The sequence below is a fragment of the Xanthobacter sp. DMC12 genome, from assembly GCF_056314105.1.
Map to the genome: position 1 here is coordinate 1,189,454 of NZ_JBQUYZ010000001.1, position 54,965 is coordinate 1,244,418.

General features: G+C 69.0%; 56 protein-coding genes and 1 tRNA gene (2 of these 57 running past the window's edge). 27 read left to right on the forward strand and 30 right to left on the reverse strand.

What is annotated here, in order from left to right; genetic code table 11:
* The 3 genes from ACT535_RS05505 to ACT535_RS05515 form a co-directional block, all read left to right on the forward strand.
* On the forward strand, positions 1-99 hold the 3' end of the coding sequence (locus tag ACT535_RS05505; protein ID WP_476363602.1) for a tetratricopeptide repeat protein. 462 nt of this gene lie to the left of the window's left edge; only the last 99 of its 561 coding nucleotides appear in the window; its start codon lies off the left edge, out of view; it ends in the stop codon at positions 97-99.
* A gap of 49 nt (positions 100-148) precedes the next feature.
* Positions 149-577, forward strand: a complete 429-nt coding sequence (locus ACT535_RS05510) for a YidB family protein (protein WP_168460521.1) — start codon at positions 149-151, stop codon at positions 575-577.
* A gap of 181 nt (positions 578-758) precedes the next feature.
* Positions 759-2,939, forward strand: coding sequence for a transglycosylase domain-containing protein (locus tag ACT535_RS05515; RefSeq protein ID WP_476363997.1), 2,181 nt, complete (start codon positions 759-761; stop codon positions 2,937-2,939).
* 16 nt (positions 2,940-2,955) lie between these two features.
* Here the strand turns inward: ACT535_RS05515 and yidD are convergent, their stop codons facing one another.
* Entirely contained in the window at positions 2,956-3,324 is a 369-nt protein-coding gene (gene yidD / locus ACT535_RS05520; RefSeq protein WP_476363603.1) for a membrane protein insertion efficiency factor YidD, read from the reverse strand.
* 154 nt (positions 3,325-3,478) lie between these two features.
* On the opposite strand from yidD, the gene ACT535_RS05525 reads away from it, so the two are divergent.
* Positions 3,479-4,078, forward strand: coding sequence for an HD domain-containing protein (locus tag ACT535_RS05525; RefSeq protein WP_476363604.1), 600 nt, complete (start codon positions 3,479-3,481; stop codon positions 4,076-4,078).
* 10 nt (positions 4,079-4,088) lie between these two features.
* Here the strand turns inward: ACT535_RS05525 and ACT535_RS05530 are convergent, their stop codons facing one another.
* Complete coding sequence (locus ACT535_RS05530) at positions 4,089-4,532, reverse strand: iron-sulfur cluster assembly scaffold protein (RefSeq protein WP_476363605.1); 444 nt, start codon at positions 4,530-4,532, stop codon at positions 4,089-4,091.
* Between the two features lie 355 nt (positions 4,533-4,887).
* On the opposite strand from ACT535_RS05530, the gene folE reads away from it, so the two are divergent.
* The 6 genes from folE to ACT535_RS05560 all read left to right on the forward strand — a co-directional run bounded on the left by folE (position 4,888) and on the right by ACT535_RS05560 (position 10,217).
* Positions 4,888-5,613 carry a GTP cyclohydrolase I FolE gene (gene folE / locus ACT535_RS05535; protein ID WP_476363606.1) on the forward strand — a complete coding sequence of 242 codons (726 nt, stop codon included), beginning with the start codon at positions 4,888-4,890 and terminating at the stop codon, positions 5,611-5,613.
* Between the two features lie 72 nt (positions 5,614-5,685).
* Positions 5,686-6,177, forward strand: coding sequence for a phosphoribosyl-AMP cyclohydrolase (hisI, locus tag ACT535_RS05540; protein ID WP_476363607.1), 492 nt, complete (start codon positions 5,686-5,688; stop codon positions 6,175-6,177).
* Between the two features lie 450 nt (positions 6,178-6,627).
* Positions 6,628-7,623, forward strand: a complete 996-nt coding sequence (locus ACT535_RS05545; protein ID WP_476363608.1) for a helix-turn-helix transcriptional regulator — start codon at positions 6,628-6,630, stop codon at positions 7,621-7,623.
* Positions 7,624-7,775: 152 nt separating this feature from the next.
* The gene (locus ACT535_RS05550; RefSeq protein WP_476363609.1) at positions 7,776-8,858 is read left to right on the forward strand and encodes a patatin-like phospholipase family protein; all 1,083 of its coding nucleotides are present in this window, start codon (positions 7,776-7,778) and stop codon (positions 8,856-8,858) included.
* A 124-nt stretch (positions 8,859-8,982) separates the two neighbouring features.
* A complete protein-coding gene (locus ACT535_RS05555; protein WP_476363610.1) occupies positions 8,983-9,621 on the forward strand; it encodes a flavin reductase family protein in 639 nt (212 codons plus the stop codon).
* 134 nt (positions 9,622-9,755) lie between these two features.
* Complete coding sequence (locus ACT535_RS05560) at positions 9,756-10,217, forward strand: cupin domain-containing protein (RefSeq protein ID WP_476363611.1); 462 nt, start codon at positions 9,756-9,758, stop codon at positions 10,215-10,217.
* A 21-nt stretch (positions 10,218-10,238) separates the two neighbouring features.
* Here ACT535_RS05560 and ACT535_RS05565 read toward each other — a convergent pair whose 3' ends face one another.
* From ACT535_RS05565 to ACT535_RS05575, 3 genes are read right to left on the reverse strand one after another with little or no spacing between them, the layout of a single operon-like run.
* Positions 10,239-11,336 carry an alginate O-acetyltransferase AlgX-related protein gene (locus tag ACT535_RS05565; RefSeq protein ID WP_476363612.1) on the reverse strand — a complete coding sequence of 366 codons (1,098 nt, stop codon included), beginning with the start codon at positions 11,334-11,336 and terminating at the stop codon, positions 10,239-10,241.
* Between the two features lie 15 nt (positions 11,337-11,351).
* Positions 11,352-12,770 (reverse strand): MBOAT family O-acyltransferase, encoded by a 1,419-nt coding sequence (locus tag ACT535_RS05570; protein WP_476363613.1) that lies wholly within the window; start codon positions 12,768-12,770, stop codon positions 11,352-11,354.
* 21 nt (positions 12,771-12,791) lie between these two features.
* The gene (locus tag ACT535_RS05575; protein WP_168460566.1) at positions 12,792-13,568 is read right to left on the reverse strand and encodes an NAD kinase; all 777 of its coding nucleotides are present in this window, start codon (positions 13,566-13,568) and stop codon (positions 12,792-12,794) included.
* A 165-nt stretch (positions 13,569-13,733) separates the two neighbouring features.
* Here ACT535_RS05575 and cutA point away from each other — a divergent pair, with 165 nt between their 5' ends.
* Entirely contained in the window at positions 13,734-14,057 is a 324-nt protein-coding gene (cutA, locus tag ACT535_RS05580; protein WP_476363614.1) for a divalent-cation tolerance protein CutA, read from the forward strand.
* 19 nt (positions 14,058-14,076) lie between these two features.
* On the opposite strand, the gene ACT535_RS05585 is transcribed toward cutA, so the two are convergent.
* The 3 genes from ACT535_RS05585 to ACT535_RS05595 form a co-directional block, all read right to left on the reverse strand.
* Positions 14,077-15,108 (reverse strand): MBL fold metallo-hydrolase, encoded by a 1,032-nt coding sequence (locus ACT535_RS05585; protein ID WP_476363615.1) that lies wholly within the window; start codon positions 15,106-15,108, stop codon positions 14,077-14,079.
* Between the two features lie 172 nt (positions 15,109-15,280).
* Positions 15,281-16,294, reverse strand: a complete 1,014-nt coding sequence (locus ACT535_RS05590; RefSeq protein WP_168460576.1) for an amino acid ABC transporter substrate-binding protein — start codon at positions 16,292-16,294, stop codon at positions 15,281-15,283.
* A gap of 40 nt (positions 16,295-16,334) precedes the next feature.
* A complete protein-coding gene (locus ACT535_RS05595) occupies positions 16,335-16,967 on the reverse strand; it encodes a L,D-transpeptidase (protein WP_168460578.1) in 633 nt (210 codons plus the stop codon).
* A 457-nt stretch (positions 16,968-17,424) separates the two neighbouring features.
* Between ACT535_RS05595 and thrS the strand changes: the two genes are divergently transcribed.
* Positions 17,425-19,401, forward strand: a complete 1,977-nt coding sequence (gene thrS, locus ACT535_RS05600; RefSeq protein ID WP_476363616.1) for a threonine--tRNA ligase — start codon at positions 17,425-17,427, stop codon at positions 19,399-19,401.
* 135 nt (positions 19,402-19,536) lie between these two features.
* Here thrS and ACT535_RS05605 read toward each other — a convergent pair whose 3' ends face one another.
* The 3 genes from ACT535_RS05605 to ACT535_RS05615 form a co-directional block, all read right to left on the reverse strand.
* Positions 19,537-20,154, reverse strand: coding sequence for an outer membrane protein (locus tag ACT535_RS05605; protein WP_476363617.1), 618 nt, complete (start codon positions 20,152-20,154; stop codon positions 19,537-19,539).
* A 169-nt stretch (positions 20,155-20,323) separates the two neighbouring features.
* On the reverse strand, positions 20,324-20,662 hold the full coding sequence (locus ACT535_RS05610) for a c-type cytochrome (RefSeq protein ID WP_476363618.1): 339 nt from the start codon (positions 20,660-20,662) through the stop codon (positions 20,324-20,326).
* Positions 20,663-20,694: 32 nt separating this feature from the next.
* The gene (locus ACT535_RS05615; RefSeq protein WP_476363998.1) at positions 20,695-21,723 is read right to left on the reverse strand and encodes a hypothetical protein; all 1,029 of its coding nucleotides are present in this window, start codon (positions 21,721-21,723) and stop codon (positions 20,695-20,697) included.
* A gap of 244 nt (positions 21,724-21,967) precedes the next feature.
* On the opposite strand from ACT535_RS05615, the gene ACT535_RS05620 reads away from it, so the two are divergent.
* Positions 21,968-22,543 carry a nitroreductase family protein gene (locus tag ACT535_RS05620; RefSeq protein ID WP_168460599.1) on the forward strand — a complete coding sequence of 192 codons (576 nt, stop codon included), beginning with the start codon at positions 21,968-21,970 and terminating at the stop codon, positions 22,541-22,543.
* Positions 22,544-22,699: 156 nt separating this feature from the next.
* On the opposite strand, the gene ACT535_RS05625 is transcribed toward ACT535_RS05620, so the two are convergent.
* Positions 22,700-23,659, reverse strand: a complete 960-nt coding sequence (locus ACT535_RS05625) for a site-specific tyrosine recombinase XerD (protein WP_476363619.1) — start codon at positions 23,657-23,659, stop codon at positions 22,700-22,702.
* A complete protein-coding gene (locus ACT535_RS05630) occupies positions 23,656-23,799 on the reverse strand; it encodes a hypothetical protein (protein ID WP_024278335.1) in 144 nt (47 codons plus the stop codon). Before ACT535_RS05630 ends, ACT535_RS05625 begins: the two co-directional genes overlap by 4 nt.
* 186 nt (positions 23,800-23,985) lie before the next feature.
* On the opposite strand from ACT535_RS05630, the gene fae reads away from it, so the two are divergent.
* The 3 genes from fae (at position 23,986) to ACT535_RS05645 (ending at position 26,036) form a co-directional block, all read left to right on the forward strand.
* Entirely contained in the window at positions 23,986-24,525 is a 540-nt protein-coding gene (gene fae / locus ACT535_RS05635) for a formaldehyde-activating enzyme (protein ID WP_168460607.1), read from the forward strand.
* Between the two features lie 243 nt (positions 24,526-24,768).
* A complete protein-coding gene (locus ACT535_RS05640; RefSeq protein ID WP_168460610.1) occupies positions 24,769-25,350 on the forward strand; it encodes a sigma-70 family RNA polymerase sigma factor in 582 nt (193 codons plus the stop codon).
* Positions 25,347-26,036, forward strand: coding sequence for a ChrR family anti-sigma-E factor (locus tag ACT535_RS05645; RefSeq protein ID WP_476363620.1), 690 nt, complete (start codon positions 25,347-25,349; stop codon positions 26,034-26,036). The genes ACT535_RS05640 and ACT535_RS05645 overlap by 4 nt, the downstream gene beginning before the upstream one ends.
* Before the next feature lie 125 nt (positions 26,037-26,161).
* Here the strand turns inward: ACT535_RS05645 and ACT535_RS05650 are convergent, their stop codons facing one another.
* On the reverse strand, positions 26,162-26,638 hold the full coding sequence (locus tag ACT535_RS05650; protein ID WP_476363621.1) for a DUF2244 domain-containing protein: 477 nt from the start codon (positions 26,636-26,638) through the stop codon (positions 26,162-26,164).
* 379 nt (positions 26,639-27,017) lie between these two features.
* Here ACT535_RS05650 and nth point away from each other — a divergent pair, with 379 nt between their 5' ends.
* A complete protein-coding gene (gene nth, locus ACT535_RS05655) occupies positions 27,018-27,755 on the forward strand; it encodes an endonuclease III (RefSeq protein ID WP_476363999.1) in 738 nt (245 codons plus the stop codon).
* A 41-nt stretch (positions 27,756-27,796) separates the two neighbouring features.
* Here nth and ACT535_RS05660 read toward each other — a convergent pair whose 3' ends face one another.
* Both ACT535_RS05660 and ACT535_RS05665 read right to left on the reverse strand, forming a co-directional pair.
* The gene (locus tag ACT535_RS05660) at positions 27,797-28,681 is read right to left on the reverse strand and encodes an SHOCT domain-containing protein (RefSeq protein WP_476363622.1); all 885 of its coding nucleotides are present in this window, start codon (positions 28,679-28,681) and stop codon (positions 27,797-27,799) included.
* A gap of 157 nt (positions 28,682-28,838) precedes the next feature.
* On the reverse strand, positions 28,839-30,140 hold the full coding sequence (locus ACT535_RS05665; protein ID WP_476363623.1) for a multidrug effflux MFS transporter: 1,302 nt from the start codon (positions 30,138-30,140) through the stop codon (positions 28,839-28,841).
* Between the two features lie 324 nt (positions 30,141-30,464).
* Between ACT535_RS05665 and ACT535_RS05670 the strand changes: the two genes are divergently transcribed.
* The gene (locus ACT535_RS05670; protein WP_168460633.1) at positions 30,465-31,901 is read left to right on the forward strand and encodes a class II 3-deoxy-7-phosphoheptulonate synthase; all 1,437 of its coding nucleotides are present in this window, start codon (positions 30,465-30,467) and stop codon (positions 31,899-31,901) included.
* A 150-nt stretch (positions 31,902-32,051) separates the two neighbouring features.
* Here the strand turns inward: ACT535_RS05670 and ACT535_RS05675 are convergent, their stop codons facing one another.
* Positions 32,052-33,851, reverse strand: a complete 1,800-nt coding sequence (locus ACT535_RS05675; protein WP_476363624.1) for an ABC transporter ATP-binding protein — start codon at positions 33,849-33,851, stop codon at positions 32,052-32,054.
* 427 nt (positions 33,852-34,278) lie between these two features.
* Here ACT535_RS05675 and ACT535_RS05680 point away from each other — a divergent pair, with 427 nt between their 5' ends.
* From ACT535_RS05680 to ACT535_RS05695, 4 genes are all read left to right on the forward strand, one after another.
* Positions 34,279-34,539: a zinc-finger domain-containing protein gene (locus tag ACT535_RS05680; RefSeq protein ID WP_476364000.1), complete on the forward strand. Its 261-nt coding sequence runs from the start codon at positions 34,279-34,281 to the stop codon at positions 34,537-34,539.
* Between the two features lie 126 nt (positions 34,540-34,665).
* Complete coding sequence (locus ACT535_RS05685) at positions 34,666-35,853, forward strand: FAD-dependent monooxygenase (RefSeq protein ID WP_476363625.1); 1,188 nt, start codon at positions 34,666-34,668, stop codon at positions 35,851-35,853.
* A 467-nt stretch (positions 35,854-36,320) separates the two neighbouring features.
* Positions 36,321-36,821 carry a GNAT family N-acetyltransferase gene (locus ACT535_RS05690; protein ID WP_476363626.1) on the forward strand — a complete coding sequence of 167 codons (501 nt, stop codon included), beginning with the start codon at positions 36,321-36,323 and terminating at the stop codon, positions 36,819-36,821.
* A gap of 180 nt (positions 36,822-37,001) precedes the next feature.
* Positions 37,002-38,225 carry an ABC transporter substrate-binding protein gene (locus ACT535_RS05695; protein WP_476363627.1) on the forward strand — a complete coding sequence of 408 codons (1,224 nt, stop codon included), beginning with the start codon at positions 37,002-37,004 and terminating at the stop codon, positions 38,223-38,225.
* A 122-nt stretch (positions 38,226-38,347) separates the two neighbouring features.
* On the opposite strand, the gene ACT535_RS05700 is transcribed toward ACT535_RS05695, so the two are convergent.
* Together ACT535_RS05700 and gor are read right to left on the reverse strand one after the other, a co-directional pair.
* Positions 38,348-38,800, reverse strand: a complete 453-nt coding sequence (locus ACT535_RS05700; protein ID WP_476363628.1) for a DUF6790 family protein — start codon at positions 38,798-38,800, stop codon at positions 38,348-38,350.
* A 173-nt stretch (positions 38,801-38,973) separates the two neighbouring features.
* Complete coding sequence (gene gor, locus ACT535_RS05705) at positions 38,974-40,335, reverse strand: glutathione-disulfide reductase (protein ID WP_476363629.1); 1,362 nt, start codon at positions 40,333-40,335, stop codon at positions 38,974-38,976.
* Between the two features lie 138 nt (positions 40,336-40,473).
* On the opposite strand from gor, the gene ACT535_RS05710 reads away from it, so the two are divergent.
* Positions 40,474-42,576 (forward strand): glycosyltransferase family 2 protein, encoded by a 2,103-nt coding sequence (locus ACT535_RS05710; RefSeq protein ID WP_476363630.1) that lies wholly within the window; start codon positions 40,474-40,476, stop codon positions 42,574-42,576.
* A gap of 241 nt (positions 42,577-42,817) precedes the next feature.
* On the opposite strand, the gene ACT535_RS05715 is transcribed toward ACT535_RS05710, so the two are convergent.
* The 3 genes from ACT535_RS05715 to ACT535_RS05725 form a co-directional block, all read right to left on the reverse strand.
* Entirely contained in the window at positions 42,818-43,378 is a 561-nt protein-coding gene (locus ACT535_RS05715; RefSeq protein ID WP_168460669.1) for a DUF2059 domain-containing protein, read from the reverse strand.
* A 24-nt stretch (positions 43,379-43,402) separates the two neighbouring features.
* On the reverse strand, positions 43,403-44,110 hold the full coding sequence (gene rpiA / locus ACT535_RS05720) for a ribose-5-phosphate isomerase RpiA (RefSeq protein WP_168460678.1): 708 nt from the start codon (positions 44,108-44,110) through the stop codon (positions 43,403-43,405).
* A gap of 316 nt (positions 44,111-44,426) precedes the next feature.
* Complete coding sequence (locus tag ACT535_RS05725; RefSeq protein ID WP_168460682.1) at positions 44,427-44,894, reverse strand: hypothetical protein; 468 nt, start codon at positions 44,892-44,894, stop codon at positions 44,427-44,429.
* A 262-nt stretch (positions 44,895-45,156) separates the two neighbouring features.
* Between ACT535_RS05725 and gph the strand changes: the two genes are divergently transcribed.
* Both gph and ACT535_RS05735 read left to right on the forward strand, forming a co-directional pair.
* Entirely contained in the window at positions 45,157-45,873 is a 717-nt protein-coding gene (gene gph / locus ACT535_RS05730) for a phosphoglycolate phosphatase (protein ID WP_476363631.1), read from the forward strand.
* A 123-nt stretch (positions 45,874-45,996) separates the two neighbouring features.
* Positions 45,997-46,071 (forward strand) — tRNA-Val (locus ACT535_RS05735).
* A 242-nt stretch (positions 46,072-46,313) separates the two neighbouring features.
* Here ACT535_RS05735 and ACT535_RS05740 read toward each other — a convergent pair.
* The 3 genes from ACT535_RS05740 to ACT535_RS05750 form a co-directional block, all read right to left on the reverse strand.
* Positions 46,314-46,820: a ferritin-like domain-containing protein gene (locus ACT535_RS05740; RefSeq protein ID WP_168460697.1), complete on the reverse strand. Its 507-nt coding sequence runs from the start codon at positions 46,818-46,820 to the stop codon at positions 46,314-46,316.
* 66 nt (positions 46,821-46,886) lie between these two features.
* Entirely contained in the window at positions 46,887-47,198 is a 312-nt protein-coding gene (locus tag ACT535_RS05745; RefSeq protein WP_476363632.1) for a con-10 family general stress protein, read from the reverse strand.
* 340 nt (positions 47,199-47,538) lie between these two features.
* Positions 47,539-48,852: a hypothetical protein gene (locus ACT535_RS05750; protein WP_168460701.1), complete on the reverse strand. Its 1,314-nt coding sequence runs from the start codon at positions 48,850-48,852 to the stop codon at positions 47,539-47,541.
* A gap of 370 nt (positions 48,853-49,222) precedes the next feature.
* Here ACT535_RS05750 and ACT535_RS05755 point away from each other — a divergent pair, with 370 nt between their 5' ends.
* Both ACT535_RS05755 and ACT535_RS05760 read left to right on the forward strand, forming a co-directional pair.
* Complete coding sequence (locus ACT535_RS05755; protein WP_476363633.1) at positions 49,223-50,071, forward strand: alpha/beta fold hydrolase; 849 nt, start codon at positions 49,223-49,225, stop codon at positions 50,069-50,071.
* A gap of 172 nt (positions 50,072-50,243) precedes the next feature.
* Positions 50,244-50,828, forward strand: a complete 585-nt coding sequence (locus ACT535_RS05760; protein WP_168460705.1) for a L,D-transpeptidase — start codon at positions 50,244-50,246, stop codon at positions 50,826-50,828.
* Between the two features lie 75 nt (positions 50,829-50,903).
* Here ACT535_RS05760 and ACT535_RS05765 read toward each other — a convergent pair whose 3' ends face one another.
* From ACT535_RS05765 to ACT535_RS05785, 5 genes are all read right to left on the reverse strand, one after another.
* Entirely contained in the window at positions 50,904-51,110 is a 207-nt protein-coding gene (locus tag ACT535_RS05765; RefSeq protein ID WP_168460707.1) for a cold-shock protein, read from the reverse strand.
* 541 nt (positions 51,111-51,651) lie between these two features.
* On the reverse strand, positions 51,652-52,668 hold the full coding sequence (locus ACT535_RS05770; protein WP_476363634.1) for an ABC transporter substrate-binding protein: 1,017 nt from the start codon (positions 52,666-52,668) through the stop codon (positions 51,652-51,654).
* Positions 52,669-52,688: 20 nt separating this feature from the next.
* Positions 52,689-53,498 (reverse strand): ABC transporter permease, encoded by an 810-nt coding sequence (locus ACT535_RS05775; RefSeq protein WP_476363635.1) that lies wholly within the window; start codon positions 53,496-53,498, stop codon positions 52,689-52,691.
* Between the two features lie 3 nt (positions 53,499-53,501).
* A complete protein-coding gene (locus tag ACT535_RS05780; protein ID WP_476363636.1) occupies positions 53,502-54,314 on the reverse strand; it encodes an ABC transporter ATP-binding protein in 813 nt (270 codons plus the stop codon).
* 138 nt (positions 54,315-54,452) lie between these two features.
* Positions 54,453-54,965, reverse strand: partial view of a DNA translocase FtsK gene (locus ACT535_RS05785; RefSeq protein WP_476363637.1) — the end only. Its footprint extends 2,508 nt past the window's final position; 513 of the gene's 3,021 nt are visible here — the last part of the coding sequence; its start codon lies off the right edge, out of view; its stop codon occupies positions 54,453-54,455.

Here is a 54,965-nt window from a genome sequence, read left to right on the forward strand (position 1 = left end):
GCCGTCGCGCAGGAGCAGGCCATCCTGTGGATGCCGGCCCCGCCCTTCGTGCCCGATCCCCTGTGGCTGAACCGTCCGCGCTCGTTCACGCCCTTCTAACCGGCGCGGGTGTTTGATGCCTCCCGTGATCCCAGATTGCGGAGGCGTCATGGCCCTGTTCGACCAGATGATCGGCGGTCTCGTTTCGAGCGTCGTCGGCCAGATCCGGAAAAGCGGCACGGTGGGCGGCCTGCTGGACGGCCTCCTGAACAGCCCGGCCGTCACCGCCCTCCCCGGCTGGATCGACCGGACCATGGCTGGCACCAGCTTCGGCGGTCTGGAGGGATTCGCCGACGCGCTGCGCGCCGGCGGCCTTTCGGATGCGCTGGACAGCTGGATCGCTGACGGCCCGAACACGCCGGTGGACGCGGGCGCCATCGTCGCGGCGCTCGGCCAGGAGCGCATCGCTGAGCTGGCCGCGGCCTTCAACCTGCCGGCCGCGCCCTTGCCCGGACTGATGGCGCGCTTCCTGCCGGTGATCGTGGATCGCCTGAGCCCGGACGGGACGTTCGAGCTGCCGGAGCGCTCGGCGGCCTGACGCAGGGGAGCGCCCCGGAGAAGGCCGCGGGAGGCTCGCGCCCGCAGCCGGGGAACGCTATATAGGGCTTAAGGTCCGGTCGCGGCGCGGGGGCGCCATCGGGCCATCGTTCAGAAAGACCAGAGCCCGCACCGTGACCGAGCGCAAGCGTCCTTCCCTCCTCGAGCGCCTGCGCGGGCTGATGCTCGATTTCGACGCGCTGCTAGACAGCTCGCTGTTCAGCCTCGGCGCCCGCACGCGCAACATCCTCTCCGCCTACGCCGCCTTCACCGAGCGGTTCAATGTCACGGGCGTGGGTCGCTGGGCCATTGGCGCGGCCTCGGAAGGCTTCACGCTGGGCGTGGCCGGCGCCATGGTCATGCTGGCGCTCGCCATGCCGGCTTTCCGCGAGACGTCCGACGACTGGCTGAAGCGCACGGAGCTCGCCGTCACCTTCCTCGACCGCTACGGCAATTCCATCGGCGAACGCGGCGTCAAGCAGAACGACACCATCCCGCTGGAAGACATCCCGGACAACCTCATCAAGGCGACGCTCGCCACCGAAGACCGGCGATTTTACGAGCATTGGGGCATCGACGTCGCCGGCACGGCCCGCGCCCTCGTCACCAATGCCAAGGCGGGCGGCGTGCGGCAGGGCGGCTCCTCGCTCACCCAGCAGCTCGCCAAGAACCTGTTCCTGTCCAACGAGCGCACCATCGAGCGCAAGATCAAGGAAGCCTTTCTGGCCATCTGGCTGGAGGCGCGCCTCTCCAAGAGCCAGATCCTCAAGCTCTATCTCGACCGCGCCTACCTCGGCGGCGGCGCCTACGGCGTGGATGCGGCGGCGCGCTATTATTTCGGCAAGTCGGTGAAGGAGGTGAACCTCGCCGAGGCCGCCATGCTGGCGGGCCTGTTCAAGGCGCCGTCCAAATACGCCCCGCACATCAATTTGCCGGCCGCCCGCGCCCGCGCCTCCACCGTGCTCGACAACCTGGTCGAGGCCGGATTCATGACCGAGGGCCAGGTGTTCGGCGCCCGGCGCAACCCAGCGACGCCGGTGGACCGCCGCGACGACGAGGTGCCGGACTTCTATCTCGACTACGCCTTCGGCGAGGTGAAGAAGCTGGTGGACCAGCTGCCGCCCTCCGTCATCGAGCGCAATTTCATCGTCCGCACGGGCCTCGACCCCAACATCCAGAAGGTGGCGGACGCGGCGCTGGAATCCTCGCTCAACGAGTTCGGCCGCGACTACAAGGTGAAGCAGGGCTCCATCGTGGTGATGGAGCCCAACGGTACCCTGCGCGCCCTGGTGGGCGGGCGCGACTATGGCGAGAGCCAGTTCAATCGCGCCACCGACGCCTTGCGCCAGCCCGGCTCCTCGTTCAAGCCCTACGTCTACACGGTGGCGCTGATGAACGGCTACCGGCCGAACACCATCGTGCAGGACGCGCCCATCTGTCTCGGCAACTGGTGCCCGCAGAACTATGGGCGCTCCTACATGGGCTCCATCACCCTCAAGACCGCGCTCCAGCACTCGCTGAACACGGTGGCGGTGCGCCTCGCCGAGAAGTTCGGCCGCAAGAAGATCGTGGACCTCGCCCACCAGATGGGCATCCGCACGCCGCTGCCCATCTCCGCGCCGCTGCCGCTGGGCGCCGCCGAGGTGACGCTGTTCGACGCCACCACCGCCTATTCGGTGTTCGCGAACGGCGGCAAGAGCGTCTATCCCCACGCGGTGGTGGAGATGCGCATCGGCAATGGCGACGTGGTCTGGCGGTTCGACCGCGACGCCCCCAAGCCGGTGCAGATCATCCCGCAGCAGGCGCTCTACGACATCAACGACATGATGAACAACGTGGTGGAGAACGGCACCGGCCGCCGCGCCCGCCTGCCCAACGCCAAGGTGGCGGGCAAGACCGGCACCACCAATTCCTATCGCGATGCCTGGTTCATGGGCTTCACCGGCAATTATGTCTGCGGCGTGTGGTTCGGCAACGACGATTATGCGGTGATGAACAAGATGACCGGCGGCACCTTGCCGGCCCTGACGTGGCAGAAGGTGATGGCCTATGCCCACCAGGGCATCGAGATCAAGCCGATCCCCGGCGTCACCACGCCCATCCCCAAGCTCGACGAGCCGCCCGCCAGCATGAACGTGCCCGGCCTCGCCGACAGCGAGCGGCCGGTGACCCTCTCGCCCCGTTCGGCCGAACGGCTGGCGGCGCTGGAGCGCATGTTCAAGGAGGCCGAGGTGAAGCTCACCGACGCCGGCCCCGCCGCAGCGCCCGTTCCCGCAGCCGCACAAACCGCCCCTGCCCCGACCGCCGCGCCCGCCCCCACGGCGCCCGCGACGCCGATGCCCACGGCGGTGCGCCGGAATTGACGGCCCGCGCGGAGCCTTACTCCTCCGCGTCGGACTCCTTCGGCGTGCGCCAGATGCCGTAGGCCCACGGCCTGTACCAGCGCCCGCCCGTGGGTAGGCACTTCGGCACCGGGTCATAGCCATGCCCGCCCCAGGGATTGCAGCGGCAGATGCGGGCGGTGGCCATCACCGCACCGGGCAGCGCGCCGTGGCGCATCACCGCCTCCTCCGCATATTCCGAGCAGGTGGGCAGATAGCGGCATTGCCGGCCCATGAAGGCGGAGAAGGTGTAGCGATAGACGAGGATGAGCCCGCGCAAGGCGAGGCGCGGGGCGCGGGCAAGCTGCGCACCGATGTGGCGCGCCGGCCCGGCCGTCTCCTTCAGCCCGCTGTCATCCACCGCCATATCCGCCTCTGTCCCGCATCGCCCCACAATCGCCACGCTTCGGGTTCGACATGCGGGTATCCAGCCTTCATGTCGAAGTCGGGGCCGAGCTGGTCCCGGCGACCCGCGCGGCGCCCGCTTTTGGGGGCTATGCTCACGCGCGAGGTGATCGACGATGCCTGATGTCTTCCCGCCCACCCCTTCCGTCCCGCCCTTGTCCGTGGTGATGCGCGCCCTCGCCTTCGCGACGCTGCGCCACACCGACCAGCGGCGGAAGGGAAAGCGGGCGCAGCCTTATGTGAACCACCTCGTGGAGGTCGCGCTGCTCGTGAGCGAGGCGACCGGGGGCGCCGACCCCAACCTCGTCGCCGCCGCGCTGCTCCACGACGTAGTGGAGGACCAGGGCGTGGCGCCGGAGGAGATCGCCGCCACCTTCGGCGCGGACATCGCCGGCCTCGTCATGGAGGTGACGGACGACAAGGACCTCTCCTCCGCCGAGCGCAAGCGGCTGCAGGTGGAGCACGCGCCCCAACTCACCTCCCGCGGCAAGCTGCTGAAGCTCGCCGACAAAACCTGCAACCTGCGCTCCCTCACCGACGACCCGCCGGAGGACTGGCCCCAGTCGCGCGCCCGCGCCTATGTGGAATGGTCGCGGGCGGTGGCGGCGGGCCTGCGCGGCATCAATCCCGCGCTGGAGACGGCGTTCGATCAGGCGGCGGAGGAAGCCATCGCCGCCATCGAGACGCGGCGGGCCGAGGAATGGGCCGTGGGCTGAGGCCGGAGGGCTATTCCGCCGCCGCGCGCGCGGCCTCGATCTGGCCGATGGCGTCCACCACCGCATCGAAGGTGAGCATGGTGGAGGCATGGCGCGCCTTGTAGTCGCGCACCGGCTCCAGCACCTTGAAGTTCTCCCAGCGGCCAGTGGGCGGCGGGCCGTTCTCCCGCAACATCTTCCACATGGTGTCGCGCACCTCGCGCAGCTCCTGCGCGCTGGCGCCAACGATGTGGCTCGCCATGAGGGAGGAGGACGCCTGCCCGAGGGCGCAGGCGCGCACTTCATGGGCGAAGTCGGCCACCTTGTCCCCGTCCATCACCAGATCGATGGTGACGGTGGAGCCGCACAGCCGCGAATGCGCCCGCGCGCTCGCCTGCGGCGCGGGGAGCCGGCCGAGGCGCGGAATGTCCGCGGCGAGGGCGAGGATGCGGGCATTGTAGACGTCGTTGATCATGGGCGAACCAATCGGGCGGCGCGGACGGAGCCTGTGAGCCTGTCGCGCGGGCGTTCCGTTCTTATATAGAGACGGGACCAACGGACGCAAAGGCGTGCGACCGAAGCCTGGCCGATGGTGCCATAAAACCTCGATGCGGTAAGTTGAGCCGCCTCACCCTTGCGAAAACGCCCCTTCGGCCCCATCATGGAACTTGGGCCCTGCATTGGGCCTTCATTTTTGAAACGGACGGCAAAGCCGCCGCCGGCAGGTCCGGCGGGGCGCGGTTTGAGCGACACCGCGCAAGCGAGCCGACAACCGGTGACACTCCCGCCTTTCCCGGTCTCCGGTGAGGGCGGGTCGAACGGAGTTGGTCATGGACGCGGTAGTCAAGTTGTTCAAGGCGCAGGCCGAGAACGAGGAGCGGGAGCGTCAGCTGAAGGCCAAGGCTGCGGCGGTTCTCCGCGCGCCCGCGGCAGACGGTGCCCCTGCCCTCCCCAAGGTTCACCCGCCCCTCTCCGACGGCAGCCCCCGACCCACACGGGCCGAGGCGGAAGCCGCGGTGAAGACGCTGCTCGCCTATATCGGCGAGGACCCGGCGCGCGAGGGCCTGCTCGACACGCCGAAGCGCGTGGTGAAGGCCTACGACGAGCTGTTCTCCGGCTATGGCGAGGATGCCTACGAGTTGCTCGATCGCACCTTCGGCGAGATCGGCACCTTCGACGATTTCGTGCTGGTGCGCGACATCCCCTTCCATTCCCATTGCGAGCACCACATGGTGCCGTTCGTGGGCAAGGCGCACATCGCCTATTTCCCGGTGGAGCGGGTGGTCGGCCTGTCCAAGATCGCGCGGGTGGTGGACATCTTCGCCCGGCGGCTGCAGACGCAGGAGCACCTGACCTCGCAGATCACCAACGCCCTCGACGAGGGCCTGCGCCCCCGCGGCGTGGCGGTGATGATCGAGGCCGAGCACATGTGCATGTCCATGCGCGGCATCACCAAGCAGGGGGTCTCCACCCTTACGACGCAGTTCACCGGCGTGTTCCGGGATGACCCGGCCGAGCAGGTGCGCTTCATCACTTTGGTGCGCTCCAAGGGCTGACGCAGGACCGCCGCCGAAGGGCGTTCCTGCCGCAGCGGGAGCGCCCGACACGCGAGCGAAAGAGTCCAGCGAATGAGCGCCGACACCCCCGCCTTCACCTTCCCCACCGCCGGCAAGGGCGCCGCGCTGGAGGAGGACACGATCCTCTCCCCGCGCTTCGACGCCAACGGCCTCGTCACCTGCGTCGCCGTCGACGCGGAGACCGGCGAGGTGCTGATGCTCGCCCATATGAATGCGGAGGCCCTCGCCCTCACCATGGCGACGGGCGAGGCGCACTATTTCTCCCGCTCGCGCGGCAAGCTCTGGAAGAAGGGCGAAACCTCCGGCCACACGCAGAAGGTGCGGCAGATGCTGATCGACTGCGATCAGGATGCAGTCGTCATCAAGGTGGAGATGGGCGGCACGGGCGCCGCCTGCCACACCGGCCGCCGCTCCTGCTTCTATCGCTCGGTGCCCATCGGTGCCGCGCCCTCCGAGGCGACCCGCCTCGCCTTCACCGGCGACACCCCGCGCTTCGATCCCGCCGCCGTCTACGGCAAGGGTCACGACGGCCACGATCACTGACACCGCAGACCACCGCCGGATCACCGTCCGGCGCCGGTGGCCACGCTCTCGATCGCGTCGGAAACGCCGGCGCAGTGCCGCCCGTCGCCTGCGGGGGCTGGGCGGACGGGAGCACTGCACCGGCAGCGGAGGTTTTCAGGCGGTCGCCCTGACGGCTGCGCCTGTGTGGCCCGCACGTTCTTATCCGCCATTCCCCGGCGCGTTTCTCGGCACTGCGCGCACCCGGTCCTGTGCACGGCGCGAATCGCCTCTCGCCCGCTTTGGAAAAAGCGCGCCGCCGACGCCTTCCGACCAGTTAGTGACATTGACGCGGCAAAGCTTCCCCTGCGATCTTCGCCCCGCGACATCTCCTCCCCCTTCAGGAGGCGATCGCCGCGACCTCCTCGACGACAGACAGACGGCCCCAAGGGCCGCTGCCGCCGTCCGGACCAGAAGCCAAGCCCCGATCCGATGCCCCAAGCCACTGCCCCGGCTGCCGCCCAAGCCAGCGTCCTTGCCCCGGTGCGGTTCAACACCGCCGACGTGCCGGAGGCCGAGCGCATGGCCTTTGTGCGCGAATTCTACGGCCCCGTGCTGACCGGCCTCGACCTCGCGCCGGCCCCCGACGATCCCTTCCGCGTCTCGGTGAGCTTCCTTGACCTGCCGGGCGCCCTGGTGGCGCGGGGGCAGGCCAGCGCCATGGTCTCGACCCGAACCGCCGCGCTGCTCGGCGACGGCATCGACGACCTGACCATCTGCCGTGCCGAGCGGGCCTATCGCGTCACCACGCCCGATGGCCGCGAGATGGAAGTGGGTGCGGGCGAGACCGGCGTGTGGACCCTCGGCCAGCGCTCATCCTCCATCATCCAGCCCGACACCCGGTTCCGCACGGTGCAGGTCTCGCGCAGCCTGCTGCGGACCCTGGTGCCCAACCTTGATGACCTGAACATGGTGCGGCTCGCTCCGGGCGAGCCCGCGCTCGACCTGATGTTCGGCTATGCCGAGCTGGTCGAGCGCCAGCACATCGGCTTCGCGGAGGCCGGCCGTGTGGTGGCCGGGCAGCTGGCCGAGCTCGCCGCCTTGGCGCTGAGACGTGGAGCGCCCGGGCATGACGCGTCCGGACGCAGCAGCGTGAAGGCCGCCCGCCTCGCCGCCGCCAAGGCCGCGACCCGGGCCGCGCTCCACCACCCCGACCTGTCGGCGGCCACCATCGGCACCCAGCTCGGCATCAGCGCGCGCTATGTGCAGCTTCTGTTCGAGGAGGACGGCGAGACCTTCTCCGCCCACGTCACGCGGCTCAGGATGGAATGGCTGCGGCGGATGATCGAGGATCCGCGCCACGCCCACCGGCGCATCGCCGACCTCGCCTTCGAGGCCGGCTTCCGCGACCTCTCCACCTTCAACCGCCAGTTCCGCCGCCATTTCGGCGAGGCGCCTTCCGCCGCGCGCCGCCGAAGCCCGCCATAGGGCCGGCTCAAAACGCGCCGGACGGGTGCCACGCTTCGGACACCAGACTTTAGTAATCGAATCGCCAATGTAGCGGAGCGCCGGAAACGCTTCGGTGCCGGTGGAGGTTATCCTCCCACGGCGCCAGCCTGGCGGCGCGACGGGAGGCGTCGATGTTTCAGTCCCTCCACTGGCGTTCCGGCCCCTCCACCGCAGCGGCCGCCCCCAAAGCTGCGACCTCTTCCGCGACCAGCCCCGCGCCGCAGCCCCCCGATTCCGGCCCGCCCGATCTCGGCACGCCCGCCCACGCGGCGCCGCGCACGTCGGTGCCCAACGGCCCGGCCATCGGCCTCGCGCTCGGGGGCGGGGCGGCGCGCGGCTTTGCCCATATCGGCGTGCTGAAGGCGCTCGACCGGGCGGGCATCCGCCCCTCGGTGGTGGCGGGCACCTCCATCGGCGCGGTGGTGGGCGGCATCTGGGCCGCTGGCAAGCTCGACACGCTGGAGGAGTGGGCGCTCAGCCTCACCAAGCGGAACGTGCTCGGCCTGCTCGATTTCAACCTCGGCGCCGCCGGCCTCATCGGCGGCCGCCGCCTCGTGGAGCTGATGCGCCGGAACGTGGGCGGCATCGCCATCGAGGACCTGCCCATCGTGTTCGCCGCCATCGCGACGGAGCTGGGCACGGGCCACGAGATCTGGCTCACCCGCGGCGACTTCGTGGACGCCATCCGCGCCTCCTACGCCCTGCCCGGCATCTTCACCCCGGTGAAGGTGGGCGGGCGCTGGCTGATGGACGGGGCGCTGGTGAACCCGGTGCCGGTCTCCGCCGCCCGCGCCATGGGCGCGCGCATGGTGATCGCGGTGAACCTCAATGCCGACGTCTTCGGCCGCGGCACGGTCATCCAGGACCATGGCGGGGTGGTGGAGCGCGTCGCCGAGATGGCGGTGGCCGAGAAGAAGGACGGCCTCGCCGGCATCCTTAGCCCCGACCGGCTGCGCCGGCAGTTCTTCGCCGGCCCGTCCGGCGACGGCCCGCGCGGCCTGACCACGGTGATGATCGACGCCTTCAACATCACCCAGGACCGCATCGCCCGCTCGCGCCTCGCCGGCGATCCGCCGGACGTGATGCTCTCCCCCAAGCTCGGCCGCATCGGCCTGTTCGAGTTCCAGCGGGCGAAGGAGGCCATCGCCGCTGGCACGGAGGCCGCCGAGCGGGCGCTGGAGGACATCTCCTCCACGATGGTGGCGCTGGGATAGGCCCGCGCCGAGCGCGGGCGCGGGTGGCGCCGGGCTGGGGCGCGCGCCATGCGTGAGTATATCTGCCGCCGGGCAAGCGGAGCGGCTATGGTCCGCGATCTTCCGGATCAGGATCTGCCCCGCAATGTTCTACGAGCCGTCCAAGCGCAATCACGGCCTGCCCTTCTCGCCGCTGAAGGCCATCGTCGCGCCCCGCCCCATCGGCTGGATCTCCTCGCTTACGCCCGAGGGCGTGGCGAACCTCGCCCCCTATTCCTTCTTCAACCTGATCTGCGAGGCGCCGCCGCTGGTGATGTTCTCGTCCGCCGGACGCAAGGACAGCGCGGCCAACATCGAGGCCACCGGCGAGTTCGTCTGCAACCTCGCCACCCTCGACCTCGTGGATGCGGTGAACCTCACCTCCGCCCCCGCACCGCGCGATGTCAGCGAATTCGACCTCGTGGGCCTGGAGCGCACGCCCTCGCGCCTCGTGAAGCCCCCGCGCGTGGCGGCCAGCCCCTGCGCGCTCGAATGCGTCTATGTGGAGACCTTCCGGCCGAAAGGCAGAGATGGCACACAGCCCGACCAGCACATGATCATCGGCGAGATCGTCGGCGTCTATGTGGACGACGCCGCCATCGTGGACGGGCGGGTGGACATGCGGGTCATGAAGTCCCTCGCCCGCTGCGGCTATCTCGACTACGCCTGGGTCGAGGAACTCACCGAACGCGAGCGCCCGCCGGGTGGCGGCATGGATTTGAAGGCGCGGACGCCGAAGGCCTGAGCCCGGGCACCGCCGCCTCCCGCCCCCGCGTTCCCCTCATCGTGGACACAACCCATATGCCGAGTCAGTCGCCGAACCCCCGTCGCGCAAATCGAGCGGCAAGGGAGTGGTGTGGGGGGCTGTGCCTCTCCGCCATGGCCCTCCTTGCCACCAATGCTTTTGCGGAAGCACCCGTCACGCTCCATCAGGGGCATGCCGGCATCACCGCGGCCGAGTTGCCGGGAAAGCCGACCCGCGCGCTGGACTCCAGGGAGATCTTCCGCCAGCCGGACGGCGAGGGCCGCGAAACCATCATCTATCGCACGGTGCGGGCGCCCGGCACGCGGGCGCCCATCCATTTTCATGACGACGGGGGGATGACCTGCGTCATCGAAGGGGAAATGACGCTGTACCTCGAAGGCGCCGCCCCCGCGAAGGCGGTGGCAGGACAGTGCTATGCGATGCCCTCGGGCAAGCCCATGTCGGGGGTGAACAGCGGCCCCGCCAATGCCGTGCTGCTCGACATCTTCACCGTCAAGGCCGGCGCACCCGCCTGGCGCGTGACGGAGGACGGGGTGGAAGGCATCCAGCAGCAGTTTTCCACGCCCGCACGATGAGCATCACCGCGCCGCCGGAGCTCACTCCGTCGGCGTGCCCTTGCAGGGCATGGCGCGCTCGGTGGGCGCGTAGATGAGGATGTCGGGTTTGAACTTCTCGACGGCGCCCATCTCGAAGCGGCAATAGCGGTGGTGCATCCACGCATAGGCCGACGCCTGCGACACACCGAGGCCACGCCAGGACCCTTGGGAGAAGCTGTCGCCGATGACCATGATGCGCGGCCCGGCATGGCCCGTGTCGATGGCATAGGGCTGGAAGGGGTCGTTGTCCGGAACCGGCTTGAAGATGCCGGGGATGAGCTTCGGGTCCTTCGGCGCCACCATGGGCCCCTTGGGCGGGAACATCACGTCCGGCGGGTTGGGTACTGGGGAGCCGGTCGCGCGCAGGAGGTCGCCGGTGAGGCGCGGCTCCGGCGGGCCGAGGGCGTCCTCCGGCTTCACTTCCAGATCAGGACGGCCGGCGGCGGCCATGGCGGCGTTGAAGCCGAGGAGTTGGCCGCGCTGGTTCCAGTGGGTGTCGTAGCGCCAGTGCACCGGCCCGGTTTTCTTCGCCTCGGCGAGGATGGGGCGCATGTCCACGAAGGTGATGCCGGCCGCCTTCATCTTCTCCGCCACGAGATCATACTCGGTGGGAGAAACCTTCAGGCGCCGGGCATAGGCGGGCAGGTTCTCGAAATTGGTGGTGTGGCCGTTGGGCGGGATGAGCACCACGAAGCGGCCGCCATGGGCCTTCATGTAGGCGTTCATGCGCTCGGCGAGCGAGACGATGCTCGTCACCGCCTCCGGCCGCACCAATTGGCCGAGCGACTGCTCCAGCGCGTGCTCGTCCTTCAGGAAGAGAGAGCCGTTCTCGCCCTTCAGCGCGAGGTCGCCCTGGGTGTCGCCGATGAAGCGCACATAGGAGCGGTGGGCGGTGAGCACCGCGCCGCGGAAGCCGAAAACGTTGTTGATGTAGGGATCGAGCCGGCGCGCCGCATCCTCCCACCAGCGCGCCTCGGGTGCGGCCACGGTGCGCAGCGGCGCCGGCAGGTCCGGCGCGATGAGGCCGATGGTGGGCAGGGTGAGGATGGCGAAGAAGATCACCGCCCACCAGCGGCGGAAGGACATCAGAAGCGGCATGGCGTCCCTCCTCGTCTAGAAGCGGAAGTACAGGAACGGCGAATAGGTCGCCGCCCCCACCGAGAGCACGCAGAGCACGAACAGGCCCCACACCACGAGCGTGTCTACCGCGCCAAACACCGCGAGGCGCGTCTTCGGCGCCATCGTGCGTCCGCCGGGGCGCGGCAGGCCGAACATGGCGAGCGGCCATGCCAGCACCAGGATGGCCAGCGTCACCGGCTTCAGCTCCACCTCCAGCTGGGCGGAAAGATAGCCGGCGCCGTTCATCCCCACGAGCCCCTGGAACAGCTCCAGCGCCTGCGGCAGGCTGTCGGCGCGGAACCACACCCAGCCGGTGAGCACCACCAGCAGCACGTAGAGGTGGGAGAGGAGGCGCGGCGCCGTCTTCATCCACGCGCCGAAGCGGGTGCGCTCCAGCACCAGGAAAGTGCCGTGGTGGGCGCCCCAGATCACGAAGGTCCAACTCGCCCCGTGCCACAGGCCGCAGAGCAGGAAGACGGTCCAGAGGTTCGCCGCCGTGTGCAGATGGCCGTGCCGGTTGCCGCCGAGGGGGATGTAGAGATAGTCGCGGAACCAGCTCGACAGGCTCATGTGCCAGCGGCGCCAGAAATCCGAGATCGAGCGCGCGCCATAGGGCAGGTTGAAGTTGCGCGGGAACTTCAGCCCCATGGCGATGGCGAGGCCGATGGCCATGTTGGAATAGCCGCCGAAGTCGAAATAGATCTGCAGCGCATAGGCGGTGACGCCCAGCCATGCCTCGCCGAGATTGGGCGTCGAGGTGTGGTCGAACACCGCCGCCACCACTGGGGCCACCTCGTCGGCGATCAGCACCTTCCACGATAGGCCGATGACGAAGATGCGCAGGCCCGCCGAGACGCGGCCGAGCGTGGTGCGCCGCTGCCGGATGCGCCGGTGGATGGTGGAGTAGCGGACGATGGGTCCGGCCACCAGCTGCGGGAACATGGTGATGTAGACCGCGATCTCCTCGAACCGCCCGTTGGCCGCGGCTTTCCGGCGGTACACGTCCACGAGGTAGGAGATGGCGTGGAAGGTGAAGAAGGAGATGCCGAGCGGCAGCGCCGGATGCACCACCGGCAGCGCGAGGCCCGCCGGCGCCAGCAGCACGTTGAAATTCTGCGCCAGGAAGCCGGAATATTTGAAGGCGATGAGGCCCGCGAGGTTCGCCGCCACCGCAAGGCCGAGCACGCGCAGCCGCCAGCGTTCGCTGCGGCCGTCGATGGCGAGGGCGAGGAAGTAGTTGCCGACGATGGAGGCCGCCAGCACGAGCACGTTGGCGATGCCGCCCCAGGCGTAGAACACCAGCGAGAAGGCCAGCAGAACCATGTTCTTCGCGCGCACGCCGGGGGTCGCGAAGTAGCACAGCAGGAAGGCCGGCAGGAAATAGAACAGGAAGGTGACGGAGGAGAAGACCATGGCTCGCCGGCGCCCGGGGCGTCAGTAGACGAACTGCTCGCGCAGGATGCGTTCGTCGAGACCATGGTCGGGGTCGAACAGCATGTCCACGGAGGAGGTGGTATCGAGCCGCGCGGAGACGGCGATGATGTCGCGCACCTCGAAATGGTCGGCCGCCGCGCTCACCGGGCGCTTGTCGGCCTCCATCACGGCGATGTCGATGCGCGCGCGGTCCGGCACCAGCGCGCCGCGCCAGCGGCGGGGGCGGAAGGGCGAGATGGGGGTCAGCGCCAGAAGCGCCGTGCCCAGCGGCAGGATCGGTCCGTGGGCGGAGAGGTTGTAGGCGGTGGAGCCGGCCGGGGTCGCGACGATGATGCCGTCGCAGATCAGCTCCTCCAGCCGCATCTTGCCGTCGATGGAGATGCGCAGCTTCGCCGCCTGATAGGACTGGCGCAGCAGGGACACCTCGTTGAAGGCCGGCGCGCGGTGGCGCATGCCGTTGGAGGTCACGGCCTCCATCATCAGCGGATGGATGGTCACCTGCTGGGCGGCGGTGAGGCGCTCCACCAGCCCTTCCTCGCGGAAGGTGTTCATCAGGAAGCCCACCGAGCCGCGGTGCATGCCGTAGATGGGCAGGGTGCGTTCGCGGAAGCGGTGGAGCGTCTGGAGCATCAGGCCGTCGCCGCCGAGGGCGACCACCACGTCGGCGTCCTCCTCCGCCACCAGACCGTAGCGGGCGACGAGGCGCTCGCGCGCGGCCTCGGCCTCGGGCGTCTGGCTGGAAACGAAGGCGATGCGCTGGAAACGGGGTTCGCTCATCGGTGCGTCGGTCAGGAGGATCGTCCGGTCGGCGGGCCGGGAGCGGAAGGGGCCGGGTACGGTCTAGCGGTCCCGCCGCAATCTGTCGAGGCGCCGGGCGGGATGGTAGGGTCGCGGCGGAAGCGCATCGGCAGCCTTGCCCGCCGCGCGACCCCGGAGGAGCTTATGCCCGCGCGCATCGTCTACGCCACCTTCCCGAGCGTCGCGGAGGCCGAGGAGATGGGCCGCGCCCTAGTGGAGGCGCGGCTCGTGGCCTGCGCCAACATCCTGCCGGAGATGGTCTCCATCTACCGCTGGGAGGGGAAGATCGAGCGCGGCACCGAGGCGGTCATGATGCTGAAGACCACCGCCGAGCGGGCCGCCGAGGTGGTGGAGGCCGTGCGCTCCGCCCATCCCTATGACGTGCCCGCCATCGTCGTGCTGCCGCTGGAAGGCGGCCTGCCGGCCTATCTCGCCTGGATCGCCGGCGAGGTGGCGGCGGCGGGCTGAAGCCCCCGCCGCCCTGCCCTCACAGCACCGGGCGCCAATAGATCGGCTGGTAGCGGTAGCCGTCGCCCTTCTTCTCGATGTAGGCGGCGCCGGGGAACGGGAAGTGATAGCCCGCCACCAGGATGCGCTCCGCCGCGAGCCGGTCGTAGGTCTTGCGCCGCACTGCCTCGGCCGCTGCGGCATCCATGTCGAACGCGGCGTGCCAGCCGGGATTGGCCACGAACAGCGCGGGCAGGTTTGTGATGTCGGACTGGATGAAGAGGGTGTCGAAGCCCGACTCCAGTTCGAAGGACGTATGCCCCGGCGTATGGCCCGGCGTGCCGACCGCCTTGAGGCCCGGCGCCAACTCCTTGTCCCAGGCGTAGTGCTCCACCTTGCCCTCGAAGGGCTTGAACACCCGCCGCACGTTCTGGAAGCCGGGCTTGAGGCCATCCGGGGCGCGGCTCATCTGGCCGTCGTCCATCCAGAACGCCCATTCCTTCTCCGGCACCATCAGCTGCGCCTTGGGATAGGCCGGCGTGCCGTCGGCGAGGAGGAGGCCGTTGATGTGGTCCTGATGGAAGTGGGAGATCACCACCTGATCGATGGAGGCGGGATCGATCTCCAGATCCTCAAGGGTCGAGCGCACCAGGCCCACGGGGCCGGCCTGCCCGCCGTTGCCGGTATCCACCAGCACCTTCCGCCCGCCGATGTCCAGCAGCAGGACGGTGAAGGAGATGGGCACCTGATTTTCCGGCAGATAGGCCTTCTTCAGGGCCGCGTTCACCGCGTCCTTCGGCTGGTTGCGCACGAAGGTGTCGGAGAGCGGGATCGTCCGCATGCCATCGGAGATGGCCGTCACGACCACGTCGCCGACCTTGTAGCGATAGGCGCTTGGAACCTGCATGGGGCCGGTTGTCTTCGTCGGTTCGGTTTTGGCTGCGTCGGGCTGGGCCGGAGTCTTGGCCGGAGTCTGGGCGGGCGTCTGGGCGGCGGCGCCCCCCATGCCGGCCAGGGTGCCGGCGATGCCGGCCGTGCCGGCCAGAAGGGTCCGGCGGGAAACCTCGGTCATCCAATTCTCCTCGGGGCGTGAAGCACCGGAAGATTAGGACACCGCTTCAGGACAAATCGATGCCGGAACGGAAACGCCGCGCTCACATCCCTGCGAGCGCGGCGTTTCGAATCGTAAGCTTGACCAAGAGCTTAGCCGTGAGGATCGGCGCACCGCCCGATCTCGGCCCCTATCAGCGCACCGGCGGGGCGTACTGGATGCCGCCCATGCTCCAGAGCTGGTTGATGCCGCGCGGGATGCCGAGCTTGGACGCGGCGCCCACGTTACGCTCGAAGCTCTCGCCGTAGTTGCCCACCGCCTTCACGATGCGCACCACGAAGTCGTTGGACACGCCGAGTTCCTCGCCGTAGCCGCCCTCGTTGCCGACGAGGCGACGGACCTCGGGCTTCTTGGACTTCAGCGCGGCGTCGATGGTGTTGGTGGCGACGCCGAGTTCCTCGGCGTTGATCATCGCGAACACCGTCCACTTCACCAGATTGAACCACTGGTCGTCGCCCTGGCGGACGACGGGGCCGAGGGGCTCCTTGGAGATCACGTCGGGCAGCACGATGTGGTCGCCGGGCTTGGCCATGGTGAGGCGCAGGGCATAGAGCTGCGACACGTCGGTGGTGAGCGTGTCGCACTTGCCCTCTTCGTAGGCCTTCACGAGGTCGCCGGAGGTGGGCAGCGTCACCAGTTCGAGGGTCATGCCGTTGGCGGCGAAATAGTCCTTGGTGTTGCTCTCGGCGGTGGTGCCCGCCTGGACGCAGACCTTGGACTTGTCGAGTTCCAGGGCGGACGTGACCTTGCGGGCGTCGCGCACCAGGAAGCCCTGGCCGTCATAGTAGTTGATGGCGGCGAAGAGCAGGCCGAGCTTGGCCTCGCGCTCCAGCGTCCAGGTGGAGTTGCGCGAGAGCACGTCGATCTCGCCCTTGGTGAGGGCGGGGAAGCGCTCGTCCGCGGTCAGCGGCACGAACTTCACCTTGTTCGCGTCGTCGAAGATGGCCGCGGCGAGCCCGCGGCACAGGTCCACGTCGAAGCCCGTCCACTTGCCGGAGGCGTCCTGCGCGGAGAAGCCGGGGAGCCCCTTGGAGACGCCGCAGACCAGTTCGCCGCGGTCCTTCACGGTCTTGAGGGTCTGCGCCGGTGCCGCCGTGGCGCCGAGCGCGAACGCCGCGCCGGCCAGAAGGGCCAGGATCGTCTTCATGAAATCCCCCAGTGAGAAACGGGTGAAAAGAGGCGCGCCCTCAGAGCTCGGCCTGCTGGCGCACCACGACCTTCGTGCCCACCGGGACACGGCTGTAGAGGTCGATGATCTCGCTGTTCACGAGGCGGAAGCAGCCCGAGGACACGGCGTAGCCGATGGTCTGCGGCTGGTTGGTGCCGTGGATGCGGTAGACGGTGCCGCCGATGTAGAGCGCGCGGGCGCCCATGGGATTGCCGGGGCCGCCGGCCATGAAGCGCGGCAGGTAGGGCTGGCGCTGGATCATCTCGGACGGCGGGGTCCAGTCCGGCCACTCGGCCTTGCGCTCGATGGTCTTGAGGCCCGACCACTGGAAGCCGTCGCGGCCGACGCCGATGCCGTAGCGCATGGCGCGGTTGTCGCCCTGCACGAGGTACAGGAAGCGCTCGTTCGTGTGGATCACTATGGTGCCGGGCTTCTCGTTGGTACGGAAGTACACCGGCTGATGGCGGAACTGCGGATCGAGCTGGGCGATGTCGTCGTCCGGGGCGGTGAGGCCCGGCTGGTCGTCGATGTCCATCACCGCGCCGGGGCCGCCGCGCGGACCCACCTGGGCGCTGGCGCCGGCGGCGAAGGCAAACACGCCCACCTGAAGCAGGGCGGCGAAGGTCAAGGTCTTGATCGTCACAGGCATCATGCCGGCCTCTTCTAGACGCATCCCGGGCCTCGGCCCGGTCGAGCGGTGTCCTCGCCGGTCGTGCAGCCCTGGAAAGGCGCGCCGACCGGTTTCCCACCCCGCGTGACCCGCCCTGCCCTCCGCGAAGGCCCTCCCCGGACCTTCTCGGAACGACGCCGGCATGGCGAACACTCACGACCCCGCTTCCCGATTAGCCGAGGCCGCGCGCGAGGGAAAGGGGGGACGCGGCCGAAGCAGTGCAGCATTTTGGCCCTGAACGGTTTCTGAACGGTATCCAGAGCGCGGACGCCGCCCGTTTCAGGCGGCGGGGCTGTCGCGGGCCTTGCTTCGCCGCCGGTCGAGACGCCTCCCCCCGCCCGCGCGCTTTACGCGGCGCCATGGCCTCGCCTAAAAGGGCGCGCTTAACGAAAAGGCCTACCTGCGAGGTGCGCAGGAGTGGGCCGCAAGGAGCTTTGACATGATTTCCCTGACCTTCCCCGACGGCGCCAAGCGCGATTATGCCGAGGGGACGTCCGGCGCGGACATCGCCGCCGCCATTTCCAAATCCCTCGCCAAGAAGGCCGTCGCCGTTACCCTCGACGGGGAACTGGCGGACCTCTCCCAGCCCATCCCCCGCGACGCAAAGCTGGAGATCGTCACCCGCGACGACCCGCGCGCGCTGGAGCTGATCCGGCACGATTGCTCCCACGTGATGGCGGAAGCGGTGCAGGAGCTGTGGCCGGGCACGCAGGTGACCATCGGCCCGGTGATCGAGAACGGCTTCTATTACGACTTCGCCCGCAACGCCCCCTTCACCTCGGAAGACCTGCCGGTCATCGAGGCGAAGATGCGCGAGATCATCGCCCGCGACCGCCCCTTCACCAAGGAAGTGTGGACGCGCGACGAGGCCAAGCGCGTGTTCGCCGCCAAGGGCGAGAACTACAAGGTCGAGCTGGTCGACGCGATCCCCGAAGACCAGGACGTGAAGATCTACAAGCAGGGCGAGTGGTTCGACCTCTGCCGCGGCCCGCACATGCCCTCCACGGGCAAGATCGGCAACGCCTTCAAGCTGATGAAGGTGGCGGGCGCCTATTGGCGGGGTGATTCGAACAACCCGATGCTCACCCGCATCTACGGCACCGCCTGGCAGGACGAGAAGGAACTCGCCGCCTATCTCCACCGGCTGGAGGAGGCCGAGAAGCGCGACCACCGCCGCCTCGGCCGGGAGATGGACCTCTTCCACTTCCAGGAGGAAGGCCCCGGCACGGTGTTCTGGCACCCCAAGGGCTGGACCCTGTTCCAGGAGCTGGTGGCCTACATGCGCCGCCGGCTGAAGGCCGACTACAGCGAGGTCAACGCCCCGCAGGTGCTCGACCATTCGCTGTGGGAGACCTCCGGCCACTGGGGCTGGTACAAGGAGAACATGTTCAAGGTTCAGTCGGCCGGCGACGAGACCAAGGACGAGCGCGTGTTCGCGCTGAAGCCCATGAACTGCCCCGGCCATGTGCAGATCTTCAAGCACGGCCTCAAGAGCTATCGCGACCTGCCCATGCGCCTCGCCGAGTTCGGCGCGGTGCACCGCTACGAGCCCTCGGGCGCGCTGCACGGGCTGATGCGCGTGCGCGGCTTCACCCAGGACGACGCCCACATCTTCTGCACCGAGGAGCAGATGGCGGCGGAGTGCCTGAAGATCAACGATCTCATCCTCTCCACCTATGCCGATTTCGGCTTCGAGGAGATCGTGGTGAAGCTCTCCACCCGGCCGGAGAAGCGTGTGGGCTCGGATGCCGTGTGGGATCACGCCGAAGAGGTGATGACCCGCGTGTTGGCGCAGATCGAGGCCCAGTCCGGCGGGCGCATCAAGACCGGCATCCTGCCGGGCGAAGGCGCCTTCTACGGTCCCAAGTTCGAATACACGCTGAAGGATGCCATCGGCCGTGAATGGCAGTGCGGCACCACGCAGGTGGACTTCAACTTGCCCGAGCGGTTCGGCGCCTTCTATGTGGATGCGGACGGCCAGAAGAAGACGCCGGTGATGATCCACCGCGCCATCTGCGGCTCCATGGAGCGCTTCACCGGCATCCTCATCGAGCATTTCGCCGGGCACTTCCCCCTGTGGCTGGCGCCGACGCAGGTGGTGGTCGCCACCATCACCTCGGATGCGGACGACTATGCCGCCGAGGTGGTCGCCGCGCTGAAGGCGGCGGGGCTGCGCGCGGAACTCGATCTGAGGAACGAGAAGATCAACCTCAAGGTGCGCGAGCACTCGCTGGCCAAGGTGCCGGTGCTGCTGGTGGCGGGCAAGAAGGAGGCGGCCGAACGCACCCTCTCCATCCGCCGCCTCGGCTCCAACGCCCAATCGTCCGGTTCGCTGGACGAGGTGGTCGCCGCGCTGGTGGACGAGGCCGTTCCGCCGGATCTGAAGCGCAAGGCGCTCGCCGCCAAGGCGGCGTGAGGCAAGGCTGCGTGAAACCTGCGCGGGCGGGGCTCCGGCTCCGCCCGCCGCGCGCACCGGTCAGAATTTGTAGCCGATGCCCATGCGGATGGCCTGCTGGTTCAGGTCCTGCAGGATCGTGGAATTGGTGCCCACCTAGTTCTCGGGGCTGTCGAAGCCGGTGTAGCGATATTCGACGCGAGCGGTGAAGTGATCGGAGAGGGCCTGCTCGACGCCGGCCCCCACGGTCCAGCCCGGACGGGTCTCGCCATAGGCATGGAACGATTTTCCGAGCCGCCACAGATTGTTGAAGACATCGGCATAGGCCACGCCGCCGGTCACATAGACAAGCGTGCGGTCGAACGCATAGCCGAGGCGCGCGCGCAGCGAGGCCTGCCAGTTCTCCTCCACCGCATGGCCGAAGAGGTAGGAGACGAACGCGCTGGAGAAGGTCGAGGTCCCCGTGACGGCGGAACCTTCGATATCGCCCTCGATCCCGAGCACGATGTGGTCCACCTGCCAGTTGAAGGCGGCATAGGCGCCGCCCACGATGCCGTCCGCCCCGGTGGAATAGGCCGGGCATGCGGTGCGCGCCCAGTTGCAATCCTGCCCGCTCGCCTGCGCCCAGGCATATCCGACGTCCAGGCCGACGGTGAAGCCGCTCCAGGAAAAGGCCGGCTGCTCAGCCGGCGGTGCCGCCAGGGCGCCCTGCGCGCCCCCCAGGGAGACGGCGAGCAGGCAAGCGAATGCGGCGGCCGAAGAACGAACGCGCATGGAAAGTCCTCAGGCGGGAGCCGAATGCAGAATGGATGGCGCTGGTGCGACGCAGCACGTGCAGCATGCAGGCCCACCTGCACCCGCCACAAGTCGGCAGGACGCTTGAGCTGAACAGTTTCGCCCGGTGTGTCTTTTGGGAAACGCGCGCGTCGGCCAGAGCGGCCGATTACTTCTTCAGCGTCGCGAAATAGGCCGCGAGGTCGGCCGCCTCGGCGCGGGTGAGGGAGACCTGCGGCATCTGCGGGTGCGGGTTCAGCAGGCGGAAGGCCAGCCAGGCCGCCGAGACATCGCCGTCGCGGGCGGCGATGGCGGCGAAGGTGGGGGCATCGCTCGCGGCGCTCTGGGGCGCGGTGCCGACCACATGGCAGCCGGCGCACCAGCGCTCGGCAAGCGCGCGCCCGGCCGAGGCGTCGGCGGCGCGGGCGGCATTGGCGGCAAGCATCGGCAAGGCAACGAAACCGAACAGCGCGACGGCACCGGCCACACGCGAAAGAAGGCGCACCATGGGAACCCTCCGGACACGGCGGCGGCCCGGCGTCACTTCGCCAGAACCTCCACCTCCTGATTCTTGCCGGCCTCGACCTTGATGTCGCGGCTGAAATTCTTGCCGTCCTTGCGGGCGATGACGGAATAGTCGCCTTCCGACAGCACGAAGGTGGGGAAGGCGCCGATGGATTCCTTGATGGTGTCGCCACCGGGCGTGATGACGGTCCACTGGGTGTCGGCCTGCGCCTCGCCGCGCGCCACCTTCACCAGCTTCAGGCTGATCTGCGCCGCCCGGTGGTGGACCGTGGCATCGGTGAGCTTGCCGGGCTGGACGATCACGTCCGCGCGCACCACGGCATTGGCGTCGCCGTAGGTGGAGACCACGTGATAGGTGCCCTCCGGCAGCAGCACCACGTCGCCGGCGGCGGCGCCCCGGTAATAGGGCTGGCTGGACGTGCGCCCCTGCAGGAACGAGCCCTCGAAGATGTCGAAGGTCAGCCTCTGGGCGGGGATGGGCTTGTCGTCCACGTCGGCGGCGAGGCGCAGGGCCCCGGCCGGCACGTCGAACGCCTGCCGGCGCGAGACCGGCCCCATCTGCACCCGCTGCGCCGAGGTGGCGAAGCCGTAGGTGACGTGGACGATGTAGCCGCCCGGACTGAGGAAGAAGACGGGCGCCGGCTCCGAACTCTCCGCCACCAGCGGGAAGGCGCCGGTGGAGGCCTCGGGCTGGTCGGCGAAGACGCGCCAGACGAGGCCGCGGGGAATGGCGCTGCCTTCGGCGCCGAAACGCGCATAGACGCCCAGGGCCGCCTTGCCCGGAGGCGCCTGCGGCAGCACGGCATGGGGCTCGCGCCCGGGCTGGCCGGCCTGCGCGGTCGGGCCGGGTTGGCCGGGCGGCGGGGGCAGCCCCGGAGGCAATCCTGTGGGCCTCACATTGGGCGGCGTGGCGAACGGCCCGGCCGGCGGGGGCGCCGTGGGCGGACCGAGGAATTGCATGGATTGCGCCGCGACCGGCCCCACGCCCGCGACGACGCCCAGGGGCGCCATCATGGTCCAGAGGCCCAGCACAGCCATCCGCATCACGCGCCCGGCCGGCCTCCGCGACGCCTGCACCGGCGCCGCCGGAGCGGTCGGCCGGAGGCGGCGGAAGCAGGAAAAGGCGTGAGCGAAGCGGATCATGTGTCTTGACGTGCACAAAATTCGGGGCGGATTCAAGTCACCCCCCGCCCCAGCCTGCGGCCGGTTGCCGCCGCGCCCCCTCGGTTCCGTGGCGGGCGCCCGCTCTGTAGATTGCCCCGAAGCCTTTCATCGGAAACATTGCCCCATGCCGGATACCAGCCCCGAAACCATCGCCCTCCTCGCCACCCGCCGCTCTTCCCGCGTGATCGATCTGGTCGCGCCCGGTCCTTCGGCGGAGGAGCTGGACACCATTCTCACCATCGCCGCGCGCGTGCCGGACCATGGCAAGCTCGCGCCCTGGCGCTTCATCGTGCTGGAAGGCGACGGCCGCGCGCGTGCTGGCGAGAAGCTGGCCGAGGCGCTCACGGCCTCCGATCCCGGCATCGCCGAGAAGCGGCTCGAGGACGAGCGCGCCCGTTTCCTGCGCGCCCCGCTGGTGGTGGCGGTGGTCTCACGCGCGGCGCCGCATGTGAAGATCCCGGAATACGAGCAGCTGCTTTCGGCGGCGGCGGCCTGCCAGAACATCCTCGTCGCCTGCGGGGCGCTGGGCTACGGCGCCACCTGGCTCACCGAATGGACGACCTACGACGCCAACGCCCGGGCGGCGCTGGGCCTCGACGAGTTCGAGCGGTTCGTCGGCTTCATCTATATCGGCACCGCCACCCAGAAGCTGGAAGACCGCCCCCGCCCGGCGCTGGCCGAGGTGGTGACGCGGTTCTGATACCTCACCGCCGTCGTCCTCCGGCTTGACCGGAGGACCCATGGCGCCGTTGGCCCCAGCCGTCGTAAGCGTGCGCGGGTGGGCAGATGGGCCCTCCGGTCGAGCCGGAGGGCGACGGCGGGATGAGGCTCCAAAAGGCCGCCTTCCCCGATCCCCTCACTCATCCGCCAGCGGATGAAGGTCGCGCACCATGCTCTTGAGGCGTTCGTCCAGCACGTGGGTGTAGATCTGGGTGGTGGAGACATCGGCATGGCCGAGCAGGGTCTGCACCACCCGAAGGTCCGCGCCGTGCGCCAGAAGGTGGCTGGCGAAGGCGTGGCGCAGCACGTGCGGGGAGAGCTTGGCCGGGTCGAGGCCGGCGGCCAGCGCCAGGTCCTTCAGGTCGCGCGCCGCCTGCTGGCGGGTCACGTAGCCGCTCTCGCTGGAGGACGGGAACAGCCAGCGCGACGCCTCCAGCCCCGCCGCCTTGCGCGCGTCGAGATAGGCCGCCATGGCCCCCCGCGCAGGCTCCGACAAGGGCACGAGGCGTTCCTTGCGGCCCTTGCCGGTGACGAGGATGGCATCGCCCTTGGCCCGCGCGGCGGCGGCCGGCAGCGAGACGAGTTCGGAAATGCGCAGGCCGCTGGCGTAGAGCAGTTCCACCACGGCGGCGGTGCGCCGGCGCTTCAGCATCTCCGCACGGACCTTGCCGGCGGCCTCGCCCTCTGCCGCAAGAACTTCCGCCGCCCGCGCGTGGGCGGTGTCGATCAAGGTGGAGACCTCCTCCACCGTGAGCACCTTGGGCAAAGGCCGTCCGCGCCGGGGGCCTTCCAGCACGGCGGCGGGATCGTCCCCCCGGTGCCCCTCGGCATAGAGGAAGCGGAAGAACTGGCGCACGGCCGAGAGGCGCCGCGCCACGGTGGTCGCCTTGTAGCCGCGGGCGGAGAGATCGGCGAGCCAGTCGCGGATGGCGGTGGTGTCGGCGCTCGCGAGGGTACGGGGAGAGAGAAACTCGGCGAGGTCGGTGAGGTCGCGCCGGTAGGCGTCCAGCGTGTTGGCGCCCGCCCCGCGCTCCACCGCCTGCATGTCGAGGAAGAGCGCGAGCGGGCCCTGCGCGGCCGGGCCCGCGCCGGTCATTTGCCGATCTTCTCGGGGGCGACGGTGAAGGAGAGCTCGCGCTCCTGCGGCTCCACGCGGGTGGCGAGCGCCCAGAGCGCGGCGTAGCCGAGGCCGCCGAGCACGGCCAGCACCACCAGAATGCGGAAGAGCGTGGGCATCGCCCCCTCCTTCAGGTGCGGGCGCGAATCGCCCGCGGGCACCCCTCTCGCGCCAGAGGTGCCACGGCCGGCGCCGCCGTTCAAGGCGAGGGTCGACCCAGTGCCTTTTGGCACCAGCGACGCAGCGTCGCCTTGGACGGGCGGCGCGGCGGGTGCTTACCTGCGCCACCCAACGAGGAGGAAACGATGAGCGACATCTGGTTCAAGGCGGGCGAGGCGACGGTGCTGGCAGCGGACGGGCAGGTGACGGACGCCATGCCGGAAGTGCTGATCGGCTCGGTGCGCGGCCCGGTGGGTCAGGCCTTCGCCTCCATGATGGGGCAGGTGCAGGGCCACACCCGCATGTTCGTGGTGCGCGACCTCAACCAGCTGGTGCGCCCGGTGACCATGATGACCACCAAGGCCACCATCCACACCGCCGAATATGTGGACCTGCTCGGCGGCGTCGTGCAGGCGGCCATGGGCGACGCCATCGTCGATTGCGTCAGCGAGGGCATCATCCCCAAGGATCAGGTGGACGAGCTGGCCATGATCATCATGGTGTGGCTCGACCCGCGCTGCCCCGAGGACCCCAACCTCGACAAGGCCGACCTCTACCGCACCAATTACGAAGCGACGAAGCTCGCCATCTCCCGCGCGCTCAAGGGCGAGCCCTCCATCGACGAGCTGATCGCCAACCGCAAGAGCGTGAAGCACTACGCGCTCGAGGGCATCATCGAGTACTAAAGCCCGGTCACGCTGACGTTGCTGGAGCCGGACCTGCCGCTCGGCTAGGCTCCGGTTCCAGCCCGCGCATTCGGAGGGCGGAGCCGCCAATTTTTTCGCAGCGGCTCCACTCATCCACCGCTTCGGGCGCCGCGTATCGAGAGTATGAATGCCGCCGAGCCCAGTCTCATCCTCGATCTGCCGAAGCCGCGTCGCACCCGACAGCTGCCGGAAGGCGGCGTTCGTGTCGTGGGGGGGACGGCCATGAGCGTCCAGCCCGTCGAGCCCCGGGTGGCGTCCTCCGGCGCCGAGCTGAGCGCGATGATCGTCGCCATCGCCAGCCGCGCCGACCGGGAGGCCTTCGCCCGGCTGTTCCGCCATTTCGCGCCGCGGGTGAAATCCTACCTCGTGCGCAGCGGGCTCTCCGCTAATGCCGCCGAGGAGCTGGCGCAGGAGACCCTGCTGACGGTGTGGCGCAAGGCGGCCTATTTCGATCCGACGCGGGCCGCCGCCTCCACCTGGATCTTCACCATCGCCCGCAACCTCTCCATCGACCTCAAGCGCCGCGAGCGCTATGGTGATACCTATCAGGCCGAGACCCACGAGGACGAGGTGGACGAGACCTCGGGAGAGACCATCCTCATGACCGCCGAGCGGGAGGCGCGGGTGCGCGCCGCCCTCGCCAAGCTGTCGGAGGAACAGGCCACCATCGTCCGCCTCTCCTTCTTTCAGGAGAAGCCCCATTCGCAGATCGCGCAGGAGCTGGGCATTCCGCTGGGCACCGCCAAGTCGCGCGTGCGCCTTGCGCTCAACCGTCTGCGTTCCCTGCTGGAAGACCTGAAATGAGTGCTTCGACCCATCCCGGCACCGAGACCCTGCTGCGCTATGCGGCGGGCACGCTGCCGGCCGGTCCCCGCCTGCTGGTGGACGTCCATCTCGACGGCTGCCCCGAATGCCGCGCGACGGTTTCGCGGTTAATGTCCGTTGGCGGCGCCCTGCTCGATAGCTGCGAACCCCTTGCCCTCGCCCCCGATGCCCTCGACCGGGTTTTGTCACGCCTCGACGGCCCGTCGGCGCGCCGCAGTCCCGGCGCGCTGCATCATGCGGAGGCTGCGGGCGGGTCGAGGCGCTGGCCGCTGCCCGAGGGGCTGAAGCTGCCGCCCGGCGTGGTGCTTCCGCCGGCCATCGCGTCGCGCCGCATCGGCCGGCTGGTGCCGGTGGCGCCCGGGGTGCGGCTCGGCCTCGTGCATCTGGAGGAAGACCCGGACGCGCAGGTGCTGCTGTTCCGCATCGCGCCCGGCCGCGCCATTCCCCAGCACACCCATGCGGGGCTGGAATTCACCCATGTGATCTGCGGCGGCTTCAGCGATCCGAACGGCCATTACGGCCCCGGCGACCTCGTGGAATGCGACGCGGACATCGACCACTCCCCCCGCGTGGACGCCGATGGGGAATGCCTCTGCCTCGCCGCCTTCGACGGCCGCATCCGCTTCCGCGGCCTGCTGGGCATGGTGACGCGGCCGTTTCTCTGAGCAGTTAGGCGCTGCCTTCGCTCAGGCGCCGCGCGGAAACCTTGCGTTGCCTTCGCTCAGGCGCCGCGCGGGGCTTTTGCGCGGCCTCCGCTCAGGCGCCGCGCGGGCTTTTTGGGGCCAACCCCTCAGAACTGCGTGCGGGTGACGCCCTTCTTCACCACCGCCAGCGCCTCCGTGAGGTCGCTCGCCAGCTCCGCCTTCTGGACGGGACCGAGGAAGCGGCCCACGGGCACCGTGCGCTTGCCGCTGATTAGGGCGACATCCAGCGTCCCGTGCTCCTCATCGTCCTCACGCCATAGGCGTGTCCAGAACGGGTTGAGCCGCGTGGTGGAGGGCCGCCCCGCCGCCGGCTCGCGGCGGATTTCCACGAGGCTGGGCGTGACGAGGATGTGCTCGCGCGCCCGCGCCGAGCGGAAGCTGGCGCGGAAGGCGATGTAGATCAAAAGCACATCCAGCCCGAAGAAGCCGAAGATGGGCCACGCGCCCATGGCGAGAAAAGCCGCACCGGACACGAAGCTCACGGCGCCGATGCCCGCCATCATCCAGAAGAAGCCGCGCCTGGAGAGGGAGCGGTGTGGCGCGAGCGTGACCGCATAGACCACGGGCTCGTCTTGAGCCTGCGCGTGCGTCTCGGGTGCGCTGTCTCGGTCGCTGGTCTGGGGCATTGCTGGGCAGTATACCCGAAAAATGCCGCGCAGGATCACCCCGCCCAAACCCGCCGTCCTCCCGAAGGCTGATGCCGCCCCGCCCCCGCGCCCAACACGCGTCACGAAGGGGGCAAAGGTCGCGGCCGGCGCGGCGGAAATCGCCGGGAAGAGCGCGAAGATCCCGCCCGTGGCCTCTGCCAAGGGCAAGGCAGCCCAGGCTCCGGCAGGCCGCACGGCGAAAGCGGCTGCCGCATCGAAGGCTTCGACCGGCACGGTCGCGGGTGGCAAGAAGCGCGCGGGGACCGAGCGCCCGGGGACCGAGCGCGCGGGGACGATACCCGCAGGCAAAGCCGCTGATCCCCTGCCCGCGCCCCTCCCCCGCCGCAACAAGGCGGTGGCCAATGCGGCGGCGGCGGTGCATGGGCGCACCGTCTCGCCCTGGTCCGATGCCGAGATCACCGAGGCCTTCACCCGCTTCGAGGCGCAGGACCCTGAGCCGAAGGGCGAGCTGGACCATTCCGACGCCTTCACCCTGCTCGTCGCCGTAGTGCTCTCCGCCCAGGCCACCGACACGGGCGTGAACAAGGCGACCAAGGGCCTGTTCGCCGCCGCCTCCACCCCCGCCGCCATGCTGGCGCTGGGGGAGGATCAGGTGGCGCACCACATTCGCACGCTGGGCCTGTTCCGGGGCAAGGCGAAGAACGTGGTGGAGCTGTCCCGCCTGCTGCTGGAGCGCCATGGCGGCGTGGTGCCCAAGGATCGCGAGGCGCTGGAGGCGTTGCCCGGCGTCGGGCGCAAGACGGCCAATGTGGTGCTGAACATCGCCTTCGGTGTGCCCACCATCGCGGTAGACACCCACCTCTTCCGCGTCGCCAACCGCACCGGCCTCGCCCCCGGCGCGACGCCGCTGGCGGTGGAGCTGGGGCTGGAGGCGCGCATCCCCGACCGTTTCAAGCTGCACGCCCACCACTGGCTCATCCTGCACGGCCGCTACATCTGCAAGGCGGCGAAGCCCGCCTGTGGGCGCTGCCTCATCACCGATCTGTGCCGCTGGCCGGACAAGAACTTCTGAGGGCATTCGGAAGGGAAGCCCCCTGCCGACCGCCCGCCCCCTTACAGCCGGCTGAGCAGCTCGGCCTTCTTGGTGCTGAATTCCTGGTCGCTGAGGATGCCCTTGGCGTGCAGGTCGGCCAGCTTCTCGATGGCCGAGATCACCTCGTTCTGGCCCAGCGGCTGCGGGCTGCCGAAGGATTGGGGCTGCTGCTGCGGAGCGTCGTACACCGGCGGCGGGGCATAGGACGGCGCCTGCGGCGCGTAGGCCGGAGCCTGCGGGGCGCCGCTCACGATGGGCAGGCTTGAGACGAACACCGTGCCGTACTGGCTGGTGAAGGTCAGGCTGCCCGACCCGCCCTGCTGCTGGGAGAAGCCGCCGATCTGGTGATCGAGGCTGTCATAGACCGTCACCTGCCCGTTCAGGTCGATGGCGAGGCGCCGCGCGCCGGGGAAATAGGCGTAGCGCACGCCGTTCTGGGCGCCGGTGCTGGCCGGCTGGCCGAGATCGGCCGGCCACCAGTTGAAGCCGCCCGAGGCCTCCGGCACGAACAGGCTGGGCTGGTTGCCGCCGGAATAGCCTCCACCAAAACCACCGCCGCCGCTGGTCTGCCACTGGCCGCCGCCGGAATACCCGCCGTTCTGGCTCTGCGACTGGAAGTTGCCGGTCTGGGTGAGGCCGGGCTGGCTGGCGACGAGGTTCGACAATTCGCTGCACAGGCCGTCCACGCGGCCCTTCAGGTAATTGTTGAACATGTCCGAGACCATGGTCATCCCGCCGGCCATCCACTGGCCGGAACCGCCGAATTCGGGATGGCTGAACTGGGCCATGGTGCCGTTGCCGGCGATCACCGAGAACAGCATGGAGGTCACCGCATCCGGGCTGAAGCCGGTGCGCTGGGAAATGGCGTTGATGGCCGCCTGGCCTTCGGGCGAGAGCTGGGGCATGGGGGCTCCTGTGGGGCTCCTGATGTCGGTCGATCCCGCAGGCGCGGTATGGCGCAAGCGTGTCGGTGTCGAGGCTTGTTCTATCACGCCTTGCGGACAGTTCGCCGACACACTTCGCCGAGCCGGCGCAGGGCAGCCATGCCGAAGGGGGATGCGCCTACGGCTGGTGGCCGAACAGCTTGCCCTTCTCCGCCCACAGCACGAACACCAGCGCGACGGCCCCCAGCACCATGTAACCGAGGCTCAGCGGCATCACGGTGCCATCGAAATGGCTGCCGACGACGAAGCCCAGCACGGCCGCCATGAGCGTCGTGAAGCCGCCGATGAAGGACGAGGCAGTGCCCGCCACCGCGCCCAAAGGCTCCATGGCCATGGAATTGAAGTTCGGCACCGTGAGGGCGAACAGGAACTGCCCCGCCGCCACGAGGCCGCAGAACAGGATCAGCGGCGGCTTGCCGTTCCAGATGATGCTGGAGGCCACCATCAAAGCCCCGGCGGCGATGAAGCCGAGGATGCCGGCGTGGGACAGCCGCCGCATGCCGAGCCGGTGAACCAGGCTGGCATTGAGGAAGGAGGCCACCGCCATGATGCCCGCTACCGCCGCGAAGGCGATGGGGAAGAGGTTGCCGAGCCGGTAGACGTCGGTCTGGAACACCTGCGAGGCCGAGCCCACATAGGCCATCAGCGAGCCCATCATCAGCCCGATCGCCACCGCATAGCCCACCGAGCGGCGGGTGGTGAGCGTCAGCATGGCGGCCTTGCCGATGGAGCGCAGCGAGAAGGGGATGCGGTATTCGGGATGCAGCGTCTCCGGCATCCGGACGCCGAACCAGACGAACAGCGCCAGCGCCAGCAGCAGCATGGCGACGAAGATGAGGTGCCACGAGCCGAAAAGAAGGATGAGGCTGCCCAGCGCCGGCGCGATGATGGGCACGGTGAGGAACACCATCATGCTCAGCGACATGATCCGCGCCATGTCGCGCCCCTCGAAGCGATCGCGCACGATGGCGATGGCCAGCACCCGGCCCGCTGCCGCGCCCGTGCCCTGGATCAGCCGGGCGACGATGAGCACGTCGAAATCGCGGGTGAACAAGGCGAGGAGGCTGCCCGCCGCATAGATCGCGAGGCCGGCGAACAGGATGGGGCGGCGCCCCAGCACGTCGGAGATGGGTCCGTAGAAGAACTGGGCGCCGCCGATGCCGATGAGATAGGCATAGACCATCACCTGCACGTGATTGGGATTGTCCAGCGCGAAATCGGCGCGGATGGCGCCGAAGGCGGGCAGCAGATTGTCGATGGAAAAGGCGGTCATGCCCATGAGCAGGGCGATGAGCGCGACGAACTCCACGAAACCGGGCCCCTGGAAGGCAGGACCGTGGGCGCCGGGCTTCCCGGACGCGGGACCGCGCGGCGAGGCAGAAGCGGAGGCCGGCGCCGGCGCGCGATGGGGCTGTGACATGACAGGCTCGGGCGTTGGCGTGTCCCGCAACAGACACGGACATTTCAGGACGGGTGCCGGCAGAGAAGGCGTCGGCAGAACGGCGGGCGCGCGCTGGCGCGCACTCCTCATAGGCGATGGGCGGGGCCAAGAGAAGCCCGGCGGCGCGCCCGGCGGACACCCGAAGGTCGCGTTTCCCCTGTTGCGCCGCATCCTTTCGGTGCGCACGGGCTTCGTGTATAAGCCCGCCTTCCGATCCCGCGAACACAAGAGGAACGCCGGAGGCGCACCAGCGGGACGGACCGGACCGGACAACCGGCCGGCCTTATGCAAATGGAGAGTCAAATGGTGACCCGCCCGCAGTCCGCTCCCGTCCCTGGCGCCGAGGCTTCCCGCCGCGCCGAAGGCTGGCGTCCGGATAGCTGGCGATTTTATCCCGGCCTCCAGATGCCCAATTATCCCGACAAGACGCAGCTGGAAGAGGTGGAGCACAAGCTCGCCTCCTACCCGCCGCTTGTTTTTGCAGGTGAGGCGCGCCGCCTGAAGGCCGAGATCGCCAAGGTCGCCCGCGGCGAAGCCTTCCTCCTGCAGGGCGGCGACTGCGCCGAGAGCTTCGACGAGCATTCGGCCGATAACATCCGCGATTTCTTCCGCGTCTTCCTGCAGATGGCGGTGGTGCTGACGTTCGCCGGCGGCTCGCCGGTGGTGAAGGTCGGCCGCATCGCCGGGCAGTTCGCCAAGCCCCGGTCCTCGGACACCGAGACCGAGAACGGCGTGACGCTGCCCAGCTACCGCGGCGACATCATCAACGACATCGCCTTCACGGAAGCCGCCCGCATCCCGGACCCGCGCCGGCAGCTCGAGGCCTACCGCCAGTCGGCGGCGACGCTCAACCTGCTGCGCGCCTTCGCCACCGGCGGCTATGCCAACCTCGCCAACGCCCACGCTTGGATGCTGGGGTTCGTGAAGGATTCGCCCCAGTCCTCGCGGTATCAGGAACTGGCGAACCGGATCACGGAGGCGCTGGACTTCATGCGCGCCTGCGGGATCGATCCCAAGAGCCATCCCGAGATGAGCTCGACGGATTTCTTCACGAGCCACGAGGCGCTCCTGCTTGGCTACGAACAGGCCCTGACCCGTGTCGATTCCACCTCGGGCGACTGGTACGCGACCTCCGGCCACCTGCTGTGGATCGGCGACCGCACCCGCCAGCCGGACCATGCGCATGTCGAGTACTTCCGCGGCATCCGCAACCCGATCGGCATCAAGTGCGGGCCGTCGATCTCGCCGGAAGGCCTCATCCGCCTGCTGGACATCCTCCAGCCGGACAATGAGGCGGGACGGATCACGCTGATCTGCCGCTTCGGTGCCGACAAGGTGGGCGACTACCTGCCGGGCCTCATCCGCGCGGTGGAGAAGGAAGGCCGCACCGTGGCGTGGTCGTGCGATCCCATGCACGGCAACACCATCAAGGCCGCCTCCGGCTACAAGACCCGCCCGTTCGAGCGGGTGCAGTCGGAGATCCGCTCCTTCTTCGACATCCATGCGGCCGAGGGTACCTTCGCCGGCGGCGTGCATCTGGAGATGACGGGCAAGAACGTCACCGAATGCACCGGCGGCGCTCGCGCCATCTCGGACGAGGACCTGCGCGACCGCTACCACACCTTCTGCGATCCGCGCCTCAACGCCGAGCAGGCCATCGAGACCGCCTTCCTGGTGGCCGAGCTGCTCAAGCGCGAGCGCCTCGCCCGCGGCCGGCCGCAGGTGGAGGCGGCGGAGTAATCCGCCGCGGACACAGACGCGATAAGGTCGAAGCCGCGGAGTGATCCGCGGGTTCTTCCGGGAAAGAGACTGAACGGCGGGCCTCGGCCCGCCGTTCTTCGTTTTGGGCCCAGAGACGGCCTCCCCGCGCGAGGGCGGGAAGGCCGTTCGTCACGCCGCCAGTCCCTTGGCCAGCTCCATGGCCTGCCGCTCGAACAGGCGGCGGTAGAGGCCGCCCTCGCGGCGGACCAGCGCGTCGTGGTCGCCCTCCTCCACGATGCGGCCCTTGTCGAACACCATCAGGCGGTCGAGCGAGCGCACGGTGGAAAGCCGGTGGGCGATGACGAGGGTGGTGCGCCCCACCATCAGCCGCTCCATGGCGTCCTGGATCGCCGCCTCCGATTCCGAATCGAGGCTGGAGGTGGCCTCGTCCAGGATCAGGATGGGCGCATCCGCGAGGAAGGCCCGGGCAATGGCGATGCGCTGGCGCTCGCCGCCCGAGAGCTTCACGCCCCGCTCGCCCACCAGCGTGCCGTAGCCGCGCGGCAGGCGTCCGATGAAGTCGGCCGCATTGGCCAGCTCCGCCGCCCGCCGGATCTCCTCGAACGACGCATCCGGCCGGGCATAGGCGATGTTCTCCATCAGCGAGCGATGGAACAGCACCGGCTCCTGCTGCACCACGGCGATGGCGCGCCGCAGGGAGCCCTGCGTGACAGCGCGCACATCCTGCCCGTCCACGGTCACCCGGCCGGAGGTCACGTCGTGCATGCGCTGGATGAGCTTCACGAACGTGGTCTTGCCCGAGCCCGAGTGCCCCACGAGGCCCACCCGCTCCCCCGCCGGAATGGTGACGGAGAGGTTCTCGTAGAGCGGCTTGGCGTGCCCGCCATAATGGAAGGTCACGTTCTCGAACGCGATCGTGCCTTCCTCCACCTTCGCCGGCACTGCCTGCGGGGCATCGGAAACGCCCACCTTCTGGTGGTGGATCTCCACCAGTTCCTCCAGCTCGTTCAGGGAGCGCTGGAGATTGTGGACGTGCATGCCGATGTCACGCAGGTACGAGTGGATCACGAGGTAGGAGGTGAGCACATAGGCCACATCGCCCGCGCTCGCCTGCCCCTGGTGCCACAGCACCAGCGCCGTGCCGATGATGGAGGCCTGAAGCGCCACCAGCGCCAGAAGCTGCGCCGTTCCGGCCCAGGTCGCCGCCATCCAGGTGCGGTAGGTGCGGGCGTTCCACTTGCCGAGCACCCGCGTCAGCCGCTCCTCCTCGCGGGCCTCCGCGCCGGTGCCCTTCACCACGGCGTTGCAGCCCACCGCATCCGCCAGCACGCCGCCCACGCGGGTATCCCACGCATTGGAGAGCCGCGCCGCCGGGGCGACGAAGTTGACCGACAGGGCGAGCGTGAGCCCGATGAAGGCCACCGCCCCCACCGCCACCACCGCGCCCAGCACCGGCCAGTTCAGGCCGAGCAGCAGCGCCGTGCCGGCGAGCGCCACCACGGAGGGGAACAGCGCCACCAGCAGCGTGTCGTGCAGCACGTCGAGGGACCACATGCCGCGCGAGATCTTGCGCACGGTGGAGCCGGCGAAGGTGGAGGCGTGCCAATCCGACGAGAAGCGCTGCACCCGCGCGAAGGCATCCGCCGCCAGGTCCGCCATCATGCGCAGGGTGAGCCGCACGATGACGGTGTAGGCGACGTGGCGGGCGCTGACCATGATGACGCCGAGCCCGACCATGGCGAGAAAGGCCATGGTGGCGATGTGCCAGGCCGTGTCCCGGTCGGCCAGGGACAAGGCGTCGATGAGCCGGCCGGCGAACAGCGGCACCAGCACTTCCGCCAGCGTGGAGACGAGGATCGCCGCCATGGTGGCGGCGATGATGCCCTTCCGCTTCGCCCATTGGGCAAAGAGAAAGCCGAAGATGGCGCGGAACGACAGCCCGCGCTTGTGGGTCTGGAACAACGACATGACACGATCCGGCCGCGCCGCAAGGGGCGCCAGGGCCGGTCCCTGATTCGAACGGGGACGCGCGGCGCAATCGGCCGCGAAGTGGGAAGGCACGGGCGTCGGCAGGCCCCTGCCCGCGCGCAGCGCAGGCGGGTGGCGGACCGCGGGCCCTTGGATGTGCCGAGAGCTAGCGGCGCGAGCCTGGCTGGCGGGGAACCACATCCGTGAAATGGGCGCGGCGCAGGATGCCGCGCGGCACGGCAGGGGTGGAGAACATGGTCGTGCTCATGAACGGTACCCCTCCCTTCCGGATGTGAATTCCGCGCGGCCCCGGAACGGGGCGGCGCCTGCAGCATGGACGGCCGATCTGCCGCGGACCAGACCCTTTCGCAGGCGGCCATCAGACGCTAAGGTCGCGGCGCTTTTTTGGACAAGCATGGGCGGAACCATGGCGGACACCGGCATTCCCCACTTCTGCAACGACCTCGGCGTCACCGTCATCGAGGTGGGCAGCAAGGAATTCATGTGCATCGGTGCGAAGCCGCCGTTCGACCACCCGCACATCTTCATCGACCTCGGCGATGACGACGAGCACGTCTGCCCCTACTGCTCCACGCTCTATCGCTACACTCCGGCCCTCGCCGCCGGCGAAGCGAAGCCGGAAGCGGCCGTGTGGCACGACGAGCCTGCGGCCAAAACCGCCGCCTGAGTGGGCCTGATCACAGCATAGAATCCCGGGCCCTCCGCCCCGATCCCCGGGCCTGACCGAGGCGGCCTGATCGCCGCCGCAATGAAAGACTATCCGGCCGGCTCCTTCACGGAGCCGGGTCCTGCCATGGCCGATCCCATCCCCTTCCGGGCGAAACCCCGCACCGCCGCGCGCAGCGCCGTGGTGGTCGGCGCGGGCATCGGCGGGCTCGCCTGCGCCATCGCCCTGCGCCGCGCCGGCCTCACCGTCCAGGTGGTGGAACAGGCGCGCAAGCTGCGCGAGGTGGGCGCGGGGCTCCAGCTCACCCCCAACGCCACCCGCATCCTGCGCGAGTTCGGCCTGTTGCCGCGCCTCGAACAGGTGGCGGTGACGCCGCGCTCCCTCGATGTGCGCAGCGGCGCCAGCGGCGCCACCATCACCCGCGCCCATTACGGCCCGGCCGCCTCGCGCTATGGCGCGCCCTTCCTCGTGGTCCACCGCGCCGATCTGCAAAATCTCCTCGCCGAGGCGGCGGAGGCCGAGGGCGTGCTGATCGCGCTCAATTCCGAACTCACCGCCGTGGAGCCGGCCTTCGGCGGCGTGCGAGCGGTGGTGAAGCAGGGCGAGAACCTCATCGCCCACGGGGCGGACATCCTCGTCGGCGCCGATGGCGTGCGCTCGGCGGTGCGGGCGCATCTCGGCGTGGCCAGGCCCCCGGTGTTCGCCCAGCGCCTCGCCTATCGCGCCACCATCCCCGTTCCGGCCCGCCATCCGCCGGATGTGCGGCTCTATATGGGGCGCGATGCCCATCTCGTGGTCTACCCGGTCAAGGGCGGGGCGACGCTGAACCTCGTCGCCATCGTCAAGCACACCGAGCCGGTGGCCCGCTGGAGCGCGCCGGGCGACGGCGCCGCCGTCCACGCCGCCTTCGCCGACTGGGCGCCGGAGGTGCGCGAACTGCTGAAGGCCGCGCCGCACTTCCTGTGCTGGGGCCTCTACGACATCGATCCCCTGCCCCGCTGGAGCACCGGCCGCGTGACACTTTTGGGCGATGCCGCCCACGCCATGCTGCCCTTCCTCGCCCAGGGCGCGGCGCAGGGCATCGAGGATGCGGCGGCCCTTGCCCGCGCCCTCCAGAAGGAGACCGACGCCGCCACCGCCCTCAAGGCCTACGAGGCCGAGCGCCTCGGCCGCACCGCGCGCATCCAGTCCGAGGCGCGGCGCAACGGCATGGTCTACCACCTCTCCGGCGCCCCCCGCCTCGCCCGCGACCTGGTGCTGCGCCGGCAGGGCGCCGCGCTGCTCGATCGGTATGGGTGGATTTATAAGGCTTGAGGGCAGGTGGCTGGGTTGTTCCGCGGCGTCCACGCCTCCGCTGATCTTGGGTGTCATCGCCTCGAACCGCCCGCGCCCCCTCTCCCCTTGCGGGAGAGGGCTGGGGTGAGGGGTATCGGGCCACCAGAACCAGCACCGGGACCAGTTGAGGGGCCTCCCCCTCACCCCCAACCCCTCTCCCGCCCCAACTCGGCTGTTGCCGAGTTGGGCTCGCAAAGGTCGAAGTCGGCAACAGCCGACTTCGAGGGGAGAGGGGAGACCCTGCGGCGGCACTGACTCTCAGCCCCCGGCTGGACCTTCCGCGCGGGCCATGCTATCCGCCCGCCTTTCTCGTGAGGGACTTATGGGCCTTCGGCTTCAGCGACGACGACAGGACACCGTGCGCCTCCGCGCACGCGCCGTCACGCCTGCCTGAAGCCGGCCCGCCGAACTTGCGGGCCATCTGCCCTGCCCTGCGAGTTTCCCCCATGACCGAGCTTCCCCTGACCATCGCCGTCGAGACGGCGGCCGATGATGCGGCCATCGACCGGCTGCACGAGCGCACCTTCGGCCCCGGCCGGTTCGCCCGCACCGCCTTCCGCATCCGGGAGCAGACGGGGCACGAGCGCGCCCTTTCCTTCACCGCGCGGGTCGGCACCATGCTGGTGGGATCGGTGCGGCTCACGCGGATCGCCATCGGCACCACGCCCGCGCTCCTCCTCGGCCCGCTCACTGTCGAGCCGCCGTTCCAGTCGGTGGGCATCGGCGCGCGGCTGATGGAGCACGCCCTCGACGTGGCGCGGCAGCAGGGCCACCGGCTTGTCGTTCTGGTGGGGGACGAGCCCTATTACGCCCGCTTCGGCTTCCGCCGCGTGCCCTTCGGGCAGGTGACGCTGCCCGGCCCGGTGGACCCCGGCCGCCTCCTCGTCGCCGAGCTGGTTGACGGCGCCTTTGCCGGCGTCTCCGGCATGGTGAGCGGCAGCCGCTGACACGCGACGGTTACGCCCTTGGTCTAAGGCACAACTGGCGGGCCGGCTCGCGCTCCGTTAGCGTGGTATCGAGATGCGAAACGGTTCAGCAATGCGCTGACGAACCGGGGAGGACGGCGCCGCCACGGTGCCGCCAAAGGCGTTCCCGCGCACCGCATCCGCGATGAAGAGGGAGGAAGGATGATGACGTCTGGGATCATGCGGCACTCGCGCGCCCTGTTGGCGGCGGCGGCGATCGGCGCGCTTCTGGCGGGCGCGGCCCGGGCCGAAGACACCACGGTGAAGCTCGGCGTGCTCAACGACATGTCCGGCGTCTACGCCGACATTTCCGGGCCCGGCTCGGTGGTCGCGGCGCAGATGGCGGCCGAGGACTTCATGGCCAAGAACAAGGGCTTCAAGGTCGAGGTCGTGGGCGCCGACCACCAGAACAAGCCGGACGTGGGCGCCTCCATCGCCCGCAAGTGGTACGACCAGGAGAATGTGGACGCCGTTATGGACGTCACCACCTCCTCGGTGGCGCTGGCGGTGAGCGACATCACCAAGGAGAAGAACAAGATCTTCCTCGTCTCGGGCGGCGGCACGTCCGACCTGACCGGCGCCAAGTGCTCGCCCAACACGGTCCACTGGACCTACGACACCTGGGCGCTGGCCAACGGCACCGGATCGGCCCTCACCAAGCAGGGCGGCTCGCCGTGGTTCTTCATCACCGCCGACTACGCCTTCGGCGCGGCGCTGGAGCGCGACGCCTCGGCGGCGGTGAAGGCGGCCGGCGGCAAGGTGGCGGGCAGCGTGAAGCACCCGCTCTCCAACACCGACTTCTCCTCCTTCCTGCTGCAGGCGCAGTCCTCCGGCGCCAAGGTCATCGGCCTCGCCAATGCCGGCAACGACCTCATCACCGCGGTGAAGCAGGCGTCCGAGTTCGGCATCACCCAGGGCGGCCAGCAGCTCGCCGGCCTGCTGATCTTCTCGTCCGACGTGAAGGCGCTGGGGCTGCAGGCGGCGCAGGGCCTCGTGCTCACCGACGCCTTCTACTGGGACCTGAACGACGACACCCGCGCCTTCTCCAAGCGCTTCGGGGCCAAGTTCAACGGCAAGATGCCCACCAGCGCCCAGGCCGGCGTCTATTCCAGCGCCATGCACTATCTGAACGCCATCAAGGACGCCAAGACCAAGGACGCGCCCAAGGTGATGGAGCAGATGCGCGCCACGCCGATCAATGACCCGCTGTTCGGCAAGGGCGAGATCCGCATCGACGGCCGCGCCATCCACCCCATGTACCTCCTGAAGGTGAAGAAGCCCGCCGACAGCAAGGGCGAGTGGGACCTGTTCGAGGTGGTCTCCACCATCCCCGCCAACGAGGCCTTCCGCCCCCTCAAGGACGGTGGCTGCCCGCTGGTGAAGTAAGCCGCAACGCTCAAAGGGCCGGCGCCGCCTCACGAGGGCGGCGCCGGCTTTTTTTTGTTTGATATCAGACTCATCAACAGTTCAGACGGTCTTTCGCCGGAACTGTTGCAACGGGTTCGCCCTCACCGCGCTAAGGCGACCGCCACCGCGAGCACCGCGGCCATGGCGAGGTCGGAGACCATGGCGATGGTCTCGGTGCGGTTCTTCTCCGGCCGCAGCGCATGCTTCACGCCGGCGAGGAAATAAAACAGCCCGCCGCCCACCGCCGCCGGCACGAGGAAGGTCGGGAAGGCGAGGGACAGGAGGCCGAGGAGGCCAAAGGCGAGGTTGGCGAAGCCCAGCTCCTGCACGATCACCTGCGCCTTGGGATCGGCGATCTCGAAAATGGTCTGCGCGGTAAAGGCCGGCTGCGTCACCTGCTTCACGCCCGCCAGACCCAGCCGCGCGCCGACGCCCCAGACCACGAACCACTTCAGCACCAGCGCCGCCACCGGCCCGCCCGCCACCAGCGCCTCGATCAGCACGCTGGCGAGCGGGGCGATCAGCATCAGCACGAGGATGGCGGCGAGATACATGGGGTGAAGTCCCTCTGGGCTACGGCGTCCGTGGCGCTCCCGACAACATCTTAGGACCAGGATCGGCGCGCCGAAGCCCGCCGTCCTCCTTCAATCGAGCCCCGCAGCGACAGGACACAGGCCGCCCGCCATGCGTGAAGCCCGCACACCCCGCCTCATGGCGGGTGCGCCCCTCACGACGCCTTCGTGCGCAGCGTCACCAGCTCTTCGGCGGCGGTGGGATGCACGGCGATGGTGCGGTCGAAATCGGCCTTGGTCGCCTTCAGCCCCAGCGCCACGGCGGCAAGCTGGATCATCTCGGAGGCCGCATCGCCCATGATGTGGACGCCGAGCACCTGGTCGGTTTCCGCGTCCACCACCAGCTTCATGAAATCGCGCGTCTCGCGGCCCGAGAGGGTCGCCTTCAGCGGACGGAAGCTGGTCTTGTAGATGTCCACCGGCCGGCCGGCGGCCCGCGCCGCCTCTTCCGTGCAGCCCACGGTGCCGATCTCCGGCTCGGAGAAGACGGCGGTGGCCACCAGCGAATGGTCCACCGTCCACGGCTTGTTGCCGAACACCGTATCGGCGAAGGCATGGCCCTCGCGGATGGCGACGGGGGTGAGATTGATGCGGTTGGTGATGTCGCCCACCGCATAGATGGAGGGCACGTTCGTCCGGCCCTGCGCGTCCACGATCACCGCACCCAGCGGGTCGAGCGCCACGCCCACCGCCTCGAGCCCCAGATTGCGGGTGCTGGGAATGCGGCCGATGGCGAGCATCACCTCGTCCACCTCCAGCTCCGCGCCGTCGGAGAGCACCACGCGCTTGCCGCCGGAGACGGCCTCGATGGAGGCGAGCGTCTTGCCGCTGACGAGCTTGATGCCGGCGCGGGTCATCTCCATCTCCAGATGCTCGCGCACCTCCATGTCGAAGCCGCGCAGCACCTTGTCGCCGCGATAGACCAGCGTCACCTCGGCCCCCAGCGACCGGAACAGGCCGGCGAACTCCACCGCGATATAGCCCGCGCCCTGGATCAGGATGCGGTCGGGAAAGCTCCTGAGGTTGAACGCCTCGTTGGAGGTGATGGCGAGATCGCAGCCGGGAATCTGCGGCCCCAGCGCGGGATGGGCGCCGGTGGCGAGCAGGATGTGGCGGGCGGCCACCTCCTCGCCGGTGGCGAGGATGCGCACGAGGTTCGGCCCCGCCACCACCGCGCGGGAGGCGACGATCTCCACCCCGGCGGCCTCGGCATTGCGCTTGTAGATGCCTTCGAGCCGGGCGATTTCCTTGTCCTTGTTGGCGACGAGGGTCAGCCAGTCGAACTCGGGCGCGCTCACCCGCCAGCCGAAGCCGGCCATGTCGTCGATGTCGTGGGCATAGCGGCCGGCATAGACGAACAGCTTCTTGGGCACGCAGCCACGGATGACGCAGGTGCCGCCCATGCGGTATTCCTCCGCCATCATCACCTTTGCGCCATGCTGGGCGGCGATGCGGCCGGCGCGCACGCCCCCCGAGCCGCCGCCGATCACGAACAGGTCCACCTCGCGCTGTGTCATGTAATGGCTCCCGCCAGATCCCGATGCGTGGCCGTGGCTTGAAGGAGCCGCGCCGGGGCGTCAAGCAAAGTCGGCGTGGGGTGGCCGCTTGCCGCCTCTGCACATAGGTGCTTCAACGCGGCATTGAATACGGACGCCATGCACGAAACCGAAATTCCTCCGCTCTGGCTGAAGCGTACACCCGCCGCGGCGGGCCGCGCGGGCTTCGCCTTGCCCGCCGTGCTGCGGCTGCGCGCCCGGCGTGGGGCCCTCGCCATCGTGCTGGCGGGCGAGGGGGCGGATGGGCACCTGCCCTTCACCTTCGCCACCGACACAGGTGCGATGGCGGGCGAGACCCTGCTGCCCGGCGTGCCCACGGTGGCGCTGGTGCCGGCCGGGGCGACGCGGATCGAGGTTGCGGGGGCGCCGCCCGGGCTCCGGCTCGGCTATTATCCGGTCCACAAGGTGGCGCTGAAGCTGCACGCTTTCGCCAATGGCCGCTTTGAAAATCTGGGCCTGCCGCGCCGATGGAAGGCGGCGGGGGCTGCCGCCCGCACCCTGCGCGGCGCACTCCATGCCCTTGTCTCCGCTTCGCCGGCCCGCCGCCGGGCCGAGGCGGCGCGCTATCGCGCCTTCCGCGCCCGCTTCGTTGGCGATTTCGCCGAGGTGCCCGCGCCCGGTGCCGCGCCCCGGCTGAGCCTGCTCACCGATGGCGGCGGCGCCGGCGCGAGCGATCTTGCCGCCTGCGCCGCCGCGCTCGCAGCCCAGACCGACCGGAGTTTCGAGTGGGTTGTCGCCGTCCCGCCGGACGCGCCGCCTGCGCTCGCCAAGGCTGCCACCGCCGCGCGGGTGGTGACGGCGGAGGGCGGCTCCGCCCAGCGCCTCGCCGGCGCGCTCAATGCCGCCGAAGGCGGGCTGGTGCTGTTTCTCGACGCCGCAGCGCAGCCCACGCGCGATGCGGTTGCGCTCATCCGGGATGCCTTCGCGAAGTACCCCGACTGCGCCCTCGCCTATGCCGACGAGGAGCGGCTGGACGACGACGGCGCGCCGCTCCATGGCGTCTATCACCCCGCATTCAACCGGCACCTGCTGGAGTCCTCGGGCTATCTTCGACGCTTCGCCGCCCTGCCCCGCGCCGACGCCCTGCGCCTCGGCCTCGATCCCGCCGCCGGGCCAGCCGCCGTGTTCGACCTGCTGCTGCGCCACGCTTCGGTCCTGCCCGAAAGCAGCATTCGCCATGTGCCGCGCGTGGCGGTGGGGCTGAAAGGCCATCCGCCGGGCTTCGCGCCGGAGGAGATCACAGCGGCCGCCGATGCCCTTGCGCGGCTGCGCGGTGTGGAGGTCGAGACCATCGGCCGCCATCTGCGCCCGCTCTATCCCACGCCTGCGCCGGCTCCCCTCATCTCCATCGTCGTGCCCACCCGCGACCGTGCGGCGCTGCTCGCCGTGGCGCTGCGCTCGCTCATCGCGCGCACGGCGTACCGGACGTTCGAGATCATCATCGTGGACAACGGCTCGGTGGAGCCGGCGACCTTCGCTCTGTTCGACGAGATCAAGGCCCTGTGGTCGGCGACGCAGGTGGTGCGGGACGACGGCGACTTCAACTTCCCCCGCATCTGCAACCTCGGCGTCGATGCGGCTCGGGGCGAGATGATCCTCCTCCTCAACAACGACGTGGAGGTGATCGAGGCGGGCTGGCTGGAAGAGATGGTCGCCCTCGCCTCGCTGCCCGGCGCGGGCGTCGTGGGCGCGAAGCTGCTGTTTCCCGACCGCACCATCCAGCATGCGGGCGTCATCGCCGGGCTGTTCCGTTATGCGGACCACTGGTTCGCCCACAGCGCCGCCGATGCGCCGGGCTATGAGGACCGCCTTCTGGTGCGGCAGAACCTCTCCGCCGTCACCGCCGCCTGCCTGCTCATCCGCCGCGACGTGTGGGACGCCATCGGCCCGCTGGACGCCGTGCGCTTCGCCGAGGATTGCAACGACATCGATTTGTGCCTGCGCGCGCGGCGGGCGGGCTTTGAGGTGGCGTGGACGCCCTTCGCCATGCTGCTCCACTACGAATCCGCCTCCCGCGGCAAGAAGCGCTCGCGCGAGCACCGGGCGCGGCTGAAGGCGCAGCGGGCGCGCATGGAGGCCATCTGGCACACCTCCACGCTGGTGGACCCCCACTACAGCCCGAACCTCGACCGCAAGAGCCTGTTCGCCGCCCAGGCCGAGGCACCGGAAGGCCCGCGCGCGCCGCGCACGGGCGGGATGTAGGGGCTGCGGCGAAAGGCCGGGAGCGAGTGACCGCAGAGCGGGCCGTCATCCCCAGGCTTGTCCGGGGGATCCACGGGGTGGCCGGGCCGGCTTTGCGTTATCGCACATCGCTCCAGCGGCAGTGTGGATGCCCCGGACGAGCCGGGGCATGACAGCGCAGGAAACAGGACTGTGCGGGAAAAGAAAAAGGCCGGCCCCAGCGGGACCGGCCTTTCTCGTATTAGCAAACCCGTCCGCGCGATCAGAGATCGACGCCGCGCTTCTTCATCTCGGCGCGGACGCGCTCCACGGCCTGGGCGTTGATCTGCGCGCCCCAGGCCTGGATGCCCTGCACCGCTTCCTGCACGATCACCGGACGGTCCTGCACCAGCTTGATGCCGGTGGGGCTGCGGAAGAAGGCGATGGCCTCCTTCAGCTCGGCCTCGGTGAAGCGGGTGGCGTAGGAATTGGCGAGGATGTCGAGGACCTCGGCCTGACGCTTCTCGAACTCCGGCCGCACCAGCACCGCCACTTCGCGGAGCTGCTTGGCGAGGTCGGGGTTGGTCTGGAGGAAGGACAGCGCCGCGCCGTCCACGATGTTGGGGATCACGCCGTCGAAGGCGCGGGCCTCGCCATTGGCGGCCACCAGATCGCGGGCGAGCTGGAGCAGCGCGGGCGACGGCTTGGCGGCCGGGGCGGCGGCGGGGGGAACCGGACGGGTCTGGGCCTCGGCCACCGGCGCGAGAAGCGCGGCGGCCGGAACCGACAGGGCTGCAGCGAGAAACAGCTGCCGGACAAGGCGGCCGGAAAGAGGGTGACGCATGGAAGTCTCCGGAAATGGGAAAAGCTAGAAGCTGCCGGGCTCCAGCTCGGTGATGCCGTCCTTGCCCGCGAGCACGGCGCGCCGGGCGAGGCCGATGAACAGGCCGTGCTCGACGACACCGGCCACCTGCGCCACCGCTGCGGCCAGCGCGGCGGGGTCGGGGATGCGGCCGAGATGGGCGTCGAGGATCAGGTGCCCCTGATCGGTGACGAAAGGATGACCGTCGCCATCGCGGCGCACGGTGATCTCGCCGGCGCAGCCGGCGCTGCGGATCGCCTCCACCACCTGGCGGGTGATGGCGGCAACGCCGAAATCCACCACCTCGATGGGCAGCGGGAAGCGGCCGAGCACGTCCACCTTCTTGGTGGCATCGGCGATGACGATCATTTCGCGCGCGGCGCTGGCGACGATCTTCTCGCGCAGCAGCGCGCCGCCGCCGCCCTTGATGAGGGCGAGGCCGGGGCCGATCTCGTCCGCGCCGTCGATGCACAGGTCGAGCGGGCCGGCCTCGTCCAGCGTGGCGATCGGCACGCCGAGGGACACCGCCTGGGCTAAAGTCTGCTCGGAGGTGGGCACGCCCAGCACATTGAGGCCGCCATGGACCTTCTCGGCCAGAAGCTCGACGAAATGCCGGGCCGTGGAGCCGGTGCCGAGGCCGAGGCGCATGCCGTCGGTGACATAGGTGAGGGCATGGGCGGCGGCGCGGCGCTTCAGGTCTTCGGCGTGGACCATTTTGTTTCCTGCCTCGATGTCCGTGAAACGTCGCCGCGCGCCGGCCCGGCTGGGCCCTTCCGCAGCGGCGCTTCTTTTCTGGCGGAACGGCTCGCACCGCCATGTTCCGGCTCTAGCCCCGATCGGAGCCGCCGACAAGCCGGCGCGACGCCTCAGCGCCTTCCCGTATGGGGAGAGGACGCTTCACCGGGTGAGCCGCGCCCTAGAGCGCGATCCGATCAAGTTGTTTCAACTTGATCGGTGAATCGCCCTCTCACTTTAAGAAAGAGAACGCGTGATCCGATCTGATTGCGATGCAATCAGATCGGCGCGTGCTCTAGCGCGCCGCCGGGGTGCAGACGAGGCTTGAATCCGTGCCGCCCGCGGCGCGCGCGGTTTCGCGCACGTAGCAGATGCTCATCTCGCCCGTGTCGCGATTGACGCGGAAGATGCCGGTTTCCCCTTCGTAATGGGTGGGCATCAGCGCGTAATTGCCGGCCTTCTGCGGCCCCGCGCCCTCGCCCTGGGCGAAGCAGAAGGTGACGCCCACGCCGGCCGCGTTGGGCCGCTCGAACTGGCAGACGTTCATCTCGCCGGTCTGGCGGTTGATGCCATAGACGCGGTTGGCCTGGGCGGAGGGCGGCGCGGCGAACTCGAATCCGGGTCCGCTCGCCCCCGGCGCGGCCGCCGGCTGGGCGGCGACGGCTCCGATCCCGCCGAGACCCGCGGCTGCGACGGCCACCGCGAGCAGCACCGCCGGGTTGCGGCGCGCCGCGCGCAGCGTGCGAAGGGGAGTGGTCCGCATTCATGCCTCCTGACTGTTCCGCCGTCGGCCTTGGCCGACAGACCGCGAGCTCGGGCGCAGCCGTGAACTGCGCGCCGGGGCCGCAGCCCTCGAATCCCCGCGACGCTGGCGCGAAAAAGCGGCAGGATTTAAGGCAGAAGGCGAGGATATCCTCCGGCTGACCCTTTCCCCGCTGCCGGCGCGAGCGCACCGGAAGGGGCAGCCGAACCAGAACCCGCGGATATCGCCTGCCCCGATACCGCTTCCGGAAGGACCGCGCCCGATGACCCAGCTCACACAGCCAGACGCCCGCCCCCCGGTTTCCCGCCCGCTCGTCGCGTTCGATCTCGACGGGACGCTGGTGGACACCGCGCCCGACCTGCTCGACGCCCTCGACCTCGTGCTCTCCGCCCACAAGATCCCGCCCGTGGACCGCGCCGAGGCGCGCAACATGATCGGCGGCGGGGCGCGCCTTCTCATCGTGCGGGCGCTGAAGAGCGAGGGCGTCGACCTGCCGGACGACGAGATCGCCGCCATGACGCAGCGCTTCATCGCCCATTATGCCGAGAACATCGCTGTGGGCTCCCGCCCCTTCCCGGGCCTTCTGGAGGCGCTGGACCGGCTGGAGGCGAAGGGCGTGGCGCTGGCGGTGTGCACCAACAAGCTGGAGCACCTCGCCCGGCTGCTGCTCGATGCGCTGGAGCTGACGCCGCGCTTCGCCGTCATCACCGGTGCCGACACCTATCCCCGCTCCAAGCCCGATCCGCTGCCGCTCATCTCCACCATCTCGGCGGCGGGGGCGGACGTGGCCCGCTCCATCATGGTGGGCGACAGCATCACCGACGTGCTCACCGCCCGCGCCACCGGCGTGCCGGTGGTGGCCGTCTCCTTCGGCTATACCGAGACGCCCCCCGGCGAGCTGGGTGCCGACCGGCTGATCCACCATTTCGACCAGCTGGAAGAAGCGGTGGACGCCTTGCTGGCCAACGCTTCCGCCTAGGTCGAGCCTCGGGCCGGGGCGGCCTCGCCGCCGAAATGATCCACAGGCAGGCGCGGCCCTCGTCGCGTCCGCCCTTGACAGGGGAGGCCCTGCGGCTCTAAACGGCCCTCCTCGCAATGGCGCGGGCGATTAGCTCAGCGGGAGAGCACTCCCTTCACACGGGAGGGGTCGCAGGTTCAATCCCTGCATCGCCCACCATTCCGCGCCGGCGACATCCTCAAGAACACCGCATCTCAGGCAGACACAGCACCGCGCAATCAGCGCAGCGCCGGCCCCTGCTCACTGACAAGCGCACTCGTAATTCTTCGCGGCCACTTCCTTGCCGCCATAGCCCACCCAGCAGGCGCTGGCCCCCCTTGGGCAATCGCATCCGCCTGATCCGGCCAATAAAAAACCCCGCCGGAGGGTCGGCGGGGTTTTGTGCGGGGGATGGGCCGGCGCTACTCCGCCGCGCGCATGTTCAGCTTCGCCTCGGCGAGGCCGGTGAGCTTGGCGTCGGCGGCCTTCTCCTCGTCCAGGTTGCGCTGGAGCACGGAGGCGCAGTCGCTGCGGCCGAGCTGCTTGGCCCAGGCGATGAGGGTGCCGTAGCGGGTGATCTCGTAATGCTCCACCGCCTGCGCGGCGGCAGCGAGCGCCGCATCCAGCACCTCGGGATCGGCAACCTCGGAGGCGACGTCCTCCGCTTCCTCGATGATGCCGTCGATGGCCGGGCACTTCACCGTGCTGGCCTCGACGCCGTGCATGCGGAACACTTCCTCCACCCGCTTCACATGCCCCTCGGTCTCGCCGAGATGGGTCTGGAAGGCCTGGCGGAGGGTAGAATTCTGCGCTTTCTCGATCATGGTCGGCAGCGCTTTCAGGATGCGCTTCTCGGCATAATAGATGTCGCGCAGCGTGTGGACGAACAGGTCGTCCATAGATTGGATGTCCTTGGAGAAAAAGCCCATCTGGCACCTCCCGGAAATTGGAATGGAGAAGGGGCGCGACCCTTCAGGCCGCGCCCCGTTTCAGCCTCAGCGCTGGCCGCCCTTGCGGCCGGCTTCGGAGGCGAGGTCCTGGTCCTTGGAGAAGGAGCGCTTCTCGTCCGGCACGCTCTCGCCGCCCTTGCGGCCGGCCTCGGAGGCGCGCTCGCGGTCCTGGGCGAAGTTGCCCGAGCCGCCCCGCTGGCCGCCATGGTCCTGCTGGCTCTGCTGGCGGTTGTCGCCGCCCTGACCGCCCTGCTGGCGGTTCTGGGCGCTCTGCTCGCCGCCCTTGCGGCCGGCCTCGGAGGCGCGCTCGCGATCGTTTTCGAAGTTTCCGGATCCGCCCTGCTGACGATTGTTCATCGGTTGGTATCCTCTCTTGTGCCCCCGGTCAGAGAACGGGAGGCAGGGAGGATGGTTCCGGCAGACAGCATTACAAAACCGAAGCAATCGTGGCCGAAATATGCAGCTTGAGCGCTGGTTCAGCACGCTCCTCTAAGTAATGTTTCCGGCGCCACGAGCAGGACCGTCATCGATATCTTGACCTGAACATTACCGCTCTCAAGCTTGACTGCCTGCCGCCAACAAAAATGCCCGGCACATGGCCGGGCATCCTGCAGGGGCACAGATCAGCACAGCTTCCGCTGCCCGTTCCGCCTCATATAAAGCCCGCGCGGCCCCGGTCGAAACCGGAGCCGAGGCCTCAGTTGTCGTCGGCGGGGCTCACATCGTCGAGGGCGAGGTTGGTGCAGGAGAGGCTGCCGTCCGGCTCGTCGAAGGCCGTCTGGGTCAGGAAGCTGCAGCGGGTGCCCTCGACGGCGGCGATGTAGGACACGAGGCGGTGGCCGATGGCGGCCACCTGCGCCGAATCGTCGGCCGGCTTGAAGGCAGCATCGGCCGGCGCCTGCGGGCCGGTCTTCTTCGCCACCTTGAGATCGGTGACGAGGGGCACCAGCGACACCGAGGCGGCCGTGTCCGCCGGCGTCACCACCGGCTGGAGCAGTACGGTGAACTGGTCCCAATTGCCCTTGGCGAGGCGGCTCGCCTCGGATTCGGCGGACACGGTGGCCTTGTAGGCCGGCCCCGCCTCGCCCGGCACCACGGCGCCAGCGATCTTGAACTTGCGGTTGCCGGTCCCGCCCTCGGGCGCCGCACCGGAAAGGACGCGCGCCAGCACGGTGTCGCCATAGGCCTTGAGCTTCGCCTCAGAGACCGCGCCGGCGTCCATCACCTTGGCGCGCGGAATGACGGCGAGGGCCATCTCTCCGCAGAGGGACGGCAGCGTGACGGTGGCCACCAGCGGCACCTTGCGCAGCTCCTGCGCGATCTTCGCCTCGGCCCCGAGCGGCACGGCCACGTCCACGGACACGTCGTCGCCGTCGCGGGCGGCGAGGCGCAGGCGGCTCCAGGCATCCTTCATCTTCACCTTCGCGGTGCCGCCCTGCTGGGGCGTGACCACGAGGTCGATCTCGGCGAGGCCGGCGGGCGCCACCGGCGTGCGGCCGAGATCGGCGGCCTTGAGGTCCACGGTGAGCCCACCGGTGACGAGGCCGCACCAATTGTCCTCATCGTGCTGGAGCACCAGCGCCGGCTCGGAGAAGCCGCCCTCGGGGCGGAACACCGTGACCGCGGAGAGGCCGGGAATCACCGCCGTCTCCTCATAGATGTGGTGCAGGCCGCGCTGGTTCTCGGTGAAGGCGAGGGCATAGCTCTCGTCTCCCTGGCCGATGGTGAGCTTGAGCGCCCCGCCGGCCAGCGAGCCGGATACCGGCAGCGGCGGGCGCGCATCGCCGGCCGGCGGCGCGACCGAGCCGGTGACCTTGCCGGCGCCATCCACGTCGAGCGTGGCGATGGCCACGCGGTACGGCTTGAAGAAGGGCAGCCCCAGCACCATGAAGCGCTCGGTGGCGGCGTCGGCCACCGTGGGCGCCAGCAGCGCAGGCACGAGGGCGAGGGCGGACAAAGCGGAAAGAACCGTCCGGCGGTGGGCGGTGCGTGTCACGGATGAGGTGCGCATTCCGTCGCCTCTCTTTGCGATGATGGCTTCGATTCGAGCTGTGCTGTGCGGGCTGATCTATAGCACCGCCCCATGGCGCCCCAAAGGCGGGCGATGGGGGGTGGGGGAGTGGCAGGGGCCTAGCCCTCGCGCCCCGGACAAGCGACGGCGCAGCCGGAGCGCTGATCCGGGGCCCAGCGCAAGGGACCGCCGCAGGCGGCTCAAGCGGAAAGGGTATCGGAAGCATTGCCGGCTTCGCCGACCTTTCCCCTGGACCCCGGCTCGGCGCTCCGGCTGCGCCGTCGCTGGTCCGGGGCACGAACGGTCCCCCCTTAAGCCCGCGCGTCGGCGATGCTAAAGCGGCCCTCGACCCGTCAGCCGGAACCCGACCATGAACGCCCCCGCCCCTCCCCCCGCCGACCGCGCGGTTCGCCGCATCCTCACGCCGGATGGCGTCGGCATCGCCAGCGCTGCCTTCGGGCCGGCCGATGGCGCGCCGGTGGTGTTCATCCATGGCTTTTCCCAATCCGGCCTGTGCTGGAGCCGGCAGACGGCGAGCCCGGCGCTGGCCGGCTGCCGGCTCGTCACCTACGATTTCCGCGGCCATGGCGCCTCCGACCGTCCGGCCGATCCTGCCGCCTACCAGTCTGCCGAGGTGTGGGCGGGGGAGCTTGATGCGGTGATCCGCGGCTGGGGGCTGGAGCGGCCGGTTCTGGTGGGCTGGTCCTATGCCGGGCGCATCATCGGCGATTATCTGGCCGTCCACGGCACCTCCGGCATCGGCGGCATCGTCTTCGTGGATGCCGTGACCGCCAATGAGCGGCGCTTCTACGGCACCTGCAACCGGCTGATGCGCCTCATGTGCAGCACGGACGTGGAGGAGAACATCTCCGCCACCCGCACCTTCCTGCGCCGCTGTTTCGCCGCCCCCATCCCCCAGCCGCTGTTCGAGCAATTGCTGGCGGTGAACATGATGGTGCCACCGGAGGTGCGCTCCGCCTTGTTCGGCCGCACGGCGGATTATGAGGCGCTGCTGAAGGGCCTCGACGTGCCGGTGCTGGTGGCGCAGGGCGCGCTGGACGAGGTGGTCGCCCCGGCCATGGCGGAGCATATCGCCGCAACCATTCCCGGCGCCCGGCTGGACGTCTATGCGGGCGTCGGTCACGCCCCCTTCATCGAGGCCGCCGACCGCTTCAACGCCACGCTCGCGGCCTTTGCTGCCGCTGCGTCAAGGCATTAGGACAGGGCCGCGCGACAACCGGAGAAAAGCTTCACACTCCCGTGGGCCGGGAACCCGCGCGCCACAAAGCGGTTGCAGTCTTGTCCGTTTTGTGGCGACAAAGCGGTGTTGCCGACGTGTCCGGGCGTGCTCGATGGTCGTTCGCGCTCCGGTCTATCCGAGACGCAGAGCCATGATGAAGCTGAAATCGCTTGTTTTCGCAGGCATCGCCGCGCTGGTGGCGACGGGCTCGGCCAAGGCCGACGATCGCTATGACATCTTCAATTTCAACAAGTTCTTCGGCGGCGGCAATGTCGGCGTCGTGGGCAGCACCTCGCCCATCGGCCGGCAGATGGTCTCCATCGACCCGAAATATGCCCCGGGCAACATCGTCATCATCACGTCCGAGCGCCGCCTTTATTACGTGACGTCGCGGGGCCAGGCCATCCGCTACGGCATCGGCGTCGGCCGCGACGGCTTCCGCTGGTCCGGCGTCAAGACGGTGAGCGCGAAGAAGGAATGGCCCTCCTGGACGCCCCCCTCCCAGATGCTGAAGCGCCGTCCCGATCTGCCGCGCTACATGCCCGGCGGCATCGACAACCCGCTCGGCGCCCGCGCCATGTATCTCGGCTCCAGCCTCTACCGCATCCACGGCTCCAACGAGCCGGAGACCATCGGGCAGGCGGTGTCGTCGGGCTGCTTCCGCATGACCAATGACGACGTGGTGGACCTATACAACCGCGTGCGCGTGGGCGCGACGGTCTACGTCCTCAAGTGATTTCCCGCACCCGGCATGAAAAAGGCCCGGCCGTCTCGCGACGACCGGGCCTTTTCATGTCAACGCCGAGATGCGTCAGAGGGCGGCGAGGTTCGCAGCCTTGCTCTTGCCGCGGTTGTCCGGGACGACATCGAACGAGACCTTCTGGCCGTCGTTCAGGCCGTACATGCCGGAGCGCTCCACGTCGGAGATGTGGACGAACACGTCGGGGCCGCCCTCATCCTGCACGATGAAGCCGAAGCCCTTCTGGGCGTTGAAAAACTTGACAGTACCCGTGGCCATGGAGGCCTCCTGTAGAAACGCTTTCCGGGAGTGTCCCGAAAGGCGCCGATCGTCCCGGCGACACGCGACAGATAAGGGTCGCGGCGCAACGGGACGCAGTTCAGGACAGGTTCGTGCTTGGGGAAGGCTTTTGCGTCGCGGCCCGAAGGAAACGAAGAAGAGGCCGTCGACGAACTTGTCCGCTCGGCTCGCCCCTCCGCTATCCCATCAAAATGGAACGCGGAGGAACGAACACCCCGTGCCGTGGCGCGATCTGCTCGGAAACGAACTGCTCGTGATGGGAGCTGCTCAGCTGCGAGTTGCTCGATCGGGATCGGAGTACATCCGTCCGTCTCCCGGAAGCGTCTGCGCTCGAAGCGCGCCGCATCCATCGGCTGGGGTTGATGGGAAGATAGGGATCAATCACGGCGGTTCAAGGGCGGCGGGGAAGATTTTCGCCCGCCGCCACCGAACCTGGCCCCGAACCTCTGCCGAACCCCACCGATACCGGGGGTGAACACCGCCCGGCAACGTGGTGAAAGTCACCCGAACCGGCGCCGGATCACTTGCCCGCCGCAGCCTTCGCCACGAAGGTGCCGTCGAAGGTTTTGGGCAGGTCGATCTTGGCCGCCTTCAGCTCGGAATCGAACTCCACCAACATGTTGAGGGCATTCTTCATGCCCGCTTCCGGGATCAGGCCGGTGCGCGAATAGATCGGCAGCGAGTTCTTGACCGCGTTGAGGTACAAGGTCTTGTCCCCGAGCAGATATTCCTCCGGCACCACCGCCGCCACATCCTCGGGGGTCGCAGTCTTAAGCCATTGAAGAGCCTTGTAGAATGCGTTCACCAGCTTCTGCGTGGTGACCGGATTCTGCTCCACGAAGTCGCGCTTCATGTAGAGGACTGCAGCGGGATTCTCGCCGCCGAAGATCTTGTCGTTTCCAGCTTCCGTACGGCTGTCGGCGAGAACAATGACGTCTCCGTCGTCCTCCAGCTTTGTAATCACGGGGTCGAGATTGGACATGGCATCGATCTCGCCCCGCTTCATCTGTGCCACGGCGGACGCTCCACCGCCGACACCTACGTAGGAGGCGTCATCCGGCTTCAGACCATCTTTCGCCATCAGGAAATTGACGAAGAAATTCGTCGATGAGCCCGGCGCCGTCACGCCGATCTTGGCGCCCTTCAGATCCTTCACCGACTTGATCGGCCGATCCTTCCGCGCCACCAGCACGATCCCCGGGAAGCGGCCCAATTCGATAACGGAAACAATGTCCTGGCCCTTGGCCTGCATGCGGATGGTGTGCTCGTAGGCGCCCGTCACCACATCGATGGAGCCACCGATAAGCGCTTGCAAAGACTTGGCTCCGCCGCCGAAATCATTGATGGCGACATCCAGCCCCTCCTCCTTGAAGAAGCCCTTCCGCTCGGCGATGGTCAGCGGGAGATAATACAGCAGCGGCTTGCCGCCGACCCCCAGCGTGAGCTTCGGCTTCTCTGCCTTCGCCGCCGGCTGGGCGCTGGCCGGCACGGCCAGGGCGAGCGCGAGCGCGGCCACCGCGAGCTTGAGCATCCTCATGATTTCCCTCCCGTTTTTCGTTACGCCTGCGTCGCCGGCGCGGGGCGCCAGACGAGCAGGCGGTTCTCGATGGCGCTCACCACCGTGTCGATGATGATGACGAAGATGGAGAGCACCAGCATGCCCGAGAACACCCCGGTGACATCGAACACCCCCTCCGCCTGGTGGATGCGATAGCCCAGCCCCGCTGCCGAACCGAGATATTCCCCCACCACCGCCCCCACCAGTGCAAAGCCAACGGCGGTATGGAGCGACGAGAACATCCAGGTGAGCGCCGAGGGCCAGAACACGTTCCGCATCAGCTGGCGCTCGCTCATGCCCAGCATCCGGGCGTTGGCGAGCAGCGTCGGGCTGACTTCCTTAACGCCTTGATAGACATTGAAGAAAACGATGAAGAACACCAGCGTGACGCCCAGCGCCACCTTGGACCAGATGCCGAGCCCCAGCCACAAGGCGAAGATGGGCGCCAGCACCACGCGCGGCAAAGCATTGGCCATTTTCACGTAGGGATCGAAGACCGCCGCGATCATGGCCTTGCGCGCGAACCAGAAGCCCACCAGCACGCCGCCCAGCGCGCCGATGGCGAAGGCGAGCATGGTCTCAAGCAGCGTGATGCCGAGGTGATACCAGATCACCCTAGTGTAGAAGTCCTTGAAAGTGCGCTCAAAAACCGCCAAGGGCGTCGAGAAGAAGAAGGGATCGAGCGGGTAGAAGGGCTTCGGCGAGAGCGCCGCGATCGAGACCTTCACGGTGGAGCCGAAATGCCAGATGGCGATCAGCACCACCGCCACCAGCACCTGCAAAGTGAACAGCGTGAAACGGTTGCGCATGGTTCAGCTCGCGACCTCAGACTGGCGATAACCCTTCACCACCTCGTCCTTCAGTGCCGCCCAGATCTCGCGGTGAAGGTGGTGGAAGGCGGGCTCCAGCCGCACGTCGATGTCACGCGGGCGGGGAATGGGCACCCGCCACTGGCCGATGATGCGCGAGGCCGGCCCCGCACCCATGATAACCACCCGGTCTGCCAGCGAAATCGCCTCCTCCAGGTCGTGGGTCACGAACATCACCGCCTTGCGGTCCTGGCTCCACAGGTCGAGCAGGAGGTTGCCCATGATCTGGCGGGTCTGGGCGTCGAGCGGGCCAAACGGCTCGTCCATGAGCAAGATCTTGGGGTCGCGGATCAGCACCTGGGCGAGGCCGACACGCTTCCTTTGCCCGCCGGACAATTGGTGGGGATAGCGATCCGCGAAAGCGGCAAGGCCCACGCGGGCCAGCCACTTGCGGGCGCGGCTGCGCGCTTCCTCCGTCTCGGTGCCGGCCACCTCGAGGCCGATGGCCACGTTGTCGAGCGCCGTCTTCCACGGAAACAGGGCCTCGGCCTGGAAAAGATACCCGGCCGCGCGGTTGAGGCCGGAGAGCGGCGTCCCGTGGATCGTCACCGTCCCGGATGCCGGCTTCAGCAGGCCGGCCGTCGCGTTGAGAAGGGTGGACTTGCCGCAGCCGGTAGGGCCGACGATGGCGACGAACTCGCCATCCGCCACCTCGAGATTGACGCCCTGTACAGCGACGAATGGTGAAGCCGCACGGCTGGCGCCGGGAAAGGCGATGGAGATGTCGCGCAGCCCGACCGCGCATGCCTGAGCCATGCGGCCTCCCTGGACCACGCTGAAGGGTTGCACCACTGAACGTCTCCCGATCCCGCGCCCCGACCGCGCGTCCGGTTGGCCCGGATCATCGGGACAAGGTAGCCGAGGGCGCGCCGGAGGCAAGGGCGGGGATCGCCCTCACCCCGGACGGGAAAAGGTCAGGATCTCCCGCTTGCCGGCGTGGTTGGCCGGGCCGACGATGCCCTCGTTCTCCATGCGCTCCATCAGGCTCGCGGCCTTGTTGTAGCCCACCTGCAAGCGGCGCTGGATGTAGGAGGTGGAGGCCTTGCGGTCGCGCATGACGATGGCCACCGCCTGCTCGTAGAGGTCGCCGCCGGCGTCGGCGATGCCGGAGCGGTCGAAAACCGCCTCGTCGTCATCCTCCGCCACGGCATCCTCGTCCAGCACCACTTCATCGATATAGTCCGGCCCGCCCTGGGCCTTTAGGAAGGCGACGACCTTCTCCACCTCGCCGTCCGAGACGAACGGGCCGTGGACGCGGCTGATGCGTCCACCACCGGCCATGAACAGCATGTCGCCCTGCCCCAGCAGCGTCTCCGCGCCCATCTCGCCGAGAATGGTGCGGCTGTCGATCTTGCTGGTGACTTGGAAGGAGATGCGGGTGGGGAAATTGGCCTTGATGGTGCCGGT

Coding starts and splice junctions, on each gene's coding strand:
- ACT535_RS05510 (WP_168460521.1), top strand. CDS start 149: ATGGCCCTGTTCGACCAGATGATCGGCGGTCTCGTTTCGAGCGTCGTC.
- ACT535_RS05615 (WP_476363998.1), bottom strand. CDS start 21,723: ATGCGGATGGCTGTGCTGGGCCTCTGGACCATGATGGCGCCCCTGGGC.
- ACT535_RS05775 (WP_476363635.1), bottom strand. CDS start 53,498: ATGCGCAACCGTTTCACGCTGTTCACTTTGCAGGTGCTGGTGGCGGTG.
- ACT535_RS05665 (WP_476363623.1), bottom strand. CDS start 30,140: ATGTCACAGCCCCATCGCGCGCCGGCGCCGGCCTCCGCTTCTGCCTCG.
- ACT535_RS05585 (WP_476363615.1), bottom strand. CDS start 15,108: ATGACCGAGGTTTCCCGCCGGACCCTTCTGGCCGGCACGGCCGGCATC.
- ACT535_RS05740 (WP_168460697.1), bottom strand. CDS start 46,820: ATGGGCTTTTTCTCCAAGGACATCCAATCTATGGACGACCTGTTCGTC.
- gph (WP_476363631.1), top strand. CDS start 45,157: ATGACCCAGCTCACACAGCCAGACGCCCGCCCCCCGGTTTCCCGCCCG.
- ACT535_RS05560 (WP_476363611.1), top strand. CDS start 9,756: ATGGCCCTCCTTGCCACCAATGCTTTTGCGGAAGCACCCGTCACGCTC.
- ACT535_RS05675 (WP_476363624.1), bottom strand. CDS start 33,851: ATGTCGTTGTTCCAGACCCACAAGCGCGGGCTGTCGTTCCGCGCCATC.
- ACT535_RS05645 (WP_476363620.1), top strand. CDS start 25,347: ATGAGTGCTTCGACCCATCCCGGCACCGAGACCCTGCTGCGCTATGCG.
- ACT535_RS05640 (WP_168460610.1), top strand. CDS start 24,769: ATGAGCGTCCAGCCCGTCGAGCCCCGGGTGGCGTCCTCCGGCGCCGAG.
- fae (WP_168460607.1), top strand. CDS start 23,986: ATGAGCGACATCTGGTTCAAGGCGGGCGAGGCGACGGTGCTGGCAGCG.
- ACT535_RS05550 (WP_476363609.1), top strand. CDS start 7,776: ATGTTTCAGTCCCTCCACTGGCGTTCCGGCCCCTCCACCGCAGCGGCC.
- ACT535_RS05710 (WP_476363630.1), top strand. CDS start 40,474: ATGCACGAAACCGAAATTCCTCCGCTCTGGCTGAAGCGTACACCCGCC.
- ACT535_RS05780 (WP_476363636.1), bottom strand. CDS start 54,314: ATGGCTCAGGCATGCGCGGTCGGGCTGCGCGACATCTCCATCGCCTTT.
- ACT535_RS05565 (WP_476363612.1), bottom strand. CDS start 11,336: ATGCCGCTTCTGATGTCCTTCCGCCGCTGGTGGGCGGTGATCTTCTTC.
- ACT535_RS05595 (WP_168460578.1), bottom strand. CDS start 16,967: ATGATGCCTGTGACGATCAAGACCTTGACCTTCGCCGCCCTGCTTCAG.
- gor (WP_476363629.1), bottom strand. CDS start 40,335: ATGACACAGCGCGAGGTGGACCTGTTCGTGATCGGCGGCGGCTCGGGG.
- ACT535_RS05765 (WP_168460707.1), bottom strand. CDS start 51,110: ATGGCCACGGGTACTGTCAAGTTTTTCAACGCCCAGAAGGGCTTCGGC.
- ACT535_RS05575 (WP_168460566.1), bottom strand. CDS start 13,568: ATGAGCGAACCCCGTTTCCAGCGCATCGCCTTCGTTTCCAGCCAGACG.
- folE (WP_476363606.1), top strand. CDS start 4,888: ATGGACGCGGTAGTCAAGTTGTTCAAGGCGCAGGCCGAGAACGAGGAG.
- ACT535_RS05680 (WP_476364000.1), top strand. CDS start 34,279: ATGGCGGACACCGGCATTCCCCACTTCTGCAACGACCTCGGCGTCACC.
- ACT535_RS05725 (WP_168460682.1), bottom strand. CDS start 44,894: ATGCGGACCACTCCCCTTCGCACGCTGCGCGCGGCGCGCCGCAACCCG.
- ACT535_RS05660 (WP_476363622.1), bottom strand. CDS start 28,681: ATGCCCCAGCTCTCGCCCGAAGGCCAGGCGGCCATCAACGCCATTTCC.
- rpiA (WP_168460678.1), bottom strand. CDS start 44,110: ATGGTCCACGCCGAAGACCTGAAGCGCCGCGCCGCCGCCCATGCCCTC.
- ACT535_RS05620 (WP_168460599.1), top strand. CDS start 21,968: ATGCCGGATACCAGCCCCGAAACCATCGCCCTCCTCGCCACCCGCCGC.
- ACT535_RS05685 (WP_476363625.1), top strand. CDS start 34,666: ATGGCCGATCCCATCCCCTTCCGGGCGAAACCCCGCACCGCCGCGCGC.
- ACT535_RS05590 (WP_168460576.1), bottom strand. CDS start 16,294: ATGAAGACGATCCTGGCCCTTCTGGCCGGCGCGGCGTTCGCGCTCGGC.
- ACT535_RS05525 (WP_476363604.1), top strand. CDS start 3,479: ATGCCTGATGTCTTCCCGCCCACCCCTTCCGTCCCGCCCTTGTCCGTG.
- ACT535_RS05670 (WP_168460633.1), top strand. CDS start 30,465: ATGGTGACCCGCCCGCAGTCCGCTCCCGTCCCTGGCGCCGAGGCTTCC.
- cutA (WP_476363614.1), top strand. CDS start 13,734: ATGCCCGCGCGCATCGTCTACGCCACCTTCCCGAGCGTCGCGGAGGCC.
- ACT535_RS05760 (WP_168460705.1), top strand. CDS start 50,244: ATGATGAAGCTGAAATCGCTTGTTTTCGCAGGCATCGCCGCGCTGGTG.
- ACT535_RS05530 (WP_476363605.1), bottom strand. CDS start 4,532: ATGATCAACGACGTCTACAATGCCCGCATCCTCGCCCTCGCCGCGGAC.
- ACT535_RS05745 (WP_476363632.1), bottom strand. CDS start 47,198: ATGAACAATCGTCAGCAGGGCGGATCCGGAAACTTCGAAAACGATCGC.
- ACT535_RS05610 (WP_476363618.1), bottom strand. CDS start 20,662: ATGGTGCGCCTTCTTTCGCGTGTGGCCGGTGCCGTCGCGCTGTTCGGT.
- ACT535_RS05770 (WP_476363634.1), bottom strand. CDS start 52,668: ATGAGGATGCTCAAGCTCGCGGTGGCCGCGCTCGCGCTCGCCCTGGCC.
- hisI (WP_476363607.1), top strand. CDS start 5,686: ATGAGCGCCGACACCCCCGCCTTCACCTTCCCCACCGCCGGCAAGGGC.
- ACT535_RS05545 (WP_476363608.1), top strand. CDS start 6,628: ATGCCCCAAGCCACTGCCCCGGCTGCCGCCCAAGCCAGCGTCCTTGCC.
- ACT535_RS05690 (WP_476363626.1), top strand. CDS start 36,321: ATGACCGAGCTTCCCCTGACCATCGCCGTCGAGACGGCGGCCGATGAT.
- ACT535_RS05605 (WP_476363617.1), bottom strand. CDS start 20,154: ATGCGCGTTCGTTCTTCGGCCGCCGCATTCGCTTGCCTGCTCGCCGTC.
- ACT535_RS05755 (WP_476363633.1), top strand. CDS start 49,223: ATGAACGCCCCCGCCCCTCCCCCCGCCGACCGCGCGGTTCGCCGCATC.
- ACT535_RS05555 (WP_476363610.1), top strand. CDS start 8,983: ATGTTCTACGAGCCGTCCAAGCGCAATCACGGCCTGCCCTTCTCGCCG.
- ACT535_RS05700 (WP_476363628.1), bottom strand. CDS start 38,800: ATGTATCTCGCCGCCATCCTCGTGCTGATGCTGATCGCCCCGCTCGCC.
- ACT535_RS05515 (WP_476363997.1), top strand. CDS start 759: ATGCTCGATTTCGACGCGCTGCTAGACAGCTCGCTGTTCAGCCTCGGC.
- ACT535_RS05750 (WP_168460701.1), bottom strand. CDS start 48,852: ATGCGCACCTCATCCGTGACACGCACCGCCCACCGCCGGACGGTTCTT.
- ACT535_RS05570 (WP_476363613.1), bottom strand. CDS start 12,770: ATGGTCTTCTCCTCCGTCACCTTCCTGTTCTATTTCCTGCCGGCCTTC.
- ACT535_RS05625 (WP_476363619.1), bottom strand. CDS start 23,659: ATGACCGGCGCGGGCCCGGCCGCGCAGGGCCCGCTCGCGCTCTTCCTC.
- yidD (WP_476363603.1), bottom strand. CDS start 3,324: ATGGCGGTGGATGACAGCGGGCTGAAGGAGACGGCCGGGCCGGCGCGC.
- ACT535_RS05630 (WP_024278335.1), bottom strand. CDS start 23,799: ATGCCCACGCTCTTCCGCATTCTGGTGGTGCTGGCCGTGCTCGGCGGC.
- ACT535_RS05695 (WP_476363627.1), top strand. CDS start 37,002: ATGATGACGTCTGGGATCATGCGGCACTCGCGCGCCCTGTTGGCGGCG.
- thrS (WP_476363616.1), top strand. CDS start 17,425: ATGATTTCCCTGACCTTCCCCGACGGCGCCAAGCGCGATTATGCCGAG.
- ACT535_RS05715 (WP_168460669.1), bottom strand. CDS start 43,378: ATGCGTCACCCTCTTTCCGGCCGCCTTGTCCGGCAGCTGTTTCTCGCT.